Below are 57,671 nucleotides of genomic sequence, written 5' to 3'. Positions count from 1 at the left end.
AACCCGATTTTCCCTGCATCCTTTCTGTCGTTGGCATAGTAAATTTTGTCGAGATGTGCCCAGTAGATGGCTCCGAGACACATCGGACAGGGTTCGCACGAGGTGTAGATTTCGCATCCGCTGAGGTCGAACGTACCAAGTTTCTTGCATGCCTTGCGGATGGTTGACACTTCTGCGTGGGCAGTGGGGTCGCAGTCGATGGTCACGTTGTTGCTGCCTTCGGCAACGATTTTCCCGTCTTTGGCAATGACGGCACCAAAGGGTCCGCCGCCTTTCTTCACACTTTCAATAGAGAGGTCAATGGCTCTCTGCATCAATTCTTTCTTGTTCATATCGTTTTTTTCTTTTGTTTTTATTGTTTTGTCAGGCAGATGCCTGTATGTTTTATTGTTCAAGACATTCCTCGTCAAATATGCGGTCGAACAGTTTGCGCAGTTCGTCGGGCTGTTCGATGAGGTTGCGCAGCCGTGCAAGATGCTGTTCGTTGGCAGAACCGGGAATCCATAGCTTGATGTATCCGGTTTGCGAGTATTTCTCCTGCATGTGTTTCATGAACCGTTGCCAGTGCATCTCCCTGCTTGTTCCGGAAGGTTCGTGGCTGAGTCCAAATTCGATGGTCCGCCGTATGACGGTTTCCGGTTCCAGGTCGCGGTCAGCTTCAGCGACAATTTTCCCATAGATGCTTCTCGGACTGCGGCTTGCCGATGCCCGATGGTCTTCTACGGCTTCGCGCATGATGCGCCGCTGCTCGTCGGAGAACCACTTTTTCAGGCGGGCGTCGGCTGCCAGGATTTTCCCACTGGTGAGGTGATGGATGGCACGTTGCCCTTCGAGTCCCAAATCATGATAGGCAGCGATGGCGTATGCCATGTTGACATCCGCGCCGATGCGCTTAGCCAGTTCGACGGAACGGTTGATGACACGCATGGCATGTGTCACGTTGTGCGCCTTGTCAAATGAATTGTAACGCGGAAGAATGTTCTGCTCTACAAATTCCATTAAGTCAAGTGTTATCCGTTTATCAATCATCAGTTCTCCAAGCAGTTAAATGTAAAATATAATTTGCAAATGTACGATTTTATATTTACTTTTGCAAAACAAACAGTCAACTTTTCGAAATTTTATGAAAGCAAAATCCTCAAATACCGCATCTGTGCGCCAAAATTCCCTTTATGCATGGCTGTTGGCAGCCCGTCCGAAAACGCTCGCAGGGGCAGCCGTACCCGTGATGATGGGGCTCACACTGGCATGGGCCTACCTCTATCGGCTCAATCAACAGGCATGCGGGGTGGATGCAATGGGGACGAGCGTGGAGACCGGGACATTGTCGTGGGTTCCTGCCATCCTTTGCGTATTGTTTGCTTTTATCATGCAGATAGATGCGAACTTCATCAACGATTACTTTGACTGGAAGAAGGGAACGGATGATGAGCACCGGTTGGGACCTCGCCGTGCATGTGCGCAGGGTTGGGTGACCCCGAAAGCGATGCGTTGCGCCATTGCTGTGACGACTTTGATAGCCTGTGTCGTAGGTTTTCCGCTGGTTTTTTATGGCGGCTACGACTTGATATGGGTAGGAGTGGCATGTGTCGTTTTTTGTTTTCTCTATACCTTGTTACTGTCTTATATCGGGTTGGGTGATTTGCTGGTCTTGGTGTTCTTCGGATTGGTGCCGGTATGCGTGACGTTCTATATACAAACGCATACGTTGACGAAAGAGGTGATTCTTTCGTCGCTGGCTTGCGGAATGGTCATCGACACGCTGCTGGTGGTGAATAATTATCGTGACCGCGACAATGACCGAAGGGTAGGAAAGCGCACTCTGGTGGTCATAATAGGGGAAAAAGCTACTGAAATACTTTATTTCGCACTCGGTCTGATGGCTTTCCACATGGGACTGACGTTCTTTTTCCAAGGGCAGTATTTCACGTTCTTCCTGCCGACCATCTATCTGATGCTGCATGCACGCACTTATAGGAAAATGAAAGCCATCAAGCGCGGTAAGGCTCTTAATGGCATTTTGGCTGAGAATGCGCGTAATATGTTTATTTACGGGGTGTTGTTCTCGGTGGGAGTTGTCTTGGATGCCCTGTTTATTTCCTGATTGACGATTAGTTGAAGAAGTTCCATGAAAGTCCGAGTCGGAGGATGCGTCCGTTGAGCGGATAGTGGGGCGTGAGGAAGTATTCACGCGAACCGCTGCCTGCATTGACATGGCTCATCATGATAAAGAAGCGTGTGTGCTTGAGGTGGAAATTGGCATAGACGTTCACGATGGGATATCCGCCAAGTTTTACACGGCTTGCTTCATTCTCCTGTATGGTGAACTGTCCGAGTCCCGGTGCATAGTCGGGTGCTTCATACTTGGTGAAGAATCTCATGTCGGCTCCGAAATCGCATTTCAACACCTTTGCGATCTTGAACTTGAGATAGAGATTGGTGTACAGGTTGAGTGCGGGAACAGGCAGGACATCCTGCTTGCTTGACTTTTGATAGGTAAGAACCGTTTCCCAGTTAAGCGGACCAAACGTGAGGTCTTGGCTGAGTTGTGCCGTGAAGAGGCTGATGCCGTCAGGACATTGTCTCACGTTCACCTCGTTTGCCGTGCGTCCATAGTCCTCAGTGATGTTGTATGCGTGTCCGAAATAGGTGTAGTTCTTGATGTTGTCAAAAGCAACTTTAATGGCGGTACGCGTTTTCTGCGACGACAGTGTTGCCGATATTCTGGAGTGTGTAAATCGTTCAAGTTCATCGTTGTCCCACCAGAAATGCTTGGAATGGTAGTGGGAATAGTAGAATGCCGGTGTCGTTCGGTGCAGGAAAGCATTTGCCTCTAAAGTCACCGTGTCGCCGAACAGCGGAACGTTAAGGTCGGCATTCGCGTCAAGGAACATATCTCCGGCATCAGCACCGGCGACACCAAACTCTGCTGCTAAATTATAATGCAACGTTTTGCCTTCTCTTTTACTGATTTGACCGCCGGCATAGACGGAATGATCAGTGTACGAATTTGTCCCTCCAATGGAGTCGGGGAGGGTATAGTGTCTCAAATTGTGGGTGACATAAGCTTTCAGTCCGGCTTTAGCCCATTTGTTGAAGCCTTCGAGCAACGCAACGGCGAAGGTGTTGTTCAGTTCATAGAAACGTGTCTTGTCGTTGATAGAGTCGTTGGCAAGGTCATAAAACGTGTTCGCATAATATCCGTCGGGAACGTCATGGGCGGTATAGAGCCGCTTGTAGTTGTCGAACTTGAGCGTGTGGATGAAACTCGTGACAGGCACATACTCCGTCTTGTACCAGAGCGAGTCTTCTGCAGCTTTTTTCTCGATAGCCATGAGACTGTCAGCTTGCTGTGCATTGCTGACGGTGATACGCTCGCCCTGTGTGCGTATGGAATCTTTCGGCTCGTTGCCTGCGATGATTGCGTTCTCAGGACGTCCTTCTACGGCCTTTTGGTTGTCATACTCGTTTTCGTTGAATGACCGTCCCTCTTCGCGTGCCTTTCTGATAGCGTCTTGCTTGTCTTTCTCGGCTTGATTTTCTTTTTTCGATTCGATGGCAAACTTTCTTGCCTTGATTTCCTCTTCCGTCATAGGAACTTTCCTGCGGAATCCGATGTTGTAGCGATGTGTGAAGAATATCTGTTGGTTGTCGTTCCTGTTCCAGTTTCGTTCAAGGACGGTGGGAATTTCGTTTTCTGTGTATGAGTCGTTGAAACTTTCCGGGTGTGTGATATAGTTGTCGTCGGTAATTCCTCCGTTCTCTGCTTGTTTCATGTGGTTGGCAGATAGCAGGAGGTGTGCCTGGTATTGGTCTCCGATATAGGATGCAAACATGCTGTAGTTGAAGAGTGATGTGCTCTGATTCTGATAATATCCCCGTCCGTAGAGATAGTCGAACTTAAATCCCGCCCCGAATTTCTTCCCCGCATTGATGGCAAAGAGCGCCTTGAAATGGTCCTCTCCGTTCGTCCTGTTGCCGCAAGTGTTGAACGATAGGTTGGTGATGGGGGAGTAGGTATTGGTGAAATGGAAATCGCTGACGGGCGTTATAAAGTAACTGAACGGATGAATGAAAATAAACTCGTTTTCCAATTCCGGTCGTTCTATAAAAATACGATTCAAGCGCGGCGTTCCAAGATTTCCGAGCGTGTTATATTCTCCTCTTAACCCAGTAGTGAAGATACTGTTCATATACATGTGCGAAACAGTGTCAGGGATGGCTGGCGTGCGGTCGCCGAACAGTTCGTCAACGGTCCAGACTTTCAATCCCTTCGGCACTTCTTTGTGCTGACTCTGAATACTGTCGCTTCCTTTGTTTTGCCGTTGCTGGGCAGGCGTAAACCGTCCGTCTTCGGTAAGCACGTTATAGTCTTGTGCCGACAAGGCGTATGCGAATCCCGTGAATAAGAGGAGTAATAGTGTCTTCTTCATTTGATAAATCGTAAAATGCATTCTATCATTTTGAACCCCATGGCAACGAGTACGATGATGATTCCGGTGTCTGTATATTTGGTGAGATAGACAATAACTCCGACAACAGCCAGCAACATGAAAATAATGTTCAGGATGTTGCGGACGGGGAGAAACGGGTCCCGCCTCTTTTCTCCTTCGCCACTGTCGCGTCGGCGTCTTGGAATGGTCGTGTGTCTGTCTTTTTCGTTCATACTCCTGTCCTATTGGTTATTCAGTGTTTGTTCGATATTCTTGAAGATTTCATCTTTGCGGTCGATGGTCTTTCTTCTGAACTTTCCGGAGATACGGTTGAGCTTCGTCTTCTTCTTGTTGAGACATACGTCGTCCGTAATCCACTCTTCGGCTTTAATCAGGCTCTTGGTCGTTCGTTCTTCTTCGTATCTATAGCTGATGCGGAAAAGTCTGACGTTGACAGTGTTCCCCTGACAGGTCGCAATGATATTATAAATGAATTTTGTCCGGTCAATAGAGATGAAGTTGCTCGCGAACACAAGCCACTCTTCGAAGTGGGCTACAATCGTGCGCTCACTTTCATTGACCAGGGCGACATTGCTGGAGGGCAGTTGGTTCTTTTCTTTTGTCATCGCAGCAAAGAGTCGCATCATGCGCTGATAATTGTCATCAGGGGAATTTGCCGTTTCGAATGTCTTTTCCCATTCGATGTTCCCGTTCACGAGCGGAACAGCTCCCTCGAGATATTTTTCGTCTTCTTCGTTTTCTTCTTTAGGCTTCTGTTGCTTAACCTCTTCGTCTGGCGTAGGTTGGATGACAGGTTTCGTCCATTGCTGCGCCTGTTGCGCCTCTGTTCTCTTCTTTTCAGCCTCCTTCTGTGCAGCGATGCGCTCTTGTTCAGCCTTTTGCTGTGCCTCTGTTCTCTTCTTTTCAGCCTCCTTCTGTGCAGCGATGCGCTCTTGCTCAGCCTTTTGCTGCGCCTCTGTTCTCTTCTTTTCAGCCTCCTTCTGTGCAGCCATACGTTCCTGTTCAGCCTTTTGCTGTGCCTGTTGCGTTTTTGCTGCCTCTATCTCAAGTGCTTTTGCAGCCTCTTCAGCAGCTTTTGCAGCCTCAAGCGCTTTCTGGGCAGCCTCCTCGGCAGCCTTAGCCTTCGCAGCAGCTTCAGCTTTCAGTTGTGCGATACGCTCTGCAGATTGAACCGGCGTCTGTGCCACAAGTGTGACAGGAAGACACAGCATCATAAAAATAATAACCTTTCTCATACGGATTGAAATTTGTGCAAAGTTACGATTTAGTGAGCACAATACAAAATAAAAGCCATTTTTATTTTTATTGTCGAGCGGAAGGAACTTATTCGAAATAACGAAATAACGAAAACCCCGAAATCCCGCACTTAACTTTTTTCAAGCAAGTCCTGCAACCTTATAACCTCGTCCCTGTATTGCGCAGCTTGCAGGAAATCAAGCTCCTTCGCAGCCTCTTTCATCATCTGCGTAGTGTGTTCGATAGCCTTTTGGAGTTGCTCCTTTGTCATCCGCCTGATGATAGGATCAGCCGCAATACCGTTTTCCTTTTCAACGTATGGCTGGTATCTCCTGTTTGTGTCACGGCTTGCCGACTCCCCTGAAGCATCCCCTTGTTGCAAACCCTGACTCTTGACAGCCTTGATAATCTGCTTAGGCGTGATATGATGCGCCTCATTATATGCCAGCTGCTTCCTGCGCCTCCTTTCCGTCTCATCAATCGTCTTTTGCATCGACTGAGTAACCGTGTCAGCATACATAATCACCGTCCCGTCAATATTCCTCGCAGCCCTTCCAGCCGTCTGAGTGAGAGAACGGTGACTCCTGAGAAAACCCTCCTTGTCAGCATCAAGTATCGCGACAAGCGACACCTCAGGCAAGTCAAGACCCTCCCTCAGGAGATTCACACCCACAAGAACATCGAACGTTCCCTCCCTCAGCTGCGCAAGAATCCTCACACGGTCAAGTGTAGCAACATCAGAGTGAATATAAGACGCCCGGATGTCATGCTCCAGAAGATACTGCGTGAGCTCCTCAGCCATACGCTTCGTGAGCGTTGTGACCAACGTCCGCTGGTCCCTCTCCGTCCGCAACCGAATCTCGTGAAGCAAATCATCAATCTGATTATGGCTCGGACGCACATAGATAACAGGGTCAAGCAAACCAGTCGGGCGAATAACCTGTTCCACCACAACACCCTCAGCCTCCCGAAGCTCATACTCCGCAGGCGTCGCAGAAACATAAATAACCTGGTGAACCATCTCCCGGAACTCATCAAACCGCAGCGGACGATTGTCAAAAGCCGCAGGCAGACGAAAACCATACTCCACCAAGTTCGTCTTCCGGGCACGGTCACCACCATACATCGCACTAAGCTGCGGAACACTCACATGACTCTCATCAATCACTAGAAGAAAATCATCCGGGAAAAAGTCAAGCAGCGTGTAAGGCCTCTGACCGGGCAGCCGGCCGTCAAAATACCGCGAATAATTCTCAATCCCGGCACAGTGACCCAACTCCTTAATCATTTCAATGTCGTATTCCACACGCTCCTTGATACGCTGAGCCCTCACACCATCACCCATCTCCGTGAAAAAATCAATCCGCTCACGCAAATCCTCACGAATACACCTGATAGCAACCTCCTGTTGCTCCTTCGTCGTCACAAACAAATTCGCAGGATACACCTGATACCCATCAAGCGCAACAGCATGCACCGCCACATCCTCAGGGTCAATCTCCTCAATACTCTCAATCTCATCATCCCAGAACGTCACACGAATGAAATTCACACTATAGGCAATAAACACATCAACCGTGTCACCCTTCACACGAAACTCACCCCTCGAAGGACTCACGTCATTACGCACATAAAGCGCATCAACCAACATCCTCAGCAGCCCATTCCGGCTCAGCCGCTGACCAACACGGATATCAATCACAGAACCACTCAGCGCAGCAGGACCACCCATGCCATAAATACACGACACAGACGAGACAATCACAACATCCCGCCTGCCCGAAAGCAAAGCAGACAAAGCAGACAACCGCAGACGGTCAATCTCATCATTAATCGCAAGATCCTTCTCAATATACGTGTCCGTATGAGGCAAATAAGCCTCCGGCTGATAATAGTCATAGTAAGAAACATAATACTCAACAGCATTCTCAGGAAAAAACTCCTTCATCTCAGCATAAAGCTGAGCAGCTAGCGTCTTGTTATGACTCAAAATCAACGTCGGACGATTCACATTCGCAATCACATTAGCAACAGTAAACGTCTTACCCGAACCCGTGACACCCAGCAACACCTGAGCACCACAGCCCCCAACAACACCCTCCGTCAACTGACCAATAGCCTCCGGCTGATCACCCGTCGGACGATATTTAGACGTAAGCCTGAATCTATCCATAACACCTGCGAATTAATATAACACCTGCAACAAATAATATAGTGCTTGCAAAATTACTACAAAGAATCGAGAATAACACACTTTCATCAGATGTATTTCAGGACTTTTCATCCCAACCACTTGTTTTTAAGTTTTTTTTTGCTAAAAAAGCGTAAGAATGCTTTGCAGAACGCGGAAATATATGTATTTTTGCAGGTCAAAAGTTGAGAATCAGCATTTTTTATGATAAAGAGACTGGCTATATGGTTATTCGGGTGTGCAGTTCTTGCAGGTTGTGCGCAAGAGTTCAACCGCGTGTATAAGTCGCCTGACTATGCTTATAAATATGAATATGCGAAGGAATGCTACATTCGCGGTAAGTATGCAAACGCCATCACACTGCTGCAGGAAGTGCTGACAGTGATGAAAGGAACGGAAAATGCCCAGGAGTGCATGTATATGCTGGCAATGTCCGAATATCGCTACAAGGATTATGAAACAGCTTCAACCTATTTCAAGAAATATATCTCCTCATATCCACGGGGCGAGTATGCAGAGATGGCATCGTTCTATGTAGGCGAAAGCCTATACATGAGCACGCCAGAGCCACGCTTGGACCAGACACCGACCATCGCAGCGATAGGCGCCTTCCAAGAATATCTTGACCTGTATCCAGACGGTCAGATGCGCGAGACCGCACAGCAACGCCTCTTCGAACTACAAGGAAAACTCGTCAAGAAAGAGTTCCTCTCCGCACAACTGTACTATAATCTGGGAACCTATTTCGGTAACTGCACGAATGGCGGTAATAATTACGAGGCATGCATCGTAACGGCACAGAATGCAATAAAAGATTATCCTTACAGTGACTACCGCGAGGATTTTGCCATACTGATAATGAAAAGCAAGTTCAAGCTGGCAGAACAGAGCGTGGAAGAGAAAAAACTGGAGCGATACCGCGAGGCAGAAGACGAATGCTATGGATTCGTGAACCAATACCCCGAATCAGAGGAGCGTGCTACAGCCGAGAAATACATTGAAGCATGCAAGAAATATCTGAAAGATTAAAAAAAGAATAGAAATCAACTAAATCAATTCAAATGGATTATAAGAAATCAAAAGCACCGGTAAACACCGTCTCACGAGACATCATGGATCTTTGCAACGAGACAGGTAATGTGTATGAAAGTGTCGCAATCATCTCAAAGCGCGCCAATCAGATTTCTGCGGAAATCAAACAAGACTTGAGCAAGAAACTGCAGGAATTTGCATCCTATAATGACAGTCTTGAGGAAGTATTTGAGAATCGTGAGCAGATAGAGATTTCACGTTATTACGAAAAACTGCCGAAGGCAACGTTGCTGGCAACACAGGAGTTCATTGACGGGGAAGTATATTTCCGTGACCCGTCAAAAGATACACAGGATTAAAACAGAGTAGGGCAAGCACCGGCAAAAGGCGCTCGCCTCAAAAAAAAGAGATAGATATGTTGCAACGTAAACAAACTGTTTTCATGCTGTTGGCAGTCATCCTGACGGCAGTATGCATGTGCCTGCAAATAGGAACCATCGTTCCGGAAGAATTAGGCAATGCAGAGTCGGAGTTCTACAATCTTTGGATTCTGAAAGGCGACGGCACACGCACCTTCGCAGTATGGCCACTGTTTGCCGTGTTGCTCGCATCATGCACCATCGGACTTGTGACGATATTCATCTATAAGAATCGTCCGTTGCAGAGCGCACTGTGTCTGGCATCAATCCTGCTGATTGTCGGCTGGTATCTGTCCTACGGCATTTATGCCTACTACTTTGGAGGAAGGTTTCCCGAAGTGTCTTTCCGTCCCACATGGGTCGCAGCCCTGCCCCTTGTAGCATTGATAGGCTATATGCTGGCGCGGCGTTCCATCATGGCAGATGAGAAACTGGTACGCTCGGCAGACAGGATTCGTTAATGAGACGAAAGACGAAAAGATAAGAAAAATCGCGTAGCCGTAAAGCCACGCGATTTTTTTATTGTTGTAAACGAACTCTAACTCTCTTAGAGACCGAGTGCCTTCTTTGCACCTTCAGCAGCCTTGTCAGCAGCCTTGTTCGCAGCATCATTCACCTTCTCAGCAGCCTTGTTGGCAGCGTCGTTTACCTTCTCAGCAGCAGCATCTTTCACTGCATTTGCTTTGTCGGCAGCAGCGTCTTTCACGCCCTCAACAGCGCCTTCGGCAGCGTTACCTACATTTTCAGTAGCAGCCTTCAGAGCCTCCAGACCGTCAGCCTTCAGGTTCGTCAGGTTGTCAATCAAACCGGCAGCAATAGCGTTTCCACCAACTACACTCTTGATTTTGTCAGCATTCTCCTTCAGGAAAGCCTGTACCTTCGCGAGAACTTCCTTACCCTTTTCGAGGTCGAGAGAACCGAGTTTCTCCTTAACAGCAGTGAGTGCCTTCTCAACAGCACTTGCGTCGTTAGCCTCGAGAGCTTCGTTCAAACCGTTGGTGAGCGCCGCAGCGTCGTCAACAACTTCTGTCATTGTAGAGTCAACACCTTCCTGATTAGCGTTGGTCTTGTTAGGATTGCAGCTTGTGAATGTCAAAGCAGCAGCTGCTACTGCCATAAATAATACTTTTTTCATGATAACTTTTTGTTTAGTAAAACATAAATACGTCGGCAAATATAAATGTTTTATTGATATGTTGTTCTTTTTGTTTAAGATTTTTAACAAAGAATTTTCTTTTTCCAGAGACGTATATATAATAATGTGTAAAAGATATTTCCGCGCAGAAGGTGCCGTATTCAACTTTTTTCTTTATATTTGCACTGAACATTAAACATGAAGTGATATGAGAAAGTTATTTATGACAATCGTCGTCGCTATTTTGGGGATGGTTCTGTTGACAGGTTGTTCTGCGAAGCAACATGCCATCAATCAACTGGAAAATCTCTCCATTGACCTGCGCGACAAGAGCGCTTATTATTCCATAGACCAGTGGGAAAAGGCCATCGACCGTTTTTCCAAGATACGAAAGAAAATGGCGAAGTATGATTACACCCCAGAGGAACGTAAGAGAATCGGTGTGCTCGAAGGACAGTGCGCCCGCTATATGGCGCAAGGAGCAAAAGACGGTCTGCTCAACGGCGTGCAACGGGTCAGCGGCGAGTTGCAGGGAATAATAGAAGGCATTCTCGGCAGAGACTGGAAGTGACTTTTATAGGCGCACTTCTCTGATTGACAAAAGGCTGTGGAAAAGGTTTCTGCAGCCTTTTCTCGTCATTGTGAGGCATTTCTTAATAAAAAAGTCGTAACGCAGATGTCACAAATCTCCATGTTCTGTGTATTATATGTAGAAAGACATAAGAACAGCGATATGGAAAAACAACATCTGAAGAAACTATTATTGACGGTCGTTTCCCTCATGGGAATGACGGTCACCTTGGCACAGAATGTCAAGGACAGTGTGTCGGTCAAGTCAGACAGCGTTGCCTACGAGCGTGAATTGGAGGAAGTCTCCGTCGTCCGTCAGCGCCAGTTGATAAAGAGTGAGATAGACCGCACCAGCTACAATGTGCAGGCTGACGAAGAATCAAAGACGCTGCCGTTGATGGATATGCTCCGAAAGGTACCTTTGGTGACCATCGACGGTGAGGATAATATCAAGGTGAAGGGCACTGGCAATTTCAAGATTTATAAGAACGGACGCCCCGATCTCTCATTGTCCTCAAATCCGCGGGAGGTGTTGAAAACCATTCCGGCGAGCATGGTGAAACGCATCGAGGTTATTACTGAGCCGGGCGCGAAGGAAGATGCGGAAGGTGTGGAGGCTATTCTGAACATCGTGATGATGGAAAATCAGCACATCGCTGGTGTGACCGGTGCTGTCACAGAGCGGATTAGCGAATCGGGAGCGCACGGAACATACGGATTCCTGACCACACAAATCGGGAAATTCATTATGTCGGCAAATCTCGGTTACAACCATCAGAACGAGCGTCGCACACGAAACCATACAGAGAGCGAACGGGTCTATGGCGATTCGGGTAACAGACTGTTTTCCGAGCGCTGGGGCTCCTTCCCCGGAAACGTGCTCAACGGCAACATTGAAGCGAGCTACGATATCGACTCCTTGAACCTGCTGACACTGTCGTTCGGAGGGTTCTCGTATGAATTGGACTTTACCCAGAAGAGTAATCGCGTCATGACCGATGCGGCGGGCAATCTGATTTACCGTTTCAGTGAACATAATCAGCTCAACCCTTATCAGGGAACATGGAACGGACGGTTGGACTTCCAGCACAGGACACGCCGTCCGGAGGAGGTGCTGACATTCTCCTATATGTTCTCCATGAAGCAGAACAGTGACTATGACCATACGGATTACGTCGATGGAGTCAACATGCCGATGACCTACAATTCGTTGGACGAGAACAGCAAACTCCGTTTCTATGAGCATACGTGGCAGGCAGACTGGGTGCGCCCGATGGGCAAAAGCCACAAATTGGAACTTGGCGCGAAATATATTTCCCGGCAGAACAGGAGCCACACGTGGCTGGGCTATGGTGAACAGGAGCCGATTCATAACCGTTTCAATCACCAGACGAACGTCGGTGCCGCCTATATGCAATATATGTACACGCGCAATCGTTGGAGCGCACGGGCAGGTCTCCGCTACGAATACAGCTATATGTCTGCGAAATATCCCGACGGCAATGAGCAGGGATTTCATAAACATTTCCACGACTTCGTGCCTTCGGCAAGCCTGAACTATAAAATCAGTGATGCCAACAGCCTGAAATTCGCCTTCTCTACGAGCATCAACCGACCGGGAATCATGTATCTGAACCCCGCAGTCACGCGAACGCCCACTCAGGTATCATTCGGAAATGAACACTTGGGGAGCTCACAAAACATGAATTTCGGACTGACATTCATGCACGTAGGGGCAAAACTGACTTACAACGTCCGGGCGAACTATCTCTATACAAACCATGCCATTTCAAGCATACAATACGTGGAAGACGGGATTCTGCACTTCACCTATGGAAACGTCCTGCGCACACGCATGTTTGGCTTCCCCGTGTATGTGCAGATGACTCCTTGGAAGAACGCCCGACTGTCGTTGAGTGCTGCGGTGCATTACCGCTTTCTCGAGAACCGCAATACGGGAATGCGTGCCGAGGGCTGGTGGGCTGACGGATATGTGAACTTTTCGCAGAAACTGATGTGGAAACTCCATCTCTCAGTGAATGGGGGAGGGCAGCTGGGACACTATCCAACGCTTTACAGCAACGGTCCTGCATACCATTATTATTCATTCCGTCTTCAACGCTCATTCCTGAAAGACGACCGCCTGACGGTATCATTGACCGCTTTCCGCCCGTTTGACGGGAAAATGTCGGGTACGGTCTCTCGCATACACCAAGGCGATTTCACCGGTTATGACCGCTCATGGCAAACGCAGCGTTCGTTCAGTCTCATGGTTTCTTATCGTTTCGGCAAGCTGAAAGCGAGCGTAAAGAAGACCAAGACGACGATAGAGAATACCGATGTCGTCGGCGGACTGAAAGGTGGAAACTGATTGATTGTGGGAAAGGAATAAGAAAAAGCGGACAACCTCTTAACAGGCTGTCCGCTTTTTATGGATAATGCTTGAGGCTTATGCTGCCTTTTTGGTAGTTGTCTTTTTGGTAGTTGTTTTCTTTTCAGCTGCCTTTTTTGTAGTCTTCTTCTCAGCTGCTTTCTTGGTCGTAGTCTTCTTTTCTGCAGCCTTCTTCGTAGTTGTTTTCTTTTCTGCTGCTTTCTTTGTTGTCGTCTTCTTTTCGGCTACTTTCTTCTCGTCAGCATCCTTGGCAGCCTTCTTTGTAGTCGTTTTCTTTTCAGCTGCTTTCTTGGTTGCAGTTTTCTTTTCAGCTACTTTTTTCTCGTCAGCATCCTTGGCTGCAGCCTTCTTCGTAGTTGTTTTCTTTTCTGCAGCTTTCTTTGTTGTAGTCTTCTTTTCGGCTACTTTCTTCTCGTCAGCATCCTTGGCAGCCTTCTTTGTTGTTGTTTTCTTTTCTGCAGCTTTCTTGGTTGCTGTCTTCTTTTCAGCTACTTTTTTCTCGACTGGTTCTTTCTTTGTCGCTACTTTCTTAGTAGTTTTCTTCTCTGCTGTCTCTTTCACCTCTTTCCTGGACTCTTTCTTTACTTCCTTTGCAGGTGCAGCCTTCGCATTGGCATAGCACTTCAGACACTCTTCCTTGCCGTTTTTCTTGGCGGCAGCCACAGTTGTTGAAACGATGTCGCTGGTGCATGCGGAGAGTCCGCTGCAGGTGTTTGTCTTGTGGTATTTCACAGAATATTTACCAGTGCAGACATAAACAGTATTGGAGCTTTGCGCTGATGCTTCCATTGAAAAGAGCATTGCGCCCATAGCGATAAATGCTAAAAATAACTTTTTCATCTTGTTCTTGTTTTTTAGTTAATGAATAGATTCGACAGCAAATATAATCATTTATTTGGAAAAGATTGCGTGTTGGGCATTTTTTTTAATAATTTTCACAAAAGGACAGGGCGATTGGCGTCGCTAAATGTGCTGTATTGCCAGTGGACGAGTGAAGAGGTTGGGTACTTCTTACGGTTGTTTTCTACACTTTTTTATAATTCTTTTTGTGTGGAAAGACAAAGAAACCGTATCTTTGTAGGCAAACTGACAGAAATAACACATTACGAAAATGAATAACATGGAAAAGCGTGAGAGTGAGTGCAAGGGGGCGTGTGAAGCCCTGCTCTTTATTTGTCTGGGGAACATCTGCCGTTCGCCGGCGGCAGAAGGTGTACTGAAGACGATGCTCGAGGCACGCGGCATGTCGGCGCAGGTGCGGGTAGATTCTGCCGGCATCGGCTCCTGGCATGTGGGTGAGTTGCCCGATGCACGTATGCGTCGCCATGCTCAGCAGCGCGGATACGTGTTGGACAGCCGTGCGCGGCAGTTTACGGAGGCGGACTTCAATCGTTTCGACTATATCGTGGTGATGGATGAGGAGAATGAGCGGGAGATTCTCTCGCGCGCATCTTCCGAAAAGGAGCGTGGACAGGTGTTGCGCATATGTGACTTCTTTGTGGAGAACAAGGGGCGCACAAGCGTTCCCGACCCGTATTACGGGGACGGCAGTGCCTTCGAACTGGCGCTGGACCTGATTGAAGACGGATGCCGCGGACTGATGGCGTCGCTCTTTGCGGGTGGAAGGAAGTGAGGCGAATCCTTTTGTCGGTCAGGGTGTCGTGAGGGCAATGAGGTCGCTCATGACATCGTTGCTGACGAACACTCCTTCACGAGTCAGGCGGAGATGGTCGTCTTCCAGTGTCAGCAGGTGTTGTGCGATGCTTTTCTCTGCACTTTTCAGCAGGTAGCGGGCATAGTTTTCTCCGAAATCGTTCCGCACGAGGGGCATGGAGATTCCCTCGCAGGTGCGGAGGGCGGTGGTAATCATGTCGTTGTATCGTGTCCGGAGGTCGAGTTCTTCGCGCTCAAAGACACACGAGCCGTCGTTGATGCCTCGTATGTATTGTTGTATGTCGGCGATGTTCCATTGGCGTGAAGTCCTGTCGTAAGAGTGTGCTGCGGCACCGATGCCGATATACGGGATGCCTTTCCAGTAGCTGCTGTTGTGGCGTGAGCGGCGCGCGGGCTTGGCAAAATTGCTGATTTCGTAGTGTTCGTAGCCGTTTTGTTCAAGTTCTCCCACCAGAAGTTCATACATGTTTTTTGAAATCTCGTCGTCGAGTTCGTCAATCTTTCCCGTTTCCAGCATGCGGAACAGGGCGGTCTCTTCTTCATACATCAGACTGTATGCCGAGATATGTTCCACATCCAGCTGAAGCGCTTGCCGGATGTCGTCTCGCCACTCATTCAGCGTCTCGCCGGGAAAGCCGAACATCAGGTCGATGCTGATATTGTTGAAGCCCGCCTTTCGGAGCAATTCAACGGCGCGTCGAGCCTGTCGTGTGTCGTGGCGGCGGTGCAGGAAGCGCAGACGCTCATCGGAGAACGTCTGGATGCCGAGGCTGATTCTGTTGATGGGGAGCGTAGCCACTTGCGCAGCGTATTCTTCCGTCACGTCGTCGGGATTGCATTCCATCGTGACTTCTTCGGCATGAGCGAGTCCCCACGTCCTGTCAATGTCGCAAAAGATTTGTTCTGTCTGGCGGGGAGAGAGTTGCGACGGGGTGCCGCCGCCGAGATAGATGGTGCTGACGGGCTCGTCCAGATAGTGTTTCCGCAGCTGCATCTCCCTGCCTGTCGCCGACAGATAGTCGGTGATGAGCGCCGGAAGGGTCGTAGAGTAAAATCCGCAGTAGATGCAACGGCTCGCGCAAAATGGAATATGAACGTAAAGACCTGCCATGAAGAACCTAAATTCAACGCAAAAATACTAATATGTTTTAAAAAAAAGTCGGTTTTCGACAAAAACTTTTGGCAGTTTGTTGATTTTTTTATAATTTAGTCGCCAATATGCACAGATACCAGAATTAACACTTAAATATTATTATCATGAAAGTCTATCAGACAAACGAGATTAAGAACATTGCACTCATTGGCAGTGCGGGTAGCGGCAAGACCACACTTGCCGAGAGTATGCTATTTGAAGCGGGAATCATCAAGCGCCGTGGAAGCGTGGAGCAGAAAAACACTGTCAGCGACTACTTCCCCGTGGAGCAGGAGTATGGTTACTCGGTATTCCCGACAGTTTTCCATGTGGAATGGAATAATAAGAAGCTGAACATCATCGACTGTCCGGGTTCGGACGACTTCGTCGGCGGTGCCATCACGGCTTTGAACGTGACCGATCAGGCTCTGATTCTGGTCAATGGACAGTATGGTCCCGAAGTGGGCACGCAAAATGCTTTCCGCAACGCGGAGAAATTGCAGAAGCCGGTCATCTTCCTGATCAACCAACTGGACAAGGACAGCTGCGATTTCGACATGGTGCTGAACAACATGCGCGAGATTTATGGTCAGAAATGTGTGCCTGTGCAGTATCCGATAGCAACAGGTCCTGACTTCAATTCGCTGATTGACGTGCTCGTCATGAAGAAATATTCATGGAAGCCCGAAGGCGGCGCCCCGATTATCGAGGATATTCCAGCCGACCAAATGGACAAAGCGACCGAACTTCACAACGCCCTGATCGAGGCAGCAGCCGAGAACGACGAGGGGTTGATGGAGAAATTCTTTGCTGAAGAAGCCCTCACTGAGGACGAGATGCGCGAGGGAATCCGCAAAGGACTTATCACGCGTTCCATCTTCCCCGTGTTCTGCGTGTGTGCAGGGAAAGACATGGGTGTGCGCCGCTTGATGGAATTCTTGGGCAATGTGGTTCCTTTCGTGGAGGAAATGCCGAAAGTGAAGAATGCGGGTGGAGCGGAAATCGCCCCAGACGCAAACGGTCCGGAGTCGCTCTATTTCTTCAAGACAGGTATGGAGCCGCATATCGGTGAGGTGTCTTACTTCAAGGTGATGAGCGGTTGCGTGAAACCGGGCGACGACCTGACTAATGCCGACCGCGGTTCGAAAGAACGCATGGGACAAATCTACGCTTGTGCAGGTGCCAACCGCATTTCCGTAGATGAACTGCGTGCCGGCGACATCGGTTGTACGGTGAAACTGAAGGACGTGAAGACAGGCAACACGCTCAATGGAAAGGATTGCGACTATACATTCGACTTCATCAAATATCCGAACTCCAAGTATTCACGCGCTATCAAAGCCAACAGCGAGAGCGATACGGAAAAGATGATGGCTGCCCTCATGAAGATGCGTCAGGAAGACCCGACATGGGTTATCGAGCAGTCAAAGGAACTCAAGCAGACCATCGTCCACGGACAGGGAGAGTTCCACCTCCGCACCCTGAAGTGGCGCATGGAAAACAATGAGAAGATTCAGGTGACCTATGAAGAGCCGAAGATTCCGTATCGTGAGACCATCACAAAGGCTGCACGCGCCGACTATCGCCACAAGAAGCAGTCGGGTGGTGCCGGACAGTTCGGTGAGGTGCATCTCATCGTAGAGCCCTACACAGAAGGAATGCCCGATCCTACCGTTTATAAGTTCGGCGGACAGGAATTCAAGATGAACATCAAGAGCAAGGAAGAAGTTGACCTCGAATGGGGTGGCAAGCTCGTGTTCCTGAACTCTGTGGTGGGTGGTGCCATCGATACCCGCTTCATGCCTGCCATCCTGAAAGGTGTGATGGAACGCATGGAACAAGGACCGCTCACAGGTAGCTACGCCCGCGACGTGCGTGTCGTTGTCTATGACGGAAAGATGCACCCGGTAGATTCCAACGAACTTTCCTTCATGCTCGCAGCCCGTAATGCCTTCTCGCTGGCATTCAAAGAGGCAGGACCGAAGATTCTCGAGCCTATCTATGACCTTGAGGTGCTCGTACCAGCCGACTATATGGGTGACGTGATGAGCGACCTGCAGGGACGCCGTGCCATCATCATGGGTATGGACAGCGAGGCAGGATACCAGAAACTGTCGGCAAAGATTCCTCTCAAGGAACTTGCCAGCTATTCTATCTCGCTCAGCTCTCTGACCGGAGGACGCGCTTCGTTCAACACCAAGTTCGCAAGCTATGAACTGGTGCCGAACGATATCCAGCAGACACTCATCAAAGAGCACGAAGCAGAACTGGCGGAAGAAGATTAAAACATCTTTCAGCATACGGGGAAAGTCCTGGCACCGGAAAACGGAATGCCGGGACTTTTTTCTTATATACATTATTATATATATTAATGTGCGGTCGACGACATCTCCCATTCCCCTCGTTGGGTGGCTGCCCGCTTTTGTATATTTATGCAAGGGTGGAGCGATTGGGGTGTAGTTTGTAAACTTTTGAATTTCAGGATGTTAAATATCGCTTTCCAAAAGTTCAACTTTTAGGCGGTGAAAGTTGAACTTTTAGAACGCAAAAGTTCAACTTTTGGAAAACGAAAGTTCAACTGTATGTTTATACACCCTTTTCCGTATGTTTATGCAGTGTCGTATTTCGAGGTCGTTTTCGTCGGATTTGAACAAAGATAATAGCAGCAACAATAGATTTGGACGCAGGAATTTTGAGGATTGAATATAATTTGCTAAATTTACCAAGTGTTTTAGAAAAAAGTAATAACTTTGTATTAAAAATAATACGATATGGCTACATTCTTCGTTCTCGCAGGAATATTTTTTGTTCTTTTGGTGCTTTACATCCTTCTGAAGATGTTTGTTAATAAGCAGAATAGTGCTCCAGCCCCACAAGAAGACGGGTTATCGGAAGAGCAACATAATTGGGCTGCAACCGTCGGGCGATTGTTCGGAGAGAATTATGCTTTGGATATTCGTGAAGTATATGTTAAATGCGGTATGCCACATGATATTGCATACTCTAAGAACTCAGAACTCATAGACCAGAATATTCCTTTTGAAAAAGGTTCGGAAGGTGACAATGTGATAAAAACATATGCGTTGGCAATCTCAAAGCGATATGGCTTGATAAACCTTCCGCTTCAAGAGATTTCTGCTGACACTTATGGCTTGAACTTAAATAAAGGAGAACATATATATCACAGAATAAACAATGTAGGGCTTTTTCAAGAGAAAACCACTCAGATGAATTTTGTGTATTCAGGTGTTCGCTGGCAAAGTGGCTTCTTAAGGGCTGGTTCTATGAACGTTATCGGAAACGAAATAACACGCTTCGTTCAATTGGATGCAGGGCGTCTGATTTTTACGAACAAGCGTTTGATATATGTTGGCGCGCAGAAGAATGTGACAAAAGACATTCCTCTAACAAACATACTATATACGACAATCTATAAAGATGGAGTCTTAGTACATCAAGCCAATAAAAAACCATTGCTTTTTACTTTTACTAATAACAAGGATTTTGAAGTCTATCAAATTGACGATGGTATGTTTGAGTTTATGACTGTTCTCGCGAGATTGCAGGCGGGAACAGAGAAACAAAGCCTTGTCGAAGAGACAAATACCAGTAATGGGGAAAAAGCATCAGTGGTTCTGCAATTACTAAAAGAGAAAGGCTGTGACCCATTGCTCCATGATGTAATTTTATTCTTGCGTGACAATGGTGAGTTCGGAAACTCAACAATCCAAAGAAACTTCAGTGTCGGTTATAACAGAGCATGCCATATCGTAGAACAACTCGTTTCTTTGAATTTAGTTAAGGACAAAGAGAATGGCAAATATGAATTGTTGCCTTTTACAGAAGAGGAGCTGAGCGAAATCCTTAAAGGCGCAGCACCCATAGGCTGATACCATTTTTATTATACTCAACAAGCAGGTTGAGCAAAACTGTTCAACCTGTTTGTTCGGTTGTTTGCCGAAGATGATGCCCAGATTGTTGCTTTTTTGATTCTTCGGCTTTCTTCGTTTAGTGTGCTATATGCAACTAAAATGGGGTGCAAGTGTTAATAAACTAAAAATACGGGGATTTGTTTAACATTTCTGTGTTAACGAATTAAGTTTTATGTTTACCTTTGCGAGCATGAAGAAGATGACGATTTGGATTATTGCGACCATCATGGGATTTTCATTCCTGGGATTGCTTTTCCTTCAAATCAAATACATCGACGAGATGGTTGAAATGAAGCGGGAGCAGTTTGATGAGTCTGTGAATCGTTCCCTGTATCAGGCATCGCGCAACCTGGAGTTGAATGAAACGTTGCGCTATCTTGAGAAAGACGTGAAAGAGACGCGGCGCAAATCGGCAATGAATGATTCGGCGGAAGTCGGTAATTGGAGATCTGTCAACCACACTTCATTCGAGGAGAAGACCATCAGGACAAAGCTCGGCAATATGCCGAAGGGCATTATCCTCAGGACAGACAAGCATTCGGCTTCGGAGACGAGCAAGGCGATGCAGCAGATTTTCAGAAACCGATATATCTATCAGAAGTCGCTGCTGGATGAAGTCATCATGAGCATTCTGTATTCAGCATCGGAAAAGCCGTTGCAGGAGCGCGTCAACTTCAAGCTGCTCGATCAGGACCTGAAGGCTGAGCTGGTGAACAACGGAATCAACATTCCTTACCATTTCACGGTGACAACGCAGGACGGACGCGAAGTCTATCGCTGTCCTGACTATACGGAAGACGGGGAAGAATATACCTATAGCCAGGTGCTTTTCCGTAACGACCCGCAGTCGAAGATGGGCGTGGTAAAGATACATTTCCCCGACATGAACAGCTATATCTTCTCCTCTGTGCGGTTCATGATACCTTCCATCATCTTCACACTGATATTGTTGGTGACCTTCATCTTCACCATCGTCGTCATATTCCGGCAGAAACGTTATACGGAGATGAAAAATGACTTCATCAACAACATGACGCACGAGTTGAAGACGCCGATATCAAGCATATCACTTGCAGCGCAGATGCTCAACGACGAGTCGGTGACGAAGAGCCCTTCAACGATGAAACACCTCGGAAACGTCATCAATGATGAGTCGAAACGTCTCAGGTTCCTTGTCGAGAAAGTGTTGCAGATGTCCATGTTCGACCGGAAGAAAGCGGTGTTCAAGCGCAAGGAGCTCGACCTGAACGAGATGCTGGAAAATGCTGCCCATTCATTCCAGTTGCGAGTGGAGCACACAGGCGGGAAAATCAGTTTGGATATAGAGGCGGTGGATTCCGCAATCTATGTGGATGAGATACATTTTGCAAATGCCATCAACAACCTGATAGACAATGCCATCAAATACAAGAAGCCGGAACAGCCGTTGAACCTGGTTATCAGGACCTGGAACGAGAAAGACCGGTTGAACTTCTCTATCGCCGACGACGGCATCGGAATCAAGAAAGACAACCAGAAGAAGGTGTTTGACAAGTTCTATCGTGTGCATACGGGAAACGTGCATGATGTGAAAGGTTTCGGACTGGGATTGGCATACGTCAAGAAAATCATCGATCTGCACGATGGTGAGATACGAATGGAAAGCGAGTACGGGAAGGGAACCACGTTCACCATCTCGCTCCCGGCAATCCAAGAGGATGCAAATAAGAGTGTTTAGAAAATAGAAGTCTAACGTTTTAATATTTTATCATTATGGAAGAGAATTTGAAAATTTTATTGTGCGAAGACGACGAGAACCTCGGTATGCTGCTTCGCGAGTACCTCCAGGCAAAAGGCTTTGAAGCAATGCTTTGTCCTGACGGAGAGGTTGGTTACAAAGAATTCCTGAAGAACAGGTTTGATATCTGTGTCCTCGATGTAATGATGCCTAAGAAAGACGGATTTACACTGGCACAGGAAATCCGCCAAGTTAACACTGAGATACCTATCATCTTCCTGACTGCTAAACAGTTGAAGGAAGATATCCTCGAAGGATTCAAGATTGGAGCGGACGACTATATCACCAAGCCGTTCTCGATGGAAGAACTGGTGTTCCGTATTGAAGCAATCCTCCGCCGTGTACATGGAAAGAAGACCAAGGAAGCGACGCTTTACAATATCGGTAACTTCGTGTTTGACACACAGAAGCAACTGCTTTCAATCGGCGACAAGCAAACCAAGCTGACCACCAAGGAGAACGAATTGCTCGCACTGCTTTGTGCACATGCAAACGAAATCCTGCAGCGCGATTTCGCTTTGAAGACCATTTGGATTGACGATAACTATTTCAACGCCCGTTCGATGGATGTTTACATCACCAAGTTGCGTAAGCACCTGAAGGACGACCCGCAGATAGAGATTATCAACATCCACGGAAAGGGATATAAACTGATTACTCCGGAAGAGGAATAAGGAGAATATAAGAAAGAGCCCGAAGTCGTCAAGAGATTTCGGGCTCTTTTGTGTTTACGGCGAACAAGAAAAATATGTAAAAAGTGGTTGAAGTTTTCATTATCGGAAAATATTCATTACCTTTGCATCATTCTGAAACAATCAATTAAAAAATAGGAGAAAGAGAAATGAAAGCAAGCGGAAAGATTTTATCGTTATTGGTTTTAGGGTTTGCAGCGTTGTTGAGTTCGTGTTCGAAAGTGCCAGACTCTGCCAAGCTGATACCTGAAAATGCCACAGTCGTCATGCGGCTTGATGTTCGGCAGATAGCTGAGAGTAGCGGACTGACGGATGATGGCGCGCTAAAGGCTGATTTGAAAAAGCGATTGAAGGATGCAGATTTCTCACGGGCTTTTTCAGAGAAGCTGGAACACCTTTTGGATGATCCGGCAAAGGCTGGTATTGACCTGCGCGACCCTGTCTTCGTGTATTTTGTGCAGGCAAAGAAAGACGACCCGGCATTGGATATGGAGCCCCAGGAGACGGTGGGCGACAGTTTGGAAACAGATGCTGATATGTTGGGCGATGTTCCTCCATACGCTGCGGTTGATGATGTCGGAGTGGGAATTGTCGGAACGGTATATAGCGCGAAAGACCTTGCCGAATTTCTGAACGCCTTGGCGAAGGAGACGGGCGATGAGCCGCTGACCGAGAAAGACGGGCTCTACTATTCGCTTTCGAATGGAACCCTCTTCGTGTTCAATAAGGATTATTTCTGTCTGTCTCATGCTGACTATACGGGGAAGGGTGAGAGCGAGGTGCTCGCCGATGCCAGAAAATTGCTTGATGAGGGTGTGGAGCATTCCATGTATGACAACGACTTCTTCAAAACAATGTGTAAGAAAGAAGGTGAGATGCAGCTCTTGTTCTATAACGCACTGGCAGGCTCTCCCGAAATGCAGATGATGGAATCGATGATCATGCCGGAGGGAGTCAAGGTGAAGGACATGGCGTATGTGATGGACGTACACATGGAAAAGGGCGAAACGAAAGCGCAAATAGACATCCTGACCAAATCCGATGAGTGTGATGCCTTGATAAAGAAAGGAGATCAGGTCATCGACGAAATCAAAGGCGATTTGTTGAAATATGTTCCGAAAGACGGCTTCTCAGTGTTCTGCAATATCCATGGTGATAAGTTATATGAGATGCTCCAGGAGTTTCCGTTGTTCAAGCAGCTTCCAAAAGACATGACAGCCCAGATCAAGAAGGTGCTCGGTGCAATTGATGGCGATTTTGCGTTCACGATGTCGGACCTGGACGAGAAAGGGACGATGCCGCGCTTCTCTGTCTATGCTCAGACAAAAGACGCCACCCTCATCTCCATGTTGAAAGAACTGAACATGGTAACTGCGGATATGAAGGAGAAAGCATCCAATTGTTATGTCCTTCCTGTGGATGAGAAGACGACGGATGTGGTTAATTTCGGTTGGAAGAACAATACCACCTATATCACTATGGGAGTGGAAGGCGATGAGTTCACCGAGGCGAAGGCTCCGCTGTCAGCCAACGTACTGAAGGGTCGTCAGACCTATGTCTATTTTGATTTCAACATGCTCGACAGACTGGCGAAAAGGCTTGGCGAAACGCCGGTAAGCGTTGAGATGAAAGAAATCGCCCGTATGTTCGACTATGCTGAGGGCTATGATGAAGGCATGAGAAAAAACATCATCACATTGAAGCATAAGGACAAGAGCAAGACGCTCCTTGAACTGGTCTATACTTATGCCATGCAGATGATGGACCGCCAGCAAAACTCCGTGGTGTCGGAAGAAGACTTGAAAGAGGCACTGAAAGAAACTAGCGTGTAATGAAACGACCGTGAGAAACTGCTCTGCGGATGCGGGCAGTTTCTCTTTCAAAAAATAAGATAAGAAATGATGCTCAATCGCTTGCTTCGGAAACTTCTTTCCCGCAATCTCAACGGCTGGCAGATGGCAGGCTTCGTGCTTGCCAACCTTTTTGGTATGATTATTGTGCTGACCGCCGTGCAGTTCTCAACGGATGTGATACCGCTGTTTACGGGTGGCGACAGTTTTATGAAGCCAGGGCGGATTGTCGTCGTGAAGCATGTGAGTGCCGCTCGAACCGTGTCGGGCAAGGCTCCGGTGTTCAAGTCTGAGGAGATTGATGAACTGGAGGCGCAGCCCTTTGCCAAAGACGTGGGCACGTTCATTCCGTCGCAGTTCAGCGTCTTTGCTTCCATCGGCAGCCAGAGCATGGGAATGGCATTCTCAACGGAGATGTTTTTCGAGTCGATCCCCGACAAGTATATGGACATCGACCTGTCGAAATGGCAGTACACAGCGGGCAGCGACACCTTGCCCATCGTGCTGCCACGCACCTATCTGAACCTGTATAATTTCGGCTTTGCAGGCAGTCGCGGACTTCCCACGCTCTCTGAAGGCGTGGTGGGAATCGTGAGAATCAATCTGCTGCTGAGCGGAAGCCACGGGCGGCGTGCCATGGTGGGCAGGGTCGTCGCGTTCTCGAAGCGGTTGAACACGATTCTTGTCCCCGAAAAGTTCATGAAAGAGGCGAACGCACAACTCGCGCCCGACAAGACACCGCAGCCGTCGCGCCTCATCGTCACCGTGACCAATCCGGGCGATGAGCGCATAACCGAATATCTGGCGTCGAACAACTATGAGGCGGAGGGGGGCGACGACGATGCCTCGCGCACTGCCGGCTTCCTGCGAGTCATTGCAATCATCGTTATGGTGATAGGACTGGTCATCAGCGCGCTTGCTTTCTATGTGTTGCTGCTGAGCATCTACCTGCTGCTGCAGAAACACACGGAGAAAATCGACAATCTGCTGCTGATAGGTTATTCGCCCCTGAAAGTGTCGTGGTTCTATTACAAACTCGCCATCGGGCTGAATCTTTTGGTGTTCATCGTGGCATTGTTCCTGACTTTCCAGATTCGTAAACTCTATCTGCCGTATTTCGGGGAACTCTATCCCCGTTACGAAGCATCAGAAATACTGCCCACCGTGCTCGTCGGCGCCATCCTCTTCCTGCTGGTCAGCATACTCAATTTCCTCGCCGTCCGCCGGAAAGTGATGCGCGTGTGGCAACTTCACAAGGTGTGAGGGCAGGGGAGTGTCAGTATTTGCTCTGCCGTTTGGCGAGGACCACGTGCCCGATGATGCCTCCGACGATGAGCAGCCATGCCGCCACAAGCAGGAGATTGCTGTCCGTCCAGCCAGCCAGAAATGCGGTCAGCAGGAGCAAAACGCCGAGGCAAACGGCATAGATGCCAAGGTTGTTGACGTGTCTTTTCATGTCAGTTTCAATCAATGTGTGCACAAAACTACTAAAAATATTTGTCCGAATCAAAAAAAAACCGTAATTTTGCACCGCATTTTTAAATGCACCCATTTTTTAACATTTAAACATTTAATCAAAGTAGTATGAATCATTACGAAACCGTTTTCATTTTGACTCCCGTTTTGTCTGATGATCAGATGAAGGAAGCGGTCGCTAAGTTCAAGACTATTCTCACCGAAAAAGGTGCGGAGATGCTGAACGAAGAGACGTGGGGACTGAAGAAGCTGGCTTACAGCATTCAGAAAAAGAATTCCGGATTCTACTGCCTGTTCGAATTCAAGGCAGAGCCGGAGGTAATCAATACGCTTGAAACAGGCTTCCGTCGCGACGAGAAAGTCATTCGTTTCATGACCGTAAAACTCGACAAGCATGCAGCACAGTATGCAGAGAAGAGACGTAACAAACTTAACAAAAAAGAGGAGGCTTAATCATGGCAGAGCAAGATACAGAAATTCGCTATTTGACCGCTCCTTCGATTGACACGAAGAGAAAGAAGTATTGCCGTTTCAAGAAAAGCGGTATCAAGTATATTGACTACAAAGATCCTGAGTTCCTGAAGAAATTCTTGAACGAGCAGGGAAAGATTCTTCCCCGCCGCATCACGGGAACCTCTCTGAAATACCAGCGCCGTGTGGCTCGGGCAGTCAAACGTGCTCGCCAGATAGCATTGCTTCCATACGTAGCCGATTTGATGAAATAAAAAAAAGGAGGAACAGATATGGAAATTATACTGAAAGAAGACATCATCGGTCTGGGTTACAAGAACGATATCGTGAACGTGAAGAACGGCTATGGCCGTAACTATCTCATACCCGCAGGCAAGGCAGTCATCGCAACAGCGTCGGCTAAGAAAATCCTTGCTGAAAACCTCAAGCAGCAGGTACATAAACTTGAGCGCCTGAAAGCAGAAGCCGAGAAGAAGGCTGAAAAACTGAAAGACGTCGCAGTAGAAATCGCTGCACGCGTAAGCTCAAACGACATGCTCTACGGATCAGTGACAGCAGCCATGGTTGCCGACGAACTGGAGAAGAAAGGCGTGGAGGTTGACCGCAAGATCATCACCATGCGCGACATCAAGAAAATCGGAACCTATGACGCAGTCGTGCATTTCCACAAGGAAGTGGAAGTGAAGATTCCCGTGACAGTCATCGCCGAAAACGCTGCAGAACTCGCTGCCGAGGCTGCTGCACGCAAGGCTGAAGCTGCCGCTAAGAAGAACGAAGAAAAGCAGGCTGAAGAAGCTGAGGCTACAGAAGAGGCTGCTCCGGAAGCTGAGGTGGAAGAGACACCGCAGGCTGAAGAGGCACCCGCAGCTGAATAACAAAAAGTTTTTTTCATAATTACCGTCCCCGGTAGCCCATGGTTATCGGGGATTTTTGTGCCCTTTAACCACAAACATTAAACGTATCCGAAAATATCGAACGTATCCAAAAATAAAAGTTTTCGCCCTTTTTGTTTTTTAGGAAATTTTCGGAATACTATCTTATCCCTCGTTGTGCTGGATTTGCAATCCAGTACCATTTTAATCGTGGATTTACAATCCCCCTCCGCTTCTGTATATTTATGCAGCGCAGCAGGTTTTGGATGTTGTTTTGTAACCATTTGAAAAACAATGCATTAAGTAGTGCTTTCCAAAAGTTCAACTTTTAGCTTGCAAAAGTTGAACTTTTAGGCGATGAAAGTTGAACTTTTAGGCGATGAAAGTTGAACTTTTAGAACGCAAAACTTCAACTTTTGGAAAGCGAAAGTTCAACCGCATATTTATACGCCCTATTCTGCATGTTTATACAAGCAAAACGGAGGCAAAACGAAGGGGCATTTTTATGCCTTTGTCAATTCCGAAAATATTTGTCAATTTTCTGCTCGTTGATAGCGTAATGTTCACCAACATCAAACTACTCAAAACGTGCCAACGCCACCGCCAAACAGCGTCTTCGCCATAAAAAACATGCGCAAATTTTGTTTATTCTAAGCATTTAACTATCTTTGCAGTAGCCAAAACCTAAAAAAGATGCAGATCCGATTCAAGAAAAAAGCGAAGATTATTGACGTGGTTATTACAGCCGTGGCTGGGATGCTGTCCGTGGGATTCATGCTCTATGGCGTATGTCATTTCGGTCTGAGAGTGGGAGGGTTCGAACTGATCCTCAACATTTTTTATCTGGCTTGTCTGGTGATGATCTGGATGTATTTCTTCAATCGGCTGAAGGCGGAGCAGTTCAACTACTGGTGCTCGGTGTGTGTGGGCATTACAGTGCTGCTGCGCGATATTCTCTTTTCACCCGAGTTGGTGAGTTATCCCATTCACCTGATGTGTCTCACGCTCTCGGTGTGGCTGCTTCTGATGCTCACTTATTTCTATGCGCGCAAGAACTGGAAGGGCTATACCAAATTCAACCTGTGGATGATTTTCATCGTTGACGTGATCATCGCTGCGCTTTATCACTATGACATCGCTTATCTGGAGGCGGCAGACAAATATACTGACTATCTGCTTACCGAGATATGGATTCGCCCCACCATCACCTACGGACTCGTAACGTGCTTCGTCACAGAGACGAGGGGAGAAGGGTAGCGGCTAATTCCGGAATTTTAAACATTAAATGACTATGAAAAGAGTACGGTTGATGATGGCTGCATTGGCTGTCTGGTGTATGTCTGGCGCGTCGGTATCGGCGCAAGAGGAGAATGGATTTAAGAAGTTTGACGTGAAAGAAGATTTCACGGAGAATGGTTTTCAATGGTTTCGCGATGCGGAGCTCGTAGCTGCCGGCGACAAAGAGAAACACAATGCGATGACCATCGGGTGGGGAGGCATCGGAACGCTTTGGGGACATACTGCCCTGACCGTCTATGTGGCGGAAAAGCGCTACACGAAGGAATTCATGGACAAGGCGCAATACTTCACGGTGATGGCTTTCGACGTGGCAGACAGCAAGGTGCTCAGATACATGGGCACCAAAAGCGGCAGAGACGGTGACAAGGCTGCCGCACTGGGACTTCACACCGCCTATACGGAGAATGGCACGCCCTATTATACGGAGGCAACGATGGTGATTGAGTGCAAGACGATGTATGCTGCACCCTTCGACCCGCAGTATTTTAAGAGCGATGTGCCCAGACGTCAGTACAGCAATTTCCCTGCCGGACTGCATACCATGTATATCGGCGAGGTGGTCAACGCATGGAAAAAATAATGCTGGCAACTTCGTGCGAATAGCTTTTTGGGAAGGCAAGCTTTTGGCGGAAATAAAGCGCTGAAATGTTAAAAAATGAATTTTTCTGCCAGAAAATTTGCTTTTCTTAAAGGATTCTTATATATTTGTCCCCAACTTTTATTGATTTCGCGATTTTCGAAATCTCCCCCGAGGTTGGTAGCTTCCTGCACCAACCTCTTTTGTTTGAGTGCTTCAAAAACACAATGGAATATTTGTCGGTTTCGGAATAAATTGATATTTTTGCAAGAAAATACCACCTGACTTCATCACTTTTTTGCGCCATCATATAGCGCACAATGATAATCAGCGAGTTACGTAAAATTATTGGGTGGTTTGGGTGGCGCAAGCGAAAAACGTGTACCTTTGCACCATGTATGTACGCAAGAAACACAATCGTTCCGGCTCTACAAGTGTGGTAGTGGTCAGTAAAGCGAGTGGAAAGTATAAAGAAATAAAATCGTTTGGCTCCTCTACATCCGAAGAGGAAATACATTCATTATGCGATAAGGCTGCTGCATGGATACGTTCATTTGGCGGTCAGCAAGAACTTGACTTTGATGACCGCAAGGGAAAGGAAGTCGAGGAGACAGAGCGTTTCCTTAGCAATATTGACAACGTGTTGATAAACGGTACTCGGCTTCTGCTTGATCAAGTCTATGACAGCATCGGCTTCAACCGGATTCCCGATGAGATTCTGCGTCATTTGGTAATCGCAAGGGTGTCGCAGCCCAGAAGCAAACTTGCCACAGTAGATTACCTGAAGTCATATTATGATGAAGATGTTGACCTCAACCACATCTATCGCTACATGGACAAGCTCTACAATACCCAGATGGAGCTTGCGCAGCAGATTAGCGTAGAGCACACCCGGAAACTGTTCGGAGGCAAGATTGGATTGATGTTCTACGACGTGACGACGCTCTACTTTGAGACAGCACAGACGGACGTATTGCGTGAACCGGGGTTTTCAAAGGATGGAAAGACGGCAGAGTCACAGGTTATACTCGGTCTGCTTGTATCAGAAGGAGGCTACCCGCTTTCATACTCTCTGTTCAACGGCAGCCAGTATGAGGGCTTCACCATGATACCAATGATAGATGACTTCAAGCAGCGTTTCAATCTGGGGAAAGATTTTGTTGTGGTGGCAGACTCAGGCTTGATGAACAAGAACAATGTCACTTTGCTGCAGGAGGCTGGCTACAACTACATACTTGGAGCCCGCATCAAGAGCGAGAGCGCAAGCGTGAAGCAATGGATTCTCTCTTTAGAGAAGGTTGATAAAGCCTGTTACGACTACAAACGTGAGAATGGGGAAAGACTTATCGTCAGTTATTCCGACAAGCGTGCAAAGAAGGATGCCTACAACCGTGACCGCGGAATTGTCCGATTGAGAAAAGCCTATAAGACCGGACGCATCACGAAGAGTCAGGTGAACAAGCGTGGCTACAACAAGTTTCTTGAAATCAGCAAGGACATAGAAGTCGTCATCAGCGAAGAGAAGATTGCAGAGGACTGCCAGTGGGACGGACTCAAGGGCTACATCACCAATACAGACCTTGACGCCGAGCGTGTCATTGCCGAGTATCATGGACTCTGGGTGGTGGAACGTGCATTCCGTATTTCAAAAGGAACTCTGGAAATGCGTCCGATGTTTCATTTTACAGAACGTAGGATAGAGGCACATGTCTGCATTTGCTTCATCGCCTATAAGGTATATAAGGAACTGGAGCGACTCATTGCCATTAACAAGATTGGGATGAGTGTCGATAAGGTGCTTGAGGCAGCCAAAACTATCACGACAATCAGGGTAAGGATGCCTAAAAACGGGACTTACTTCACTAAGACACTCTTCTTGACGGAGAAGCACCTCGCAGTGAAACCACTTTTCGACATATCTGGCAACAAATCTTAATTTGGGTGGCGCATTGACGAAGTCAGGAAATTGATATTTTTGCAAGAAAATACCAGATATGAGAACGAATTATTTGAAGATGGTTTTCTTTGCGCTGCTGTTGACGGTGGCGTTTAGTTGTGAAAAAGCAATCATTGATGAAGAAATTGATGACACGGAATTGTCAGAGCCAGGTGACGATAATGGCGGTTCCGGTGGTGGAAATGGTGGTGGAAACACTGGTAAGAAAGACGGAAGGGATGAGAATAATCCTCTGACGGTGGCTGAATTTATTGCAGGTGATTATAATTTTGATGTCTTCGTAAAAGGATACATAGTCGGTGCTTGTCAAGGTAAAAAAGAGAACGCGACTTTTGAAGCACCTTTCAAAGGAAAAACAGCAATCCTTCTTGCAGATAATGCTGGAGAAAAAGACACGGAAAAGATGATTTCGATAGGGTTGGCGAGTGGGAAAAATCGTGAAAAATTCAACTTGGAAGATAATCCCGGTAACTACGGAAAGCAAGCAAGATTTTATGGAGGTAGAACGACTTATCTTGGGTTCATATCAATAAGAAATCCTGGAAGTTATTTCTTATTTGATTAACATCCCGATAGTTTGACTGAAAATAATATAAGGGCTAAGGGTAAGGAATTATCAACTGAGTTATAAAAAACAAAAAAGGGTGGAACCTCACGGTCTCACCCTTTTTCTAACAAACTTAAATAAACTTATATAATACACGTAGGGTCTTGATGTGGCGCATATTCCTATACGATGAGAGGCTATCTGCGCATGCAAGGAGTTATCGCCATGCGATTATTCCTTTTCTTTTATGTTGAATTTTATTTCTGTTGTGCTTCCGTCCCTTACATCGAGAGATTTCGGCTGATATCCTAAGGCAGGTCTTCTGACTTTGTTCCACCGGCAAACACCTTCCCGTTTTCAACAGTGGCTTCTTGTTTGCCAGTTATAAAGGAACTTACAGCTGCGAGACAGTCGGAGATTCTCACTCCATTCCCTTTTTAATCGCGCTTATAGCGAACCTTATCGCTTGCAAAGATAAAGCATTTTTGCGAAACACCAAAAAACTTATCAATATTTTTATGGAAAATCTTTCATTTCGTTCTCGAAATGCCACTTCATCATCAAGGGTGTTTTGCCCGCATCGTTTATCGTAAAAAGCATCTATTTGTTAAAAAGCGAGGGGTAAAATGATGTTTTTTTATAAAAAATTTGGAAGAAATGATGAAAGTGTTTATATTTGCAACCACATTTTTAATCAATGCTCACATCTCGGCAGGGGCTATATGGTCTTTTGGCGGGTGTGGGAGAAGAGTAACGAACATTGTAAAACTTAAAAAACAAAACGCCTATTGTAAAAAACATTACTTAAGAATTTTAATGTTTTAAGGAATGAAAAATCTGAATGATATGACCGACGAGCAGTTGGCATTTTCATACATTGATGGTAACAATAAGGCTTTTGATTTGCTTTTGTCTCGCAATCAATCGAGACTGTTTTCCTATATCTTGTTCGTGGTTCGTGACCAGGATGTAGCGAATGATATTTTTCAAGAGACTTTTGTAAAGGTGATTACCAAACTGCATGAAGGCAAGTATAGGGATACCGGCAAGTTCAGTGCTTGGATTATGCGTATTGCCCACAACGTAATCATGGACTGGTATCGTGACCAGAAGGCAGAGCGCATCGTGGAGCCGACGGAGGGTAACGACCTGTCGAACCTCAGTTCAAAAGACATCATCGACTCGAATATTGAGAATCTTTTTGTCAACGACCAGATTCTGCGAGACGTGAGGAAGATGATGGAGCAGTTGCCTGCCTCGCAGCGCGAAGTGGTGTTTATGCGCTTCTATCAGGAGATGTCGTTTAAGGAGATTGCCGAGACGACGGGTGTGAGCATCAATACCTCGCTTGGACGTATGCGTTACGCCATTCTCAACCTGCGCCGCATGGCTAAGGACCACCAGATTATGCTGCAGATGGACTAAATGTTCAGGTGCAAATGTATTAAACGCATCAGCCCGCCAGTCGAATGATTGGCGGGCTGATGCGTTTCTGGTATGGTTCAGACACTCTTCGTTTCGGTGTCCAGTTCTTTCAGGCTGCGGATGACAGCAATCGGGTCGCTGGCTTTGAAAATGTAACTTCCGCTGACCAGCGCATCGGTTCCCGCCTGCACCAATCGCGGGGCAGTGTCTGCCTGTACGCCGCCGTCCACTTCGATGAGGGCATGACTGCCGCTTTGCTGTATGAGTTGACGCAGGCGTTGCACCTTCTGAATGGTGTTCTCAATGAACTTCTGTCCGCCGAAACCAGGGTTGACGCTCATCAGCAGGACCAGTTCCACATCGCCGATAATGTCTTCAAGGACAGAGACCGGAGTGGACGGGTTGAGCGAGACACCGGCTTTCATGCCGGCAGCATGTATCTCCTGTACGGTGCGGTGCAAGTGTGTACATGCTTCATAGTGCACGGTCATCATCATAGCGCCGCATTTGGCAGTCTGCGCCACGTAACGTTCGGGCTTGACAATCATGAGGTGTACGTCAAGCGGTTTCTTGCTGATTTTCGATACGGCTTCAAGGACGGGAAATCCAAAAGAGATGTTGGGCACGAAAACACCGTCCATAACATCCATGTGCAGCCAGTCGGCTTCACTTCGGTTGAGCATCTCCACGTCTCTCTGGAGGTTGGCAAAATCGGCAGAAAGCAGCGAAGGGGAAATAATCGGTTTCATGATACGACAGGTCTTTAGTTGATGCAGAGATTTTCATTCCTGCGATTCACTTTGGCAGCCTGGAAAGTGTAGGCTATTTGTCTGATAAGATGTAATGTTTGTTCCGATGGTTGGAACTCTTCAGGAGTAAAGTATGTCATAGGCGTTAATATTATGTATATGTTTTATTGATAAAACGGATATTGGCGGTCTTTATTATATAGAATGTCATTTTTATTTTTTTATTTGGAAAATCATGCGTCAATATCCTGGAAAAAGGTTATCTTTGCCTAATCATAAGAGCGTAAAGAGAAAAGGATATGATTATAAAGGTATGTGGGATGCGCGACCCAAAGAATATCCGCGCAGTAAGTGCTTTGGATATTGACTGGATGGGGTTTGTCTTCTGGCGGGATAGTCCACGCTATTTGCAACAAATATCCTCCCGTACAGGTACGCTTCCCGACTATTCATCGCTACGGGATGATGCGATGCGTAAGAAGGCAGACGGGAAGAAAGATATTTTGCGCGTCGGTGTGTTTGTGGACGACATGCCGCAGAACATCGTGACGCGGGTGGTTAACTATCGGTTGGACATCGTTCAGCTGCACGGTGACGAGAGTCCTGTCATGATGGAGAACCTGCGGCGGACGATAGATCCGGATATCCATCAGGGTATCAAGTTGATGAAAACCATTTATGTTGGTTGTGCAGATGACTTGAAATGCTGTGCAGACTATGCGGGCGTTGCAGACTACTTCTTGTTTGAACCCAAGAAACCAGCAGACACAGAGGCTTGTATTGATTGGGATGTGTTGGCTGCCTATGACGGTCAAGTGCCTTTCATTCTGGGCGGTGACATCGGACCGGATGATGTGGAGCGCCTCCGTCACTTTAGTCATCCAGCGTTCTGTGGCATCAGTGTAGATGCGCAGTTTGAAACGGCATATGCGATGAAAGATGCCGTGGCGTTGAAGGCATTTGTTGAGTGTTTGAGAAAAGGAGAATAACAGATATTTCAGCAGGTAAATTTTGTTATTCGAAATGAAAAGAATATCTTTGCAGGCGATTTGTAAAGCATAGACATTGAATGACAGATATCCTTCCATCAACAACCAACGCATCACAGCCAGAAGAGCAGCAGCCGTGGTATGCTATCCGTCTGTTTTCGATTAGACAGAAAGCTGTGTGTGACTATCTCGCAGAGCATGGGTTGGAATATTTCGTCCCTATGCAGTATGTTGATTTTGAGACTCGTGATGGAAAGCGGAAACGGGAACTGCGCCCGGTGGTGCGGAATCTTGTTTTTGTGAAGAAAAGTCTTTCCCAGCGGCAGATGACAGGAGTGGTGCAGGAATGTCCTTACAAAATGGCTGTCATCCGCAAGAGTCGGACGTCCACGGCTTATTATGAAATTTCGTCAAAGGAGATGCATGAGTTCCAGGTGATGTGTAATCCGGAGATAGAACTTCGTAAATATCTCACAGAGGAAGAGGCGCAGCTGAAGGTCGGCACACCGGTTGATGTTGTTTTTGGACCGTTGAAGGGATTGTCTGGCAAATTGGTTCGTCAGAGTAAGAAATACTATTTGCTTAAAGAAATTCCCGGTATGGGTGTGATGATCAAAGTGTCGCGATGGTGTTGCAAGCCCGTCGTAGAAAAATAACTGCTTTAGTAGTGCGAGAATGACAGACGCACAGCATGACGACAATGGATAATCGGCAAGTAAGTGAAATAATAACCAGTCTCCAGAATCCGAGAATAAAGCATCTGCGGGTTTTGCAGCAGAAGAGTGCGGCTCGACGCAAAGAGGGACTTTTTGTCGTAGAAGGATACAAGGAACTCATGCAGTGCTTGGATGCCGGGCTGCAGGTCGATGCGCTTTTTTATACTCCGGCACTGATGTCTTCCGCAGCCCAGGAGTTATTGCTGCGTGTGTCGTCTTCCCGCTGTTTTGAAGTTACCCCGGAGGTGTATGACCGCATGGCATATCGCGGTGGAACGGAAGGCGTGATAGCCCAAGTTGAGATTCCCGTCCGGACGTTAAGCGGGCTGACACTCGGTCAGCATCCATTGATTGTTGTGGTGGAGCAAGTCGAAAAACCAGGCAATTTGGGTGCCATCCTTCGTAGTGCCGATGCGGCAGGTGCCGATGCTGTAGTCGTGTGTGACGAGCTGACAGACCTATATAATCCAAACTTGGTGCGCAATTCGATTGGGGCATTGTTTTCCGTGCCTTGTGTGTCATGTTCCTCCGATGAGTGCATCGCTTTTCTCAAGTCAAAAGGTATCCGCATTCTGACTGCCCAACTCCAGGATTCCAACCTCTACTATGATACGGACATGCGGGTTGGCATTGCATTGGTGATGGGGACGGAATCTACGGGACTGTCAGATAAATGGCGGCGCGCTGCAGATGCGCATATCCGTATCCCGATGCTGGGCAAACTCGATTCGCTAAATGTTTCTGTCTCTACTGCCATCCTTTTGTTTGAGGCAGTCAGGCAGAGAACTTGCGCCGCAGAAACCGGCAATTCATAACGATGGTTGACTGATGATTTTCTGATAAGCCAATCGCTCATCTCCATTCTCAAGATAAATGATTCCGCAGTAAGTGAAGCCGTGCTTCTCAAGCAGATGTTGCATGATGTGGTTGTCGCGGTGAGTGTCAATGCGGAGGTTGTCAGTGTGCGAGAAACAAAAGTCAGTCATGGCGTCGAAAATGCCTTTTTTGTCGGGATAGCTTGCAATGCGATGCACCACATAATAGGGTTTGCTTTCGTCTATCCACGCCCCTTGATAGATGGAGGCATAGGTTGGTTCGGGTGATGGGACGAAAGCGAATGTGCCAACGGGCTCGCTTTCGCAGGTGAGAATATAGCTGTTGTTTTTCTCAATGTCGTGTCGGAAAACCTCTTCCGATGGGTAGCCGTTGATCCATTGGTGCATGTTGCCGCTTTTCCGCATGATTTGTCTTGACGCTTCAGCCATCTGCAGAAGTGCTGGAATGTCGGCAATGGTTGATTGTCGAATCTGATAAGGCATGTTCTTCTTATTTTTCATCGTTGGTCATTTTTGCCATCCGGAAGAGTTCGATGGGCAGATGGCAGTATCCGTTGGGATTCTTTTCCAAATAGTCTTGATGGTATTCCTCTGCGCGGTAGAAGTTCTGCAGCGGTTCCACTTCCACGGCGAGTGGAGCGGTGTAGCGTCGCTGCTCGGCTTTCATCGCTTCTTGAATGGCTGGCAGGTCGTCCTTGTCCGTGTAGTATATGCCGGTCCGATATCGTGTTCCGATGTCGTTTCCTTGTTTGTTGAGACTCAGTGGGTCGATGGCTTTGAAGAACATCTGCAATAGAAACGTGAGGTCAGTCACATTCTCGTCATACGTCACGTGCACGGTTTCGGCAAATCCCGTCGTGTCTGTATAGACTTCCTCGTAGGTCGGACTTGTGGTATGTCCGTTGGCATATCCTACCTCTGTCTCTTTCACGCCTCTGAGTAGTTTGAAGAAATGTTCTGTTCCCCAAAAGCATCCTCCTGCGAAATAAATATCTTTCATATCGAATAGTTTTCTTTTAGTGGTTGTTGATGGTTCGTCAACATGCTGTTTGTCTTCTGCAAAGGTAGTGAATATTGTGGAGAAAACAAAGAGAAAAGGTTATTTTATAAACGAAAGAGCATCCAAGCTGTTGATAGACTTGGATGCTCTTTTTGTTTTTGTCGGGGCGACAGGATTCGAACCTGCGACCACCTGGTCCCAAACCAGGCGCGCTACCGGACTGCGCTACACCCCGTTCGCAACATGGGTTGCCCCATTTTTGCGGCTGCAAAGTTAATCAGTTTTTATGACCTTTGCAAATTTTGCAGGCATTATTTTATAATACCTTGTTGAGTGAATACTTTCTTGAGAATCTGCACTCCTCGTTCAACTTGCTCTTCGGTATGGGTTGCCATGAGTGCAAAACGCACCAGCGTGTCTTGTGGAGCGCATGCCGGAGGGATTACCGGGTTGATGAATACACCGGCATCGAACGCCAACTTCGTCACGACAAATGTCTTCTCCACGTCGCGAACATATAGCGGGATGATTGGGCTCTCCGTATCGCCGATTTCAAATCCTTCTTCGCGGAAGCGGCGGAGGGCGAAATTGGTCACTTTCCATAGTTTCTCAATACGCTCTGGTTCTTTTCGGATGATGTGGAGCGCCTCTCTGGCTGCCGCTGTTGCCGCAGGTGTGTTGGATGCGCTGAAGATATAGGTGCGGCAGAAGTGTCGCAGGTAGTTGATGGTGTCGAAGTCTCCGGCTATGAAGCCGCCGATGCTTGCGAGGCTTTTGCTGAAGGTTCCCATGATGAGGTCAACCTCGTCGAGCAGTCCAAAGTGGTCGCAGACACCTCTTCCTTCTCTTCCGAATACGCCTAAGCCGTGTGCTTCGTCAACCATGACAGAGGCGTTGTATTTTTTCTTCAGGCGGATAATCTCCGGGAGGTTGCACAAATCGCCTTCCATGGAGAATACGCCGTCAACGACAATCAGTTTGATGGCATCTGGTTCGCATTTCTGCAGCTGTTTCTCCAGGTCTTCCATGTCGTTGTGTCTGAACTTGAGCTGTTTTGCGAATGACAGTCTTCGTCCGTCAACGATGCTGGCATGGTCACGCTCGTCGCAGATGATATAGTCTTCGCGACCGCAGATGACGGCAAGCACTCCGGAGTTGACAAAGAATCCTGTGGAGAAGCAGAGCGCATCGTCTTTATGTTCGAACTCGGCAAGTTCTTTCTCTAACTGGATGTGGAGGTCGAGTGTTCCGTTGAGGAACCGGCTGCCCGCGCATCCGGAGCCGTATTTGTCGAGTGCATCTTTTGCGGCTTTGATGATACGTTCATCGCCTGTCAGTCCGGTATATGCATTTGAGCCGAACATGAGGACGTTGTGTCCTTCCATTTCGACTTCTGTTCCTTGCTTCCCTGAGATGGCCCTGAAATAGGGATAAACCCCTGCAGCCATATATTTCTGAGGTTCGCGATAGTTCTTCAGTCTCTCTTGTAAAAGTCCCATATTATATAAATAGGTATTGAAAATCTCTTAACAATTTAGGCTGCAAAGATACAAAAAATGTATTAGAATCTTGTTGTTTTTTGAAAAAATGTGCATTTAGGTGGAAAAATGTTGTTAAATGGAGTGTTTTCAAGTGTAAATTTATTATTTTTGCAGCATAAAACAACCGAGGGCGCGCGCAAGTGTTTGATTGAATGAAGAAGCATATAACATTTATTCTGAATCCGATTTCGGGGAAGGTGAAGAAGGCGGGGATTCCGGTTTTGATAGATAAGTATCTTGACAAGAATCGTTTCGATTATACGCTTCGCTATACGGAATATGCGGGTCATGCGGAATTGATTGCGCGTGAGGAGCGTGAGAAGGGAGTGGACGTGGTCGTTGCCGTCGGTGGCGATGGGACAATCAACGAGGTGGGGCGTGCCCTCGTACACTCTTCCACGGCTATGGGTATCATTCCTTGTGGTTCGGGAAACGGGCTGGCGCGTCATCTGATGATTCCCATCAATATTAAGAAGTCGATTTTGATTATCAATCAATGTGATATTTACGACCTCGATTACGGAGTGATTAACGGTCATCCGTTTTTTTGCACGTGCGGCATGGGGTTCGATGCTTTTATCAGCATGAAGTTTGCAGAAGGTGGAAAGCGAGGTCCCGTGAAGTATATTGAGCATGTGTTGAAAGAGGGACTGCGCTACAAGCCGGAGATTTATACGATTGAGGATGAGTCGGGCACGGTGCAGTATCACAAGGCTTATCTCGTGTCGTGTGCCAATGCATCGCAATATGGTAACAATGCTTACATCGCTCCGCAAGCCTCAATGAGGGATGGGGTGATGGATGTGATTATCATGGAGCCTTTCGACTTTCTGGATGCTCCCCAGGTGAGTTTTGACATGATGAACAAGACGCTGCACAAAAGCAGTAAGATAAAGACTTTCCGCTCGAAGAAGATATGTGTCCACCGCAAGAAAGAAGGTCCGGTGCATTATGACGGCGACCCGATGATGCTGGGCAAGGATATTGAAATCTCCTTGGTAGAGAAGGGGATTAAGATTATCGTGAATCCTGAGGCGGAAAACAAGAATCGCGACCCGAACATGGTGCAAAATGCGGTGTGCGAACTGTTCAACAGTTTCAGTACGGCGCGTGCGGACATTACTCGTCAGGGCAGGCGTTTGCTGGCTGTGAACAAAAAACTCTGGCGGAAGATGCGCAAATGAAGTCATCCTTCCCTTTCTGTTTTTTCATCCCGACAACTTGTCTGGCATCTCGCCGCGATTGTATATTTATGCATAGGTGACGGTTTTGTGGTCTCTTTTGTAAACTATTGTTTTTCAAGAGGTTATAGGTGGTCTTCCAAAAGTTGAACTTTTGGCTTGCGAAAGTTCAACTTTTAGGCGGTGAAAGTTGAACTTTTAGGACGCAAAAGTTGAACTTTTGAAAAGCGAAAGTTCAACTGCATATTTATACGCCCTTATCTGTAAGTTTATGCAGCGAGGGAATGTTTTGTTGAAATATTGCTAAAGTCACGTTAAAAAGGTGCTTTTGTTTTTTGTTTTTATAAAAAAATGGTTACCTTTGGGAAGAAAAACCGAATTTAGACAAAACAGATAGTGATATGAGTTATTTGCGATTTGAGAAAGCCTTGATGACAAACTTGGAGGAGTCTCTTCCTCGCGAGTTGTTGCGAACCAATCGTTCTGGCGCTTATTCGTGTTCGACGGTTGTTGATTGTAATACGCGAAAATATCACGGATTGCTGGTTGTGCCTGTTCCCGGGTTGGATGATGAGAATCATGTGTTGCTCTCGTCTTTGGATGTGACGGTGGTTCAGCATGGTGCGGAGTTCAATTTGGGTTTGCATAAGTATGGTGAGAATTGTTACAGTCCGAGGGGACATAAGTATATCCGTGGTTTTGACTGTGACAAGTTGCCGACGACTCTGTATCGTGTGGGCGGCGTGATGTTGAAGAAAGAGGTGCTGTTCCAGCATTATGAGGATAGGATTCTTATCCGTTATACGTTGGAGGATGCCCATTCTGCGACCTTGCTTCGCTTCCGTCCTTTCCTGGCGTTTCGGAGTGTGCGTGAGTTCACGCATGAGAATTATGTGGCGAACCGTGATTACCAGTTTGTGGATAATGGGATAAAGACCTGTATGTATGCAGGTTATCCTGATTTGTACATGCAGTTTTCGAAGAAGAGTGACTTCGTGTTCCAGCCTGATTGGTATCGCGGCATAGAGTATCCGAAGGAGCAGGAGCGGGGATATGATTCGAAGGAAGACCTGTATGTGCCGGGTTATTTTGAGATGCCTATCCGGAAGGGTGAGAGCGTGGTCTTCTCAGCTTCCACTTCGGAGATTGCGACATCTAAGCTGAAGAAACTGTTTGATGTGGAGTATGAGGACCGTGCGCCGCGCGACAACTTCTTCCATTGCCTGGTGAATGCCGCACACCAGTTCCATAATCGTGAGGAAAACGATGACCGTTATCTGCTCGCCGGTTATCCATGGTTCAAATGCCGGGCGCGCGATACGTTCATTGCTTTGCCGGGTCTGACGCTCGCTATCGGTGAGCAGGATTATTTTGAATTGGTGATGAAGACGGCAGAACGGGGACTGCGTGAGTTCATGGGCGGCAAGCCGTTGAGTGTGAAAATCTACGAGATGGAGCAGCCGGACGTGCTGTTGTGGTGTGTCTGGGCGATACAGCAGTATGCCCGTGCCTGTGGCGATGAGAAATGCTTGCGCAAATACGGGAAGTTGCTTTCCGACATTATTAAATATATTATAAAGGGTAAGCATCCCAATTTGCGGTTGGAGGCGAACGGACTGCTCAGTTCTGATGGAAAAAGGACTTCGGTGACTTGGATGAACTCCACGGTAAATGGTTGTCCGGTCGTGCCTCGTTCGGGTTTCATCGTTGAGTTCAACGCACTGTGGTATAACGCTTTGATGTTTGCTTCCCATCTTTTGAAAGACACCAAAAAGGCGGAGTCGGCTGATTTGGAGAAGCGGGCAGCGCTGTGCGGACGGACGTTTGCGGATGTCTTCGTCAACGAGTATGGGTATCTGTATGATTATGTCGATGGCGATGTCAAAGATTTGAGTGTGCGTCCCAACATGATTTTCCCGGTGGCGTTCGATTATTCGCCGCTGTCGGTCGAGCAAAAGAAGAGTGTGCTGGACGTGTGTACACGGGAGTTGTTGACCCCCAAGGGCTTGCGCTCCCTGTCGCCTAAGAGTGGGGGCTACAATCCGATGTATGTCGGTCATCAGTCACAGCGCGACCAAGCTTATCATCAGGGTACGGCATGGCCCTGGCTCGGTGGGTTCTACATGGAAGCGTGCCTGAAGTTGTACAAGCGTACGCGCCTGAGCTTCATCGAGCGCCAGATGGTGGGCTATGAGGACGAGATGTACTACCATTGTCTGGGTACCATCTCTGAATTGTTTGACGGCAACCCGCCCTTCTTGGGTCGCGGTGCCATCTCTTTTGCGATGAATGTGGCTGAGATACTGCGCACACTCAGTTTGTTGGAAACTTATACGTATCAAAAATAAAGGAGGGGAGGAAAAGATATGAAAGTTCTGATGTTTGGATGGGAGTATCCTCCTCATGTGTATGGCGGTCTTGCGACGGCTAATTATGGTATTTCGGAGGGATTGCATGCGCAGGGCGATGTTGAGATAACGCTTTGTCTGCCGCATCCTTTCGGCGATGAAGACCAGACGGCAGCGCAGATTGTTGCGATGAATGCGGTGCCGATCGTTTGGCGTGACGTGAACTATGACCATGTCAAAAACAGCCTTGGCAACGTGATGTCTCCAGAGTTGTATTATCAGCTTCGCGACCATATCTACGCCGACTTCAGTTATATGAACGTCAATGAGTTTGGCTGTATGGAGTTTGCCGGCGGCTATCCGCAGAACCTGCATGAGGAAATCAACAACTATTCCATCATTGCCGGTGTGGTTGCACGGCAGCAGGAGTTCGACATCATCCATGCTCACGACTGGCTGACGTATCCTGCGGGTATTCATGCGAAGCAGGTTTCGGGCAAGCCGCTGTGCATTCACGTGCATGCCACGGACTTCGACCGGTCGCGGGGAAAGGTGAATCCGACGGTCTATTCGATAGAGAAAGACGGTATGGACCATGCCGATTGCATCATGTGCGTTTCTGAGCTGACCCGTCAGACGGTCATCAACCATTATCACCAGCATCCGTCCAAATGCTTTACGGTACACAATGCCGTATATCCTTTGAAGAAAGAGTTGCAGGATATTCCCCGTCCCGACCACACTGACAAGGAGAAGGTGATTACGTTCCTCGGGCGAATCACCATGCAGAAGGGACCGGAATATTTCGTGGAGGCTGCCAGCCTGGTGCTCCATCGCACCCACAATGTGCGTTTCTGCATGGCAGGCTCGGGCGATATGATGAACAAGATGATCTATCTCGCAGCCGAACGCGGTATTGCCGACCGCTTCCACTTCCCGGGATTCATGCGGGGAAAAGAAGTCTATGAGTGCCTGAAAGCATCGGATGTCTATGTGATGCCTTCGGTGAGCGAGCCTTTCGGTATCTCGCCGTTGGAAGCGATGCAGTGCGGCACGCCGACCATCATCTCCAAGCAGAGTGGCTGTGCGGAGATTCTCGAGAACTGCATCAAGGTGGATTACTGGGACATACACGCCCTTGCTGATGCCATGTATTCCATCTGCCACAACGATTCGCTCTTCAAATACTTGCAGGTAGAGGGAAAGCGGGAAGTTGATCAGATTACGTGGGAGAAAGTCGGCAGATGGATTCGCGAGCTCTATGAGCGGACAATGAGTCAGCGAGGCTGAAGAATAAGGTGGCGTCAGCCGGATGAAATAATAGTAAACAATCAAGACCCATGCCCCTGTGGTGGTCTTTCCGTTAAGGGAATAGGAGAGGGGTAGCACGATATGAAGACAATATGTTTATATTTTGAGATTCATCAGACGATTCATCTCAAGCGTTACCGTTTCTTTGACATCGGTACGGATCATTATTATTATGATGATTATGAGAATGAGACATGCGTCAACGATATTGTGGAGCGTTCGTACATGCCGGCGCTCAATACGCTTCATGACATGATTAAGCAGCATGGAAAGTATTTCAAGGTGTCGTTCTCACTCTCTGGTGTCGGCATGGAGCAGTTGGAGGTGCATGCCCCGCAGGTGCTCGAGAAGTTGCAGCAGATGAACGAAACGGGATGCGTGGAGTTTCTGGCAGAGCCTTACTCGAACGGTCTGTCGTCGTTGGTGGATGAGGCATGCTTTGCATCGGAAGTGAAGCGTCAGACTCAGAAGATTTATGAGTATTTCGGTCAGAAGCCCAAAGTGCTGAGAAACTCCTCGCTTATCTACAGCGACGATATTGGTATGCAGGCTGCGGCGATGGGCTTCAAGGGCATGTTGACGGAGGGTGCAAAACATGTGTTGGGATGGAAGAGCCCGCACTATGTCTATAACTGCTCTGTTGCTCCGTCGCTCAAACTTCTCTTGCGCGACTATACGCTCTCTGACGATATCAGCCTTCGTTTCAATAACCGTGAGTGGGAAGGCTATCCGCTGTTTGCCGATGCTTATATAGACCGTATCGCTGCGTTCCCTGCAGAAGAGCAGTGTTTCAATATTTTCATGGAGTTGTCGGCGTTGGGTATTGCCCAGCCGCTCTCTTCGAGGATATTGGATTTCATTGCGGCGCTTCCGGCAGCAGCAAAGGCGAAGGGTATCACGTTCTCCACGCCATCCGAAATCTGCAGGAAACTCAAGAGCGTAGGCAATCTGAATGTTCCCGACACGTTGTCGTGGAACGACGAGGAGCGCGACGTCTCTACGTGGTTGGGTAACCCGATGCAGCGTGAGGCATTCGACAAGCTGTACAGTGTTGCCGAGCGTGTTCGGATAGCCAACGACCCGCGCATCAATCAAGACTTTGATTATCTGCAGGCAGGAGACAATTTCCTTTTCATGACCACCAAGCCGTCAGACCTTCCCGTGAATCGGGGCATTTACAGCAGTGCGTTTGACGCTTTCACCAATTACATGAATATCCTTGGCGATTTCATCAACCGCGTGAATTCCTTGTACCCAGATGATATTGACAATGATGAACTGAACTCGTTGTTGACGACCATCAAGAATCAAGGCGACGAGATTGCGATGAAAGACAAGGAAATCTCCAGGTTGCAGGCGAAAGTTGCCAAGATGCAGGAGGGAGAAAAGCACAAGAAGCCTGTGGCGAAAGGAAAACGACCGACCACCAAGGCGTGAGTGCAGGGGCGTTTGGCGACAAAGAAAAATCCCGCAGGGCTTTAACGGCTCTGCGGGATTTTCTGTTTATAGGTTCGTGTCGGCATCAGCTGAAGAAGCCGAGCAGCGTACCGGCTGCCACCGCCGAACCAATCACACCGGCAACGTTCGGACCCATGGCGTGCATGAGCAGGAAGTTGTGGTGGTCATATTCTTGTCCCATGTTGTTGGAGATGCGGGCAGCCATGGGCACGGCTGACACTCCGGCATTTCCGATGAGCGGGTTCAGTTTGTTGTCTTTGGAAAGGAACAGGTTCATGAATTTCACGAACAGGATGCCGCTGGCAGAGGCAACGATAAACGCCATGGCACCGAGGATGAATATCTTGATGGTGTTCATCGTGAGGAATTCTGATGCCTGTGTGGAGCAGCCTACGGTCAATCCGAGCAGCACGACGATGACGTCGTTCAGTGCCGACCCCGCCGTCTTTGCCAGTCGGGTGGTCTTTCCGCTCTCTTTCAGCAGGTTACCCAAGAAGAGCATACCGAGCAGAGGCAATCCCGAAGGCACGATGAATGTCGTCAGGAGCAGTCCGATGATGGGGAACAGGATGCGTTCCGTCTGGCTGACGTAGCGTGCCGGCTTCATGTGGATGACGCGTTCCTTCTTCGTCGTGAGCAGACGCATCAAAGGAGGCTGTATCACCGGCACGAGTGCCATGTATGAATAGGCACAGACGGCGATGGCTCCCATGAGGTTAGGGCTGAGTTTTGACGAGAGGAAGATGGCTGTCGGTCCGTCGGCACCGCCGATGATGGCGATACCGGCTGCCTGGTTGGGCTCGAAGCCCAGCGCCAGTGCGACCATATATGCTCCGAAGATACCAAACTGTGCGGCGGCTCCGATGAGGATGAGTTTCGGGTTGCTGATGAGTGCAGAGAAGTCGGTCATCGCTCCGATTCCGAGGAAGATGAGCGGTGGGTACCAGCCTTGTCGCACGCCTTGGTAGAAGATGTTGAGGACGGAGTTGTCTTCATAAAGTCCGATTTCCAATCCGGCTTCAGCCTTGAAGGGGATATTGCCGAGAATGATTCCCAATCCGATGGGTACCAACAGCAGGGGCTCGAAGTCTTTTTTGATGGCAAGCCATATAAATATTGCCCCGACCACAATCATGATGATGTTGGGTGTCGTAGCGTTGGCAAAGCCTGTATAACTGAGGAAGTCGTTAAAGTTGCTGACTAAAAAATCGATGAATCCCATAAGCGAGTTATTCAATGGTTAAAAGTGTGGAACCTTCAAGTACGGTATCGCCTTGTTTGACGAGGATAGAGGTGATTTTTCCGCTGTAGTCTGCCTCGATGTTGTTCTGCATCTTCATGGCTTCGAGCACGACGACCGTGTCACCGGCTTTGATGGTGTCGCCCACGTTGACTTTGATTTCGGTGATGGTGCCGGGCAGGGGAGCATATACTTTGTTTCCGCTTCCGGCAGCGACAGTCTCTTTCTTCACGGGTTCAACTGGCTCGGGCTTGCTGGCAGCTGCGGGCTTCGGCGGCTCGATGTGTGCCACTTTCTGCCTGTGCATTTCTCTGACGGGTTCTTTCATCAATACGCTGAACGACTTTCCGTTCACGTTCACTCTGGCGATGTTGCCTTCAATTTCTTCTATTACAACGTCGTAGTTGACGCCTTCCACGCTATAGTGATATTTATTGTTGTCCATGGTTATTGTCTGTTTTTATTATTGTTTTACGTTACTCCAGCTGGTGTGTTTCGGACGGATGGTGATGACGCCGCTTTCGATGTCATGTGCATTGTCCTGATACTCTTTGAGTGCCATGGCGATGACAGCCATGTAGATTTCCTTCTCGTAGGTTTTGATGCCGTGGTTCTTGAGAGTCTTGGCAAATTCCTCGGTCCGGCTCTTCGTTCTTTCTTTCTCTTTGATTTCTTTTTTGGCTTGTTGCCGTTTCATGAAGATTCCAAAGACGGTGAAGAAGATATAGAGCAGTGCCAGACATCCGAAGACGATGCCCATCGACAGCACGGTGATTCCGACACCGTAGGGGTCGTCGCGTTTCAGTTTGCTGACTTTTGTCTCGGTCACTTGGATGAAGTTGTCCGTTCCCGGCGTTACGGCTCCTGCTGCTTTTACCACCCATTGCAGACTTTGGTCTGTCTTCTTGGCGTAGGAAGCGTTTTCCGGCAGCGCAGGAATACTTATGGAGTCGATCAAGTCGATGGCGTTTCCGTCGTACAGTGCAATCCATAGCGGTTCGCCGGGATTGACTTTTGCGCTTAGGTGCCGCGCGCCTTTCGTTGGGTTGCTGTTGAGGTAGAGTACGAGATGCTGCTTGGCTTTCAGTTCCGTGCATTCATCATGACTGGGGATGAGTGACATCCGTCTGATGCGTTCGGGAACGGGCATCTGCAGGTTGAGCACCGAAGTGTCGGTCGTAATGTACATGTTGCGTACATTGTAAGTGGAGAAAGCCGTGTTGGCAAGTTCCACCCATGGCAGCCGTTCTCCGAATTCGTCGATGAGGTTGGCGGTGTTGTTGGTCAGCACCTCGTTGATTTTGATGTTCTTCGCACCTTGTCCGAACATCAGTGTGCTGACAATCAAGCCTACCGAAATTAGATAATACCTTTTTCTCATATTTTGTTTTTGTTATGATATGGTCATTAGCTGCAGAAGAATACGACAATTAGCTGTGCGAGCAGGATTCTGAGGAACATGCTCAGCGGATAGACCGTCGAATAGCCCACCGATGCCGTCTCTCGCGAGCACAGCGAGTTGGCATAGGCGAGGGCAGGGGGATCGGTGTAGGTACCTGCAATCATTCCCATGACGGTGAAGTAGTTGAACTTATACTTCAGTCGGGTGATGACACCGACAATCAAGATGGGGATGACCGTTATCAGGAAGCCCGTATAGACATATTTCAGTCCGTCGCCCTCGATGAGCGTTTCAACAAAGTTGCCTCCGGCTTTGATGCCCACGCTTGCGAGGAACAGCACGAGTCCTATTTCGCGGAGCATCATGTTGGCACTTGTCGTGGTGTAGGTCACCAGATGTATCTTGTAGCCGTAGCGTCCGATGAGGATGGCGACAATCAGCGGACCGCCGGCGATACCCAGTTTCAGCGGGGTCGGCATCTCGGGAATGGCTATCGGCAGGCTGCCGAGGATGATGCCCAGCACGATTCCCACGAAGATGGTGGCGATGTTAGGCGCTTCCAGTCGCTTGACCGAGTTGCCCATCGCGTTAGACACGCGGTTCACGGCATCCTCCGGACCGACCACCATGATGCGGTCGCCAATCTGCAGGTTCAGGTTGCTGCTCGCAAAAAGATCCATTCCCTGGCGGGTGATGCGGGTGACGTTGACGCCATAGACTGCCGAGAAGTGCAGTTCGCCAAGTGTCTTTCCGTTGACAGAGGGTTTCGTGACGAGGATGCGGCGGCTCACCAGCGGCATGTCTTGCTTCTCCCATTCCACCTCTATCTGCGGACCGATGAAGGCAACAATCGCCTCTGCGTCGGCTTCCGCACACACCACGTATATCTGGTCGCCCAGTTCGAAGATGGTGTCTCCGTTCGGGATGCTCACATGACCGTTGTGCAGGATGCGCGAGCAGACGAAGTCTCGGTTCAGGAACCGGTGGATTTCCATCAGCGTTCGCCCCGAAAGGTATGAGTTGGACACCTGCAGGTGCATGTGGTGGGGCTTCACGTTGGCGTTCTCCTGCTCGTGTTTCTCCAGCTGTTCCTCCTCCTTCTGGAAGTTCACCTTGCACAGATACTTCACGACGACCATCGCCCCGATGATGCCTACCACGCCGAGCGGATAGGCACAGGCGTATCCGGAGGCTATCTGCACGCTCTTCGAAATCGATTCGAGCGCCTCGTTGGCAGCACCAAGTCCGGGAGTGTTGGTCACCGCACCATAAAGCGTGCCCACCATCATCGGCAGATTGTCAGGATCGCTGGTGTCGAAGAAGATATAGTAGCATGCAAACATCACCGCCACGTTGAGCAGAATCATGACCGTAGCCAGCGAATTGAGCTTCATGCCGCCCTCGCGGAAACTCGCGAAAAAGCCGGGACCCACCTGCAGACCTATCATGAAGACAAACAGAATGAGCCCGAAATCTTGTATGAAAGTGAGAATGTCGTTCGGACCCGTGAAGCCGAAATGACCGGCAACGATGCCCGTGAACAGAACAAACGTCACACCCAGAGAGATGCCTCCAATCTTAATCTTTCCGAGATAGACACCGAGAGCAATGACAATAGCATAGAGAATCGCTATGTGCGCCACAGATTCGGTGGAAGTGAACAACTGAATGAACCAGTCCATGTGTGCTTTTCTTTTTATGAAAAATACATTATCCTTTAATTAAGGGGCAAAATTACTCAAAATATTGGATATGGGAAATTTTTTTGAATACTTTTTTTCCACACCCCGTTTTTATCCTCCCGCCAGCATCCGGGTTAGTGTTCATATTGCAACTAAAAAACGCCCGTTTTGGCGCGCCCGATGCAAATGCTTGCGATATTTCAAAAATAAAATCTTGCGGTCGGAAAAACCGCCTGTTTTCAGAAACATCCGTAATCGTCTGACACAAAGAATTTTACAGCGACGGCACCACTTTTTCACTGCAAAAAGATGATGATGGGCGCGCGAAAGTGCCACTTTCGCATCCTCAAAGTTCAACTTTCACCCTCCAAAAGTCTAACTATTACCTCCCAAAAGTGCAACTTTTGCGCACAGAAAAGGCGATTTCTTGCAATATTTATGCGAAACCGACAGCAAAACCGTATATCTTTCCACGAAACATACCATCCCTCTCGCCACTCATTTTCTAAAATCCCAAAAAACGCTTGTCAAGATATTTGCCGAAAAATTAACACATTTAACTTAAAATCCGCCCCAAATTTAACAAAAAACGGTTATGGGATTCTGTGTCAGAGTAGTTCCATGTACATGAGATTGTTATTCTTCCTGTTCGTAGTGAAAGGCTGTTGCCTTATATAAATCGTCGGTGGCATAACATATTCATTTACTGGGAAGAGGTGGAATCCTTTTCTTTTTGGTGTTGCATTATGAAAAGTTCTTTTTGTCGTTCTATTTCTTTTCGCAATTGTTCTTCTGTCGGCAGATACAATTTGTACTTCGTTGCGAATATCTGTTCGTTCCCTTTCAATATCGAGTACCTCGCAATATCTGCATCAGTTTCAGAACAGAGTACAATGCCTATGGTTGGATTGTCTCCTTCTGTCCGTTTCAACTCATCATACATACGAACATACATGTCCATTTGTCCGACATCTTGATGTGTTATTTTTCCAACTTTGAGGTCTATAAGTACAAAGCATTTCAGTACGACATTATAAAAAACAAGGTCAATGAAGTAATCTTTTGACTCCGTTCTAATTAATTGTTGACGCTTCATGAAAGCGAATCCACGCCCCATTTCCATGATAAACTCTTGAAGGTGTTCAATAATTGCCTCCTCTAATTTTGACTCAGAAAATGACGTGTTTTGTTTTAATCCGAGAAATTCAGCAATTACAGGGCTTTTTATCAATTCGTTCGCCTCAGCGTCCTCTTGCTGGGAAGGAAGTGCTGGTCGTTGGAAATGGCGTTCATAGTACTGCGTGCTGATATTTCTGTCGAGTGTTCTTACACTCCACATCTCATGAGAGGCAGTTTCCAAATACCACCTGATTGCAGTCTCATCTCCCACGCGAAGCGACTTATATATATGCGTCCATAACAGATTTGGAAATCGCGATTTCCAAATCTCATAGTTGGGAATAACCAAATAGAACTGGCGGAATGCACGCAAATAACGTTCGGAAAAGCCATTTCCATATTCATGAGTCAGTTCTATGGCAAGCATCTTTATCAACTCTTTGCCATATTCCGCCCTTTCTTTTCCATGTTGTTCTTCTTCAACAATTCGTCGGCCGATATTCCAATAAGTGGAAATCATAGCAGTATTTACTGCTGTATATGCATTTTGTCGCCCCACATTGATGATTTGCTTTATTTCATCAATAAAGGAATCTTTTTTACTGGGATAATTTTTATCATCTATGCTCATATCATCAAAACGTTACTTTATTGATAATTATTACTCCTTCTTCTGATTTTTTTGAATAGATAAACCCAACTTTGTCTAGCAAGTAGGTTTTCCCACTCCTCGTATTTCTGAATGTCGTTAAGACATTGGTCGATTCTATGATCTGCCTTTTGTTCCATGCAATGTCATTAATTGGTTCTTTTTAGAGTTGTCAACTAAATCTTAAAATTAAATAGTACACGAGCTTTCACTACAGTTAATCCCACCCAAGTTCTACATTAAGTTTATCTATTCGCTTTTGCATCATTCTATTTTTGTCGTCCTCACTTGAGCAACAATAAACCTGCATATACCCACATAGCAAGAAACAAATCATACTTATAATAAATGTAACAGGTCTTAGTTTTAAATTGTCAAAAAGATAAGCCTTTGAACGTTCTGATGCATGTGACAATAATCCCCTATACTCTATGAGAATATAAATTATTCCTTCAAAATTGAACTTTTTCTGTCTTAATTTGCATTCTGATACTAACCAAGCATAGTTTCCTGCTTTGTCTTTTTCCTTAATCATCGAAAAAGCAGATAGGACACATAATTTCAAAAGAGTAGATTTTATAAAATTGTTTGTGACATCTCTTTTCTGGAATTTGCCATCAGCAAAACAAAACTCCAACATCATAAAGTAGTTGATGAAGGCAAAATAAAAATTGCCTTCATCAAAAAAAGCTTTTGCTTGTCTATAGTATGAGAATGGAATATGAGCTTCCGGGAGCATCCGCCTAAAAATAATCAAGTCAGACAGATTGTTATGTGAGACAAACTTTTCTGCTTTTCTTTTCTGTTTCTCCCTTTTTAATGATGTTATAGGAATCGTTCCTTTTTCTTCATCATTATCATATATCCAATTAACTTCTAGTTCGTCTATATGTATTTTTGACACCTCAAAATTGAAAGCTCCCATTGCCTCAATATAGCAAAGCCAATCTTCCATGTCCTTATAAATCTCAGGCTTTGTGGCCTCTATATGAATGATTCCATCTTTGTTATACATCTTCGGTGCAAAATCTATGTAATCTTTGACAGGTTTTGTTACACTAATATAGTACTTTCCCTCTTTAGAAAAGATGGAGAATTCATAAGGGTAGAGTTTTGCGTCAACCCTATCGTTCAATAAAAAATTTCCATCTATTTCCGCGCAAATTTGTAGTTTCATGCCTATTTTGTCTAATTTTTTCTGAAGTAAGTCTGTAAAACATAGTGAAGGATAAAAGCCCCATTTGACAGAAGTTCTACAATTTGTCCTGTTGTTTCTCTATATTTGAAACTAATGTTACCATTGTCATCATAATTACCAATGAGGGAGTAATCGAACAAATCTGATATAATTTTCGTAGTATCTTTTAGCCCATTATTTTGGAGTTCTGATACCAATGTTTCATGCTTAAATGGTCTCCGATAACTCCCATAGCTATTCTTTAATGCATCAAAAATACTCTCAATTTCATTTGAATTATAACTCACCGAAAGTTCTCCTTTTATATCCGTTACCATTTCACGAGCATATCGGTCCATTAAGATATTATTAACATCGTTGGAACTAATGGGCAAGCTAAGTGCTAAATTATCAATACCTTTGAAAAAAAGAATCAAATCGCGTGGGCGGAAAAAGGTATGGTCTATTATATGTTTAAAACCTGTTTTGTCACCATAAAAACTATCCTCATCAATAAATGAAGTCCAAGGGTCATTAAGATCGTTTATCTTTAGATTATTTTTCTGGAAATTAACAGAGATTCTCCTATTTATAAATTGCCTAAGAAGAAGTTTGGTCTCATTATTTCTATAGAAATCCTCATACCACCTTAATTCTGTGGCATAACTGGAAAAAATCTTGGGCATATCAGCCGAATAAATGAGATGCTTTTGAATATCTGTGCGCAGAAAAACTATTATCTTTGATTCAATAGAATTTCTAGCAAAAACATCATTGTTGTAGTATTTGACAGTTCTTATAAGATCTGCTAAAGTATCTATACTATCTTTATTATTTAAGTCAAGGCTAATATCTAAATCATCAAACATTAGGATATATTGATTGCTTGTATCTTCTTTCAGAATGTCAGTAACAACCTTTTCCAAGTCAGGTATAAGTTTATAGAATTCTGCCTTTTCATATTTATATTGCTTATTTGTATTTCCTGAAGCGCCGAGATATCTTTTAAAATATTCAATATTTACAGATAAACCATATTGGTGGATTATCTCCTTTACATCATAATTCCTTATGTTTATGAATCCACGACTTTTCTTTATAAAATCTGAAAGATATTTCATGCCTTTTAGGCATGCTAAACTCTGATTTTCCACAAAGAGGGCCACAAATTTAGTAAGAACAATCCACTTATATAGCAAACCTCTCTCAATAATGACCCCTTCTTCTTTCCCAATTTGGACAATCTGTTCGATGTCAATTTCGTCTTTCTTTATAAAATCGCAGAACACATTAGCCTCATTTTTCGCCAAAGAAAAGATATGTTCACCTATAGCTGATTTCCCTGTTCCCTTACGGCCAAGAATAATAAATATTTCGTTATTCAATTGGTTAATGACATCCAAGTAATCATTAAAAAAGGAATCCAACTTAATAGATGCTGTCGTTGCTTCTGCTTCTGCTTCAGGAACGCCAATACAAAAGCCTTTTGTCGTTGCACGATAGGATTTACTATCGTTTGTTTGAGGTTTTTTAATAAATCTGTCTAAAACACCCATAATAATTAGTTATTACTATTATTAATAATATTTTTCGTATTCTTCTCGTGTTATTGGAGTCTCAAGAACTATAAAGAGAATTTTATCGGCTTATACTCATAATCTGAGCACTCCCATACCCATTGCACGACTTGTCTTGTCATGTTAAGACGATTAATAGGATCTCTTATCAGACTTATCTCGAACGAATCATTATTTTGGAAAACCAAAGCCAGATAATAACAATCGGGCTTGTATTGTGCTGCAGCAAATTCATTGTTTGTCATTCGGAACTTTTGTCCCACATAATCAATGGATTTCACTTCAATATAAATATTCTTCCCGTTTGGATCACTACCTTCAAGATCAAATCCTAGGTTTTGCTTGCTAACATCCTTCAGCCTAAATCCATTAGCGTTCAATGCTGCCAGAGTATTCTCTTCCGCGCTTCTCCATTTTTGTACTCCCTCATTATATACGGCAGGTCTTGATGAAGAAGATGCATCGTTATACCACTGAGAAACGCTTGATGGAGCAGACATGTCATCCTCATCCTCTTCATCATTGAAAGTATAATCATCCTCGTCGTCATCAGAGAATTGTACTTCATTTATATTGGATAACCCCATTTTTTTGAGGAACTGGGAAATGTCATTTTCAGAAACGCCATTATCCAACAGTAATTGAACGTAACTTTCATCGATTTCTTCCTCGTTTTCATTTACTTCTTTGAAAGAACATAATCTTCCGTTCGAGATAACTAAGTCCGTGGTGCCAAGGGAGGCTAATTTATGATTCATCAAAACTTCTCTAATTCCTGCAGCAACTAACTGGGCATATCCCAAAACCGAAATTTCTGTATTATTTACTTTTGACAAAAGAGCCCCAACATCCTCAGCCTTGTTTCCTAAGTATTTTAAGAAATCATGAAGTCCATAGATCTCACTACACTCTGGCGCAATATATGGTAAATTTGAGGCAGCCATTATTTTAGCAAAGTCCTCAGCATTTAACCATGATGGAGACAACTTCAAATTAGACAGTTCTTTGCCAAATGCTTCTTTAATCTTTTTGGCAAATTCTTTCTCAAACGATTGCTTCATCAATTGAATAAGTTTGAGGTCAAAATATGGCATTAATGCGTCAATAATATGCTTATCCTTATTCGATAATGCATATTTTAATAAAGAAGCATATAGTTTAGCAAGGTTTGAAATAACTGTTACAGTAGTCTCATCCATAATTAGATGACGGCGTGAGGGATCTGTACTAAAGTCCCCATTAACAACTATACCGAGTCCGCAACTATCCTCTGTTGGTAGAAATGCATGAATAATAGCCTCGTTTTTGGGGAGCCTCGTCACCTTTCCATTATTCATGGAGAATGCTATGCTACAATTTGAATCTGAGCATACAAACCAATTAGAGATAGCATCAGTCGTTGAAACTCTTAAAAAACGTCCTTTTTCGTTTTCGTCAACTACTGCAATATTAGCAGTTACTTTTTTATTTAATAGGATTTTTATGACTTGAATACTGTTTAGGAACAATATTGTAGTACTGGCAAAAGAAGTATATTCCTCATCTATTTGATTGGCCAACACACTAGAAAAGATATATATGGTCTTAAAACCTTCTTCCTGTATTGCTTTTATTTCATTAGCTAATTCATTCTTAACAGAGTCGTCCATCTCATGCGGAATTCTTATCAAAGGAACTTTAGGTGCCTGCGGAATCAGTTTCTTGGATAATTCTTTGGAAAACGTTATCTCAAAATCACCACTTACAAGATGAACTTCCTTTGCAAAGCTCACAACTGATTTGAATCCGATACCGCGATATCCTATAGATGTACCACGTACCTTGTTTGACGAAGCACTACGGCATAGACTTTCCACATCTTTGATGTTAAATGGTCGTCCATTATTAGCAACGAATAGATAATCTCCAAAACGCTTAACGCAAAACTTGGTTGCCTTGGCGTTATCTGCATTCTGCAAAAGCTCGATAAACGAACGACTATTGTAGCTCTCAGACACATATGCTTCTAGTCCTGCAAGATCTGACAGAAGCATTGGAGAGTTTTTTGCCTCCGCTATAAGAGACTCTCTCAGTATTAATAATTCTTTATTCATCGTGTAGGATAGATTCTAATTTTACTTATTTCGTCAATCGTAATATCCAATTTGATATAATCAAAGGTTAGTACTTCAAAGCCCTTAAACTCTTCTGCATATTTAGATTCACTATCTGTATAAACAATTTCGTTGTTACTATCATAAATTGCAATATTGATAGTAAAATCATTATCAGGGATCTCACCATTTAAGGCAAGAACTTCACAGAACAATTTCAGGGAGTTTTCATCTTCTACCTTGATTGAGAAATTTTGAAGGGTAATACCGAATTGCTCTTCAATTGCTTCAAAGTGCTCGATTTTACCCTTTAGATCTCTATTATATGTACTTCTTTCAATAGATTCAACTATTGTCCATTGACCTCTTTCTCTAAGTAGTCTTAGTGTAGCAAACTTTCCATCATTTACTATTAATTCCATTCGGTCGCCATTACAAGCACCCGTAATATCTTCCAAACCGACATTCAAATCGACAAAAGAATTATCTGGAATAAATTCACCAAATATGCCTCTATGGGTCTTTAACCCATGTTTTTCAGATATGTATTTTATATCAACTTTTATTTTTTTCTTGTGATCATTATAGTTTGATATACGAAGATGTAATTCAAAAGGAAATATATTTCCTCCTACATATTCTTCTTTTGTTATTTCAAAAGATACTCCATTAATTAATTTATCTTTTAATAAATTCATATTCCTGGAATTGTTGTCTGTATTGTGACCGTTACTTTCTTCTGCAATTTGTTGACTCTCATTTATATCATCTTCGGAATGTAAAAAAGCCTGCGGATACGTTAAGAGAACATCTATTCGTGGGTCTTTTTTCTTTGATTTTCCATCCTGATTTTTAGACAATGTGTCGGCAATCTTTTGAAGAAGACTGACATACTCATCAGACCTAGTATCTCCTACCGCACTTAAATATATATATAAAGCGGGGAAGTCCGTAGACTTTAGAGCATTCTTCTTTATATCGAATATTTCGCTGAAATAATCACCATATTGCCAATATAAATTCTGAAAATCTTTGTATGACCATGGAACGTCTTGAATGTGAAAGCCATACTCTATCATGTCCAATAGTATATATAGCTCTCTATCGTATAATTGCTGATAGCCAAGGGCAAAATAACAATTTAGAATATCATTTTCTACAAATAATTGCACAAAACCTTTTAATGTACGATTATTGTTAAATTCACATCCAATAGATTCCAAATACTTATACAATTTCGAATCACAATCAGCTTTGTTGGTAAGTAGATTCACAAAACGGATTGTTTTTCTTGTTAAAAGAAAAAGTTCTTCATATTCTTCATTTGCAACCATGATTCATTTTTTCTTAAGTTTTTTCTATATAAAGTTTGCCAAAGAATAGGCAGGACAAAGTTACGGATTTTTTTCTTCATAGCAGATGATTCTTATAAGTTTTTTAGGGTGATGATGAAGAATTTTTCTTTTTGTTTTGCGGATTGCAGCTGTTGATTC

52 protein-coding genes, 1 tRNA gene and 1 riboswitch (1 of these 54 running past the window's edge) are annotated in these 57,671 nt (G+C 46.2%); of the genes, 28 read left to right on the top strand and 25 right to left on the bottom strand.

Features of this window, described 5'->3' with window-relative positions:
* Nucleotides 1-332 carry the 5' portion of a nucleoside deaminase gene (locus GRF55_RS07635; RefSeq protein WP_220367853.1) on the bottom strand. It extends 136 nt beyond the left edge of the window, so only the first 332 of its 468 coding nucleotides appear in the window; its start codon is at nucleotides 330-332; the stop codon falls past the left edge of the window.
* A gap of 52 nt (nucleotides 333-384) precedes the next feature.
* Nucleotides 385-999, bottom strand: coding sequence for an HD domain-containing protein (locus GRF55_RS07630; RefSeq protein ID WP_255563754.1), 615 nt, complete (start codon nucleotides 997-999; stop codon nucleotides 385-387).
* A gap of 124 nt (nucleotides 1,000-1,123) precedes the next feature.
* On the opposite strand from GRF55_RS07630, the gene menA reads away from it, so the two are divergent.
* A complete protein-coding gene (gene menA, locus GRF55_RS07625; RefSeq protein WP_220367851.1) occupies nucleotides 1,124-2,104 on the top strand; it encodes a 1,4-dihydroxy-2-naphthoate octaprenyltransferase in 981 nt (326 codons plus the stop codon).
* Nucleotides 2,105-2,111: 7 nt separating this feature from the next.
* Here menA and GRF55_RS07620 read toward each other — a convergent pair whose 3' ends face one another.
* The 4 genes from GRF55_RS07620 to uvrB form a co-directional block, all read right to left on the bottom strand.
* Nucleotides 2,112-4,433 carry a putative porin gene (locus tag GRF55_RS07620; protein WP_220367850.1) on the bottom strand — a complete coding sequence of 774 codons (2,322 nt, stop codon included), beginning with the start codon at nucleotides 4,431-4,433 and terminating at the stop codon, nucleotides 2,112-2,114.
* Entirely contained in the window at nucleotides 4,430-4,666 is a 237-nt protein-coding gene (locus GRF55_RS07615; protein ID WP_220367849.1) for a hypothetical protein, read from the bottom strand. The genes GRF55_RS07620 and GRF55_RS07615 overlap by 4 nt, the downstream gene beginning before the upstream one ends.
* A gap of 9 nt (nucleotides 4,667-4,675) precedes the next feature.
* On the bottom strand, nucleotides 4,676-5,689 hold the full coding sequence (locus GRF55_RS07610) for a DUF4468 domain-containing protein (RefSeq protein WP_220367848.1): 1,014 nt from the start codon (nucleotides 5,687-5,689) through the stop codon (nucleotides 4,676-4,678).
* A gap of 131 nt (nucleotides 5,690-5,820) precedes the next feature.
* Nucleotides 5,821-7,863, bottom strand: coding sequence for an excinuclease ABC subunit UvrB (gene uvrB / locus GRF55_RS07605; protein ID WP_220367847.1), 2,043 nt, complete (start codon nucleotides 7,861-7,863; stop codon nucleotides 5,821-5,823).
* Nucleotides 7,864-8,085: 222 nt separating this feature from the next.
* Between uvrB and GRF55_RS07600 the strand changes: the two genes are divergently transcribed.
* From GRF55_RS07600 to GRF55_RS07590, 3 genes are read left to right on the top strand one after another with little or no spacing between them, the layout of a single operon-like run.
* Nucleotides 8,086-8,910, top strand: a complete 825-nt coding sequence (locus GRF55_RS07600) for an outer membrane protein assembly factor BamD (RefSeq protein WP_220367846.1) — start codon at nucleotides 8,086-8,088, stop codon at nucleotides 8,908-8,910.
* Between the two features lie 32 nt (nucleotides 8,911-8,942).
* A complete protein-coding gene (locus GRF55_RS07595) occupies nucleotides 8,943-9,272 on the top strand; it encodes a DNA-directed RNA polymerase subunit omega (RefSeq protein WP_220367845.1) in 330 nt (109 codons plus the stop codon).
* 56 nt (nucleotides 9,273-9,328) lie between these two features.
* Nucleotides 9,329-9,793: a DUF4293 domain-containing protein gene (locus tag GRF55_RS07590; RefSeq protein WP_220367844.1), complete on the top strand. Its 465-nt coding sequence runs from the start codon at nucleotides 9,329-9,331 to the stop codon at nucleotides 9,791-9,793.
* Nucleotides 9,794-9,879: 86 nt separating this feature from the next.
* Here GRF55_RS07590 and GRF55_RS07585 read toward each other — a convergent pair whose 3' ends face one another.
* A complete protein-coding gene (locus GRF55_RS07585; protein WP_220367843.1) occupies nucleotides 9,880-10,467 on the bottom strand; it encodes a hypothetical protein in 588 nt (195 codons plus the stop codon).
* 208 nt (nucleotides 10,468-10,675) lie between these two features.
* On the opposite strand from GRF55_RS07585, the gene GRF55_RS07580 reads away from it, so the two are divergent.
* Together GRF55_RS07580 and GRF55_RS07575 are read left to right on the top strand one after the other, a co-directional pair.
* Nucleotides 10,676-11,038, top strand: coding sequence for a hypothetical protein (locus GRF55_RS07580; RefSeq protein ID WP_220367842.1), 363 nt, complete (start codon nucleotides 10,676-10,678; stop codon nucleotides 11,036-11,038).
* A 162-nt stretch (nucleotides 11,039-11,200) separates the two neighbouring features.
* Nucleotides 11,201-13,408 (top strand): outer membrane beta-barrel family protein, encoded by a 2,208-nt coding sequence (locus tag GRF55_RS07575; RefSeq protein ID WP_220367841.1) that lies wholly within the window; start codon nucleotides 11,201-11,203, stop codon nucleotides 13,406-13,408.
* Between the two features lie 78 nt (nucleotides 13,409-13,486).
* On the opposite strand, the gene GRF55_RS07570 is transcribed toward GRF55_RS07575, so the two are convergent.
* A complete protein-coding gene (locus GRF55_RS07570; RefSeq protein WP_220367840.1) occupies nucleotides 13,487-14,269 on the bottom strand; it encodes a hypothetical protein in 783 nt (260 codons plus the stop codon).
* A 271-nt stretch (nucleotides 14,270-14,540) separates the two neighbouring features.
* Here GRF55_RS07570 and GRF55_RS07565 point away from each other — a divergent pair, with 271 nt between their 5' ends.
* A complete protein-coding gene (locus GRF55_RS07565; protein WP_370626704.1) occupies nucleotides 14,541-15,062 on the top strand; it encodes a low molecular weight protein-tyrosine-phosphatase in 522 nt (173 codons plus the stop codon).
* An 18-nt stretch (nucleotides 15,063-15,080) separates the two neighbouring features.
* Here GRF55_RS07565 and hemW read toward each other — a convergent pair whose 3' ends face one another.
* Nucleotides 15,081-16,214 (bottom strand): radical SAM family heme chaperone HemW, encoded by a 1,134-nt coding sequence (gene hemW, locus GRF55_RS07560; protein ID WP_220367839.1) that lies wholly within the window; start codon nucleotides 16,212-16,214, stop codon nucleotides 15,081-15,083.
* 146 nt (nucleotides 16,215-16,360) lie between these two features.
* Here hemW and GRF55_RS07555 point away from each other — a divergent pair, with 146 nt between their 5' ends.
* From GRF55_RS07555 to GRF55_RS07530, 6 genes are all read left to right on the top strand, one after another.
* On the top strand, nucleotides 16,361-18,520 hold the full coding sequence (locus tag GRF55_RS07555; RefSeq protein ID WP_220367838.1) for a translation factor GTPase family protein: 2,160 nt from the start codon (nucleotides 16,361-16,363) through the stop codon (nucleotides 18,518-18,520).
* Nucleotides 18,521-19,006: 486 nt separating this feature from the next.
* Nucleotides 19,007-20,125, top strand: coding sequence for a DNA translocase FtsK (locus GRF55_RS07550; protein WP_220367837.1), 1,119 nt, complete (start codon nucleotides 19,007-19,009; stop codon nucleotides 20,123-20,125).
* Nucleotides 20,126-20,357: 232 nt separating this feature from the next.
* Nucleotides 20,358-21,884, top strand: coding sequence for a sensor histidine kinase KdpD (locus GRF55_RS07545; RefSeq protein ID WP_220367836.1), 1,527 nt, complete (start codon nucleotides 20,358-20,360; stop codon nucleotides 21,882-21,884).
* A 35-nt stretch (nucleotides 21,885-21,919) separates the two neighbouring features.
* Nucleotides 21,920-22,618, top strand: a complete 699-nt coding sequence (locus GRF55_RS07540; protein ID WP_220367835.1) for a response regulator transcription factor — start codon at nucleotides 21,920-21,922, stop codon at nucleotides 22,616-22,618.
* A 167-nt stretch (nucleotides 22,619-22,785) separates the two neighbouring features.
* A complete protein-coding gene (locus tag GRF55_RS07535; protein WP_220367834.1) occupies nucleotides 22,786-24,468 on the top strand; it encodes a DUF4836 family protein in 1,683 nt (560 codons plus the stop codon).
* A 66-nt stretch (nucleotides 24,469-24,534) separates the two neighbouring features.
* A complete protein-coding gene (locus tag GRF55_RS07530; protein WP_255563753.1) occupies nucleotides 24,535-25,749 on the top strand; it encodes an ABC transporter permease in 1,215 nt (404 codons plus the stop codon).
* 13 nt (nucleotides 25,750-25,762) lie between these two features.
* Here the strand turns inward: GRF55_RS07530 and GRF55_RS07525 are convergent, their stop codons facing one another.
* Complete coding sequence (locus tag GRF55_RS07525; protein WP_220367833.1) at nucleotides 25,763-25,942, bottom strand: hypothetical protein; 180 nt, start codon at nucleotides 25,940-25,942, stop codon at nucleotides 25,763-25,765.
* Between the two features lie 128 nt (nucleotides 25,943-26,070).
* Here GRF55_RS07525 and rpsF point away from each other — a divergent pair, with 128 nt between their 5' ends.
* From rpsF to GRF55_RS07485, 8 genes are all read left to right on the top strand, one after another.
* Nucleotides 26,071-26,415 (top strand): 30S ribosomal protein S6, encoded by a 345-nt coding sequence (rpsF, locus tag GRF55_RS07520; protein WP_220367832.1) that lies wholly within the window; start codon nucleotides 26,071-26,073, stop codon nucleotides 26,413-26,415.
* Nucleotides 26,416-26,417: 2 nt separating this feature from the next.
* Nucleotides 26,418-26,687, top strand: coding sequence for a 30S ribosomal protein S18 (gene rpsR, locus GRF55_RS07515; RefSeq protein WP_220367831.1), 270 nt, complete (start codon nucleotides 26,418-26,420; stop codon nucleotides 26,685-26,687).
* A gap of 18 nt (nucleotides 26,688-26,705) precedes the next feature.
* Complete coding sequence (rplI, locus tag GRF55_RS07510; RefSeq protein WP_220367830.1) at nucleotides 26,706-27,308, top strand: 50S ribosomal protein L9; 603 nt, start codon at nucleotides 26,706-26,708, stop codon at nucleotides 27,306-27,308.
* 690 nt (nucleotides 27,309-27,998) lie between these two features.
* Nucleotides 27,999-28,562: a hypothetical protein gene (locus GRF55_RS07505; protein ID WP_220367829.1), complete on the top strand. Its 564-nt coding sequence runs from the start codon at nucleotides 27,999-28,001 to the stop codon at nucleotides 28,560-28,562.
* Between the two features lie 34 nt (nucleotides 28,563-28,596).
* Nucleotides 28,597-29,184 carry a flavin reductase family protein gene (locus GRF55_RS07500; RefSeq protein WP_255563752.1) on the top strand — a complete coding sequence of 196 codons (588 nt, stop codon included), beginning with the start codon at nucleotides 28,597-28,599 and terminating at the stop codon, nucleotides 29,182-29,184.
* A 391-nt stretch (nucleotides 29,185-29,575) separates the two neighbouring features.
* Nucleotides 29,576-31,117, top strand: a complete 1,542-nt coding sequence (locus tag GRF55_RS07495; protein ID WP_172774742.1) for an IS1634 family transposase — start codon at nucleotides 29,576-29,578, stop codon at nucleotides 31,115-31,117.
* Nucleotides 31,118-31,175: 58 nt separating this feature from the next.
* Complete coding sequence (locus GRF55_RS07490; protein ID WP_220367827.1) at nucleotides 31,176-31,703, top strand: DUF6359 domain-containing protein; 528 nt, start codon at nucleotides 31,176-31,178, stop codon at nucleotides 31,701-31,703.
* A 276-nt stretch (nucleotides 31,704-31,979) separates the two neighbouring features.
* Nucleotides 31,980-32,162: riboswitch (cobalamin riboswitch) on the bottom strand.
* 351 nt (nucleotides 32,163-32,513) lie between these two features.
* Nucleotides 32,514-33,110: an RNA polymerase sigma factor gene (locus GRF55_RS07485; protein ID WP_220367826.1), complete on the top strand. Its 597-nt coding sequence runs from the start codon at nucleotides 32,514-32,516 to the stop codon at nucleotides 33,108-33,110.
* 77 nt (nucleotides 33,111-33,187) lie between these two features.
* Here GRF55_RS07485 and rpe read toward each other — a convergent pair whose 3' ends face one another.
* Complete coding sequence (rpe, locus tag GRF55_RS07480) at nucleotides 33,188-33,859, bottom strand: ribulose-phosphate 3-epimerase (RefSeq protein ID WP_220367825.1); 672 nt, start codon at nucleotides 33,857-33,859, stop codon at nucleotides 33,188-33,190.
* A gap of 14 nt (nucleotides 33,860-33,873) precedes the next feature.
* Nucleotides 33,874-33,999 (bottom strand): hypothetical protein, encoded by a 126-nt coding sequence (locus GRF55_RS11735; RefSeq protein ID WP_255563751.1) that lies wholly within the window; start codon nucleotides 33,997-33,999, stop codon nucleotides 33,874-33,876.
* Nucleotides 34,000-34,158: 159 nt separating this feature from the next.
* On the opposite strand from GRF55_RS11735, the gene GRF55_RS07475 reads away from it, so the two are divergent.
* From GRF55_RS07475 to GRF55_RS07465, 3 genes are all read left to right on the top strand, one after another.
* A complete protein-coding gene (locus tag GRF55_RS07475) occupies nucleotides 34,159-34,848 on the top strand; it encodes a phosphoribosylanthranilate isomerase (protein WP_220367824.1) in 690 nt (229 codons plus the stop codon).
* Between the two features lie 80 nt (nucleotides 34,849-34,928).
* A complete protein-coding gene (locus GRF55_RS07470) occupies nucleotides 34,929-35,504 on the top strand; it encodes a UpxY family transcription antiterminator (protein ID WP_220367823.1) in 576 nt (191 codons plus the stop codon).
* A 35-nt stretch (nucleotides 35,505-35,539) separates the two neighbouring features.
* Nucleotides 35,540-36,379: an RNA methyltransferase gene (locus tag GRF55_RS07465; RefSeq protein WP_255563750.1), complete on the top strand. Its 840-nt coding sequence runs from the start codon at nucleotides 35,540-35,542 to the stop codon at nucleotides 36,377-36,379.
* Here the strand turns inward: GRF55_RS07465 and GRF55_RS07460 are convergent.
* The 4 genes from GRF55_RS07460 to GRF55_RS07445 all read right to left on the bottom strand — a co-directional run bounded on the left by GRF55_RS07460 (nucleotide 36,374) and on the right by GRF55_RS07445 (nucleotide 38,899).
* On the bottom strand, nucleotides 36,374-36,901 hold the full coding sequence (locus tag GRF55_RS07460) for a GNAT family N-acetyltransferase (protein ID WP_255563749.1): 528 nt from the start codon (nucleotides 36,899-36,901) through the stop codon (nucleotides 36,374-36,376). The two genes, GRF55_RS07465 and GRF55_RS07460, sit on opposite strands and share 6 nt — an antisense overlap.
* The gene (gene msrA / locus GRF55_RS07455) at nucleotides 36,891-37,400 is read right to left on the bottom strand and encodes a peptide-methionine (S)-S-oxide reductase MsrA (RefSeq protein ID WP_220367822.1); all 510 of its coding nucleotides are present in this window, start codon (nucleotides 37,398-37,400) and stop codon (nucleotides 36,891-36,893) included. Before msrA ends, GRF55_RS07460 begins: the two co-directional genes overlap by 11 nt.
* A 161-nt stretch (nucleotides 37,401-37,561) precedes the next feature.
* A tRNA-Pro gene (locus GRF55_RS07450) sits at nucleotides 37,562-37,635 on the bottom strand.
* 76 nt (nucleotides 37,636-37,711) lie between these two features.
* Nucleotides 37,712-38,899, bottom strand: coding sequence for an aminotransferase class I/II-fold pyridoxal phosphate-dependent enzyme (locus tag GRF55_RS07445; RefSeq protein ID WP_220367821.1), 1,188 nt, complete (start codon nucleotides 38,897-38,899; stop codon nucleotides 37,712-37,714).
* A 194-nt stretch (nucleotides 38,900-39,093) separates the two neighbouring features.
* On the opposite strand from GRF55_RS07445, the gene GRF55_RS07440 reads away from it, so the two are divergent.
* The 4 genes from GRF55_RS07440 (at nucleotide 39,094) to GRF55_RS07425 (ending at nucleotide 45,218) form a co-directional block, all read left to right on the top strand.
* Nucleotides 39,094-40,125 carry a diacylglycerol kinase family protein gene (locus GRF55_RS07440; protein ID WP_220367820.1) on the top strand — a complete coding sequence of 344 codons (1,032 nt, stop codon included), beginning with the start codon at nucleotides 39,094-39,096 and terminating at the stop codon, nucleotides 40,123-40,125.
* A gap of 398 nt (nucleotides 40,126-40,523) precedes the next feature.
* The gene (locus GRF55_RS07435) at nucleotides 40,524-42,470 is read left to right on the top strand and encodes a glycogen debranching enzyme N-terminal domain-containing protein (RefSeq protein WP_220367819.1); all 1,947 of its coding nucleotides are present in this window, start codon (nucleotides 40,524-40,526) and stop codon (nucleotides 42,468-42,470) included.
* A gap of 18 nt (nucleotides 42,471-42,488) precedes the next feature.
* Nucleotides 42,489-43,760, top strand: coding sequence for a glycosyltransferase family 4 protein (locus GRF55_RS07430; RefSeq protein ID WP_220367818.1), 1,272 nt, complete (start codon nucleotides 42,489-42,491; stop codon nucleotides 43,758-43,760).
* Between the two features lie 102 nt (nucleotides 43,761-43,862).
* Nucleotides 43,863-45,218 (top strand): glycoside hydrolase family 57 protein, encoded by a 1,356-nt coding sequence (locus GRF55_RS07425; protein ID WP_220367817.1) that lies wholly within the window; start codon nucleotides 43,863-43,865, stop codon nucleotides 45,216-45,218.
* 85 nt (nucleotides 45,219-45,303) lie between these two features.
* On the opposite strand, the gene GRF55_RS07420 is transcribed toward GRF55_RS07425, so the two are convergent.
* The 9 genes from GRF55_RS07420 to GRF55_RS07380 form a co-directional block, all read right to left on the bottom strand.
* Complete coding sequence (locus tag GRF55_RS07420; RefSeq protein ID WP_220367816.1) at nucleotides 45,304-46,461, bottom strand: sodium ion-translocating decarboxylase subunit beta; 1,158 nt, start codon at nucleotides 46,459-46,461, stop codon at nucleotides 45,304-45,306.
* Between the two features lie 7 nt (nucleotides 46,462-46,468).
* The gene (locus tag GRF55_RS07415) at nucleotides 46,469-46,924 is read right to left on the bottom strand and encodes a biotin/lipoyl-containing protein (RefSeq protein ID WP_220367815.1); all 456 of its coding nucleotides are present in this window, start codon (nucleotides 46,922-46,924) and stop codon (nucleotides 46,469-46,471) included.
* A gap of 18 nt (nucleotides 46,925-46,942) precedes the next feature.
* Nucleotides 46,943-47,860, bottom strand: a complete 918-nt coding sequence (locus GRF55_RS07410) for an OadG family protein (protein ID WP_220367814.1) — start codon at nucleotides 47,858-47,860, stop codon at nucleotides 46,943-46,945.
* Nucleotides 47,861-47,886: 26 nt separating this feature from the next.
* Nucleotides 47,887-49,563 (bottom strand): putative transporter, encoded by a 1,677-nt coding sequence (locus tag GRF55_RS07405; RefSeq protein ID WP_220367813.1) that lies wholly within the window; start codon nucleotides 49,561-49,563, stop codon nucleotides 47,887-47,889.
* 703 nt (nucleotides 49,564-50,266) lie between these two features.
* Entirely contained in the window at nucleotides 50,267-51,313 is a 1,047-nt protein-coding gene (locus GRF55_RS07400; RefSeq protein ID WP_220367812.1) for a YhcG family protein, read from the bottom strand.
* Nucleotides 51,314-51,548: 235 nt separating this feature from the next.
* Complete coding sequence (locus tag GRF55_RS07395) at nucleotides 51,549-52,508, bottom strand: hypothetical protein (RefSeq protein WP_220367811.1); 960 nt, start codon at nucleotides 52,506-52,508, stop codon at nucleotides 51,549-51,551.
* A gap of 11 nt (nucleotides 52,509-52,519) precedes the next feature.
* Nucleotides 52,520-54,064: a P-loop ATPase, Sll1717 family gene (locus tag GRF55_RS07390; protein ID WP_220367810.1), complete on the bottom strand. Its 1,545-nt coding sequence runs from the start codon at nucleotides 54,062-54,064 to the stop codon at nucleotides 52,520-52,522.
* 68 nt (nucleotides 54,065-54,132) lie between these two features.
* On the bottom strand, nucleotides 54,133-56,178 hold the full coding sequence (locus tag GRF55_RS07385; protein WP_220367809.1) for a DUF3883 domain-containing protein: 2,046 nt from the start codon (nucleotides 56,176-56,178) through the stop codon (nucleotides 54,133-54,135).
* Nucleotides 56,175-57,512: a hypothetical protein gene (locus GRF55_RS07380; protein ID WP_220367808.1), complete on the bottom strand. Its 1,338-nt coding sequence runs from the start codon at nucleotides 57,510-57,512 to the stop codon at nucleotides 56,175-56,177. The genes GRF55_RS07385 and GRF55_RS07380 overlap by 4 nt, the downstream gene beginning before the upstream one ends.
* Nucleotides 57,513-57,671: the final 159 nt, after the last annotated feature.

It is taken from the genome of Prevotella sp. Rep29, from assembly GCF_019551475.1.
GTDB lineage: Bacteria > Bacteroidota > Bacteroidia > Bacteroidales > Bacteroidaceae > Prevotella.
This window is presented reverse-complemented; position numbering and strand designations above follow the sequence as displayed.

Excerpts from the sequence above, each read along its gene's own strand:
- GRF55_RS07545 (WP_220367836.1), top strand. The coding sequence starts at position 20,358 with ATGAAGAAGATGACGATTTGGATTATTGCGACCATCATGGGATTTTCA.
- rpsF (WP_220367832.1), top strand. The coding sequence starts at position 26,071 with ATGAATCATTACGAAACCGTTTTCATTTTGACTCCCGTTTTGTCTGAT.
- GRF55_RS07390 (WP_220367810.1), bottom strand. The coding sequence starts at position 54,064 with ATGGGTGTTTTAGACAGATTTATTAAAAAACCTCAAACAAACGATAGT.
- GRF55_RS07590 (WP_220367844.1), top strand. The coding sequence starts at position 9,329 with ATGTTGCAACGTAAACAAACTGTTTTCATGCTGTTGGCAGTCATCCTG.
- GRF55_RS07540 (WP_220367835.1), top strand. The coding sequence starts at position 21,920 with ATGGAAGAGAATTTGAAAATTTTATTGTGCGAAGACGACGAGAACCTC.
- GRF55_RS07490 (WP_220367827.1), top strand. The coding sequence starts at position 31,176 with ATGAGAACGAATTATTTGAAGATGGTTTTCTTTGCGCTGCTGTTGACG.
- GRF55_RS07555 (WP_220367838.1), top strand. The coding sequence starts at position 16,361 with ATGAAAGTCTATCAGACAAACGAGATTAAGAACATTGCACTCATTGGC.
- GRF55_RS07615 (WP_220367849.1), bottom strand. The coding sequence starts at position 4,666 with ATGAACGAAAAAGACAGACACACGACCATTCCAAGACGCCGACGCGAC.
- GRF55_RS07535 (WP_220367834.1), top strand. The coding sequence starts at position 22,786 with ATGAAAGCAAGCGGAAAGATTTTATCGTTATTGGTTTTAGGGTTTGCA.
- uvrB (WP_220367847.1), bottom strand. The coding sequence starts at position 7,863 with ATGGATAGATTCAGGCTTACGTCTAAATATCGTCCGACGGGTGATCAG.
- rpe (WP_220367825.1), bottom strand. The coding sequence starts at position 33,859 with ATGAAACCGATTATTTCCCCTTCGCTGCTTTCTGCCGATTTTGCCAAC.
- GRF55_RS07485 (WP_220367826.1), top strand. The coding sequence starts at position 32,514 with ATGAAAAATCTGAATGATATGACCGACGAGCAGTTGGCATTTTCATAC.
- msrA (WP_220367822.1), bottom strand. The coding sequence starts at position 37,400 with ATGAAAGATATTTATTTCGCAGGAGGATGCTTTTGGGGAACAGAACAT.
- GRF55_RS07430 (WP_220367818.1), top strand. The coding sequence starts at position 42,489 with ATGAAAGTTCTGATGTTTGGATGGGAGTATCCTCCTCATGTGTATGGC.
- rplI (WP_220367830.1), top strand. The coding sequence starts at position 26,706 with ATGGAAATTATACTGAAAGAAGACATCATCGGTCTGGGTTACAAGAAC.
- GRF55_RS07460 (WP_255563749.1), bottom strand. The coding sequence starts at position 36,901 with ATGAAAAATAAGAAGAACATGCCTTATCAGATTCGACAATCAACCATT.
- GRF55_RS07435 (WP_220367819.1), top strand. The coding sequence starts at position 40,524 with ATGAGTTATTTGCGATTTGAGAAAGCCTTGATGACAAACTTGGAGGAG.
- GRF55_RS07425 (WP_220367817.1), top strand. The coding sequence starts at position 43,863 with ATGAAGACAATATGTTTATATTTTGAGATTCATCAGACGATTCATCTC.
- GRF55_RS07575 (WP_220367841.1), top strand. The coding sequence starts at position 11,201 with ATGGAAAAACAACATCTGAAGAAACTATTATTGACGGTCGTTTCCCTC.
- GRF55_RS07550 (WP_220367837.1), top strand. The coding sequence starts at position 19,007 with ATGGCTACATTCTTCGTTCTCGCAGGAATATTTTTTGTTCTTTTGGTG.
- GRF55_RS07405 (WP_220367813.1), bottom strand. The coding sequence starts at position 49,563 with ATGGACTGGTTCATTCAGTTGTTCACTTCCACCGAATCTGTGGCGCAC.
- GRF55_RS07420 (WP_220367816.1), bottom strand. The coding sequence starts at position 46,461 with ATGGGATTCATCGATTTTTTAGTCAGCAACTTTAACGACTTCCTCAGT.
- rpsR (WP_220367831.1), top strand. The coding sequence starts at position 26,418 with ATGGCAGAGCAAGATACAGAAATTCGCTATTTGACCGCTCCTTCGATT.
- GRF55_RS07525 (WP_220367833.1), bottom strand. The coding sequence starts at position 25,942 with ATGAAAAGACACGTCAACAACCTTGGCATCTATGCCGTTTGCCTCGGC.
- GRF55_RS07600 (WP_220367846.1), top strand. The coding sequence starts at position 8,086 with ATGATAAAGAGACTGGCTATATGGTTATTCGGGTGTGCAGTTCTTGCA.
- GRF55_RS07595 (WP_220367845.1), top strand. The coding sequence starts at position 8,943 with ATGGATTATAAGAAATCAAAAGCACCGGTAAACACCGTCTCACGAGAC.
- GRF55_RS07580 (WP_220367842.1), top strand. The coding sequence starts at position 10,676 with ATGAGAAAGTTATTTATGACAATCGTCGTCGCTATTTTGGGGATGGTT.
- GRF55_RS07630 (WP_255563754.1), bottom strand. The coding sequence starts at position 999 with ATGGAATTTGTAGAGCAGAACATTCTTCCGCGTTACAATTCATTTGAC.
- GRF55_RS07505 (WP_220367829.1), top strand. The coding sequence starts at position 27,999 with ATGCAGATCCGATTCAAGAAAAAAGCGAAGATTATTGACGTGGTTATT.
- GRF55_RS07395 (WP_220367811.1), bottom strand. The coding sequence starts at position 52,508 with ATGAAACTACAAATTTGCGCGGAAATAGATGGAAATTTTTTATTGAAC.
- GRF55_RS07380 (WP_220367808.1), bottom strand. The coding sequence starts at position 57,512 with ATGGTTGCAAATGAAGAATATGAAGAACTTTTTCTTTTAACAAGAAAA.
- GRF55_RS07620 (WP_220367850.1), bottom strand. The coding sequence starts at position 4,433 with ATGAAGAAGACACTATTACTCCTCTTATTCACGGGATTCGCATACGCC.
- GRF55_RS07470 (WP_220367823.1), top strand. The coding sequence starts at position 34,929 with ATGACAGATATCCTTCCATCAACAACCAACGCATCACAGCCAGAAGAG.
- GRF55_RS07530 (WP_255563753.1), top strand. The coding sequence starts at position 24,535 with ATGATGCTCAATCGCTTGCTTCGGAAACTTCTTTCCCGCAATCTCAAC.
- GRF55_RS07495 (WP_172774742.1), top strand. The coding sequence starts at position 29,576 with ATGTATGTACGCAAGAAACACAATCGTTCCGGCTCTACAAGTGTGGTA.
- hemW (WP_220367839.1), bottom strand. The coding sequence starts at position 16,214 with ATGGCAGGTCTTTACGTTCATATTCCATTTTGCGCGAGCCGTTGCATC.
- GRF55_RS07565 (WP_370626704.1), top strand. The coding sequence starts at position 14,541 with ATGAATAACATGGAAAAGCGTGAGAGTGAGTGCAAGGGGGCGTGTGAA.
- GRF55_RS07475 (WP_220367824.1), top strand. The coding sequence starts at position 34,159 with ATGATTATAAAGGTATGTGGGATGCGCGACCCAAAGAATATCCGCGCA.
- GRF55_RS07415 (WP_220367815.1), bottom strand. The coding sequence starts at position 46,924 with ATGGACAACAATAAATATCACTATAGCGTGGAAGGCGTCAACTACGAC.
- GRF55_RS07400 (WP_220367812.1), bottom strand. The coding sequence starts at position 51,313 with ATGAGCATAGATGATAAAAATTATCCCAGTAAAAAAGATTCCTTTATT.
- menA (WP_220367851.1), top strand. The coding sequence starts at position 1,124 with ATGAAAGCAAAATCCTCAAATACCGCATCTGTGCGCCAAAATTCCCTT.
- GRF55_RS07385 (WP_220367809.1), bottom strand. The coding sequence starts at position 56,178 with ATGAATAAAGAATTATTAATACTGAGAGAGTCTCTTATAGCGGAGGCA.
- GRF55_RS07440 (WP_220367820.1), top strand. The coding sequence starts at position 39,094 with ATGAAGAAGCATATAACATTTATTCTGAATCCGATTTCGGGGAAGGTG.
- GRF55_RS07610 (WP_220367848.1), bottom strand. The coding sequence starts at position 5,689 with ATGAGAAAGGTTATTATTTTTATGATGCTGTGTCTTCCTGTCACACTT.
- GRF55_RS07465 (WP_255563750.1), top strand. The coding sequence starts at position 35,540 with ATGACGACAATGGATAATCGGCAAGTAAGTGAAATAATAACCAGTCTC.
- GRF55_RS07500 (WP_255563752.1), top strand. The coding sequence starts at position 28,597 with ATGAAAAGAGTACGGTTGATGATGGCTGCATTGGCTGTCTGGTGTATG.
- GRF55_RS07410 (WP_220367814.1), bottom strand. The coding sequence starts at position 47,860 with ATGAGAAAAAGGTATTATCTAATTTCGGTAGGCTTGATTGTCAGCACA.
- GRF55_RS07570 (WP_220367840.1), bottom strand. The coding sequence starts at position 14,269 with ATGAAAAAGTTATTTTTAGCATTTATCGCTATGGGCGCAATGCTCTTT.
- GRF55_RS07445 (WP_220367821.1), bottom strand. The coding sequence starts at position 38,899 with ATGGGACTTTTACAAGAGAGACTGAAGAACTATCGCGAACCTCAGAAA.
- GRF55_RS07585 (WP_220367843.1), bottom strand. The coding sequence starts at position 10,467 with ATGAAAAAAGTATTATTTATGGCAGTAGCAGCTGCTGCTTTGACATTC.
- GRF55_RS11735 (WP_255563751.1), bottom strand. The coding sequence starts at position 33,999 with ATGACATACTTTACTCCTGAAGAGTTCCAACCATCGGAACAAACATTA.